This window comes from Kitasatospora sp. NPDC059648, assembly GCF_042734825.1.
Lineage (GTDB): Bacteria > Actinomycetota > Actinomycetes > Streptomycetales > Streptomycetaceae > Kitasatospora.
Window position 1 is genome coordinate 1 of sequence record NZ_JBHWDU010000029.1, and the last position, 54,545, is coordinate 54,545.

Consider the following 54,545-nt stretch of genomic DNA (forward strand, 5'->3'; position numbering starts at 1 on the left):
CGATCCCTGTCCTGACCTGCCCCTCCAGCCTAAGAGGCCCGCGCCACGCCGCGGGGCCGGGGGGGGGGCGCGGCGCAGCACGGGCCCGGGGGGGGGCGGCCCCCGGGGCCCGGGCGCGCCCGCCCCCCCCCCGCCAGTCCTCCAGGCGGCGGATCCTGGTGTGGGTGTCCGGGTGGGTGGAGAGCAGGCGCTGGCCCAGGCCCGGGCGGACGGCCCGGCCGCCGTTCTCCCGCGCGGCGATCGCCAGAGCCTGCTCCTCGTCCCGGAGGAAGCCGTGGAAGACCTCGATCATGGCGTCGGCGAACCCGAGCTCGGCGGCCTGGACGTCCGCCCGCAGCTCCGAACGGCGGCCGACCGCGGCGAGCAGGTACGGCGTGACCAGGACCAGCAGCAGCGGCGGGAAGGAGAGGGCCACGGCCGCCACCACGGCGAGCGAGACCAGCCCGACCACGAGGGCGCCGAGCAGCGAGAACACCGAGGCGATCCGGAAGGCGATCACCGCCGCGATCCGGAAGGCCGCCCAGGCGATCCGGGCCGGCATCGAGTACCAGTAACCGAGCAGGGTCGCCCAGGCGTGACCGCCGCGGTGGTGGCCGAGCTCGTGGGCGAGTACGGCGGCCAGCTGGGCGTCCGGGAGGGTCTCCAGCGCGTAGCGGGTGACGCCGACGATGTGGCCGGCGGCCGCGGTGGCGTTGACGGCCTTGTGGTCCTCGATCCACAGGTCGTAGGTGTCCGGGCTCACTCCAGCCTTGGCGGTCACCTGGTGCCAGATCGGCCCCAGCCTGGTCAGCTCGGAGTGCAGGGCCGGACGCATCCGGAACAGGTAGCGGGCGAGGACCTTCTCGGTCGGGCGATGGAAGACCAGCGCGCCGGAGGCGATCCAGGCGCCGATCAGCAGCAGGTTGAACGGCTCGGCCAGGAAGAGCGAGACGATCCCGATCACCAGCAGGCTGCACAGGAAGTGCGGGAGCTGGAACACCAGTTGGCCGATCGCGGTGGCATCGGCGCCGCGCTGGCGGGCGGCCAGGTGGATCCGGCCGGTGTGCGGGTCGATGTCGACGGTGGGGTCGAGGACCGGCGGCTGCGGCGGGGCGGGCGGCGGGGCGAAGCCCTGGGCGGGGATGCGGGGCGGTTGCTGCGGGGGCGGGGTGGGGGTGGGGTACTGCGGGGTGGGGTACTGCGGGGTGGCGGTCGGGTACTGCGGCGGGGCCGAGGCCGGGTACTGGGGCGGTACGGCCGCGCCCGGGTACGGCGGCGGGGTGGCGGTCGGGTACTGCGGCGGGGCCGAGGCCGGGTACTGGGGCGGTACGGCCGCGCCCGGGTACGGCGGCGGGGTCGCGCCGGGGGACGGCGGCGGGGCCGAGGCCGGGTACTGGGGAGCGGCCTGCGGGTGCTGCGGCGGCACGGTCGGGTACTGGGGCGGGGTTCCGGGGTGCTGCGGCGGCGGGGCGTCCGGGTAGGTCGGATCGGTCATGGTGAGGTCCTCGGGAACGGGACGCGCGCGGGGCGGCGTCCGTACGGTGCTGGGCTGTGCAGGACGGTGCGGGCGGTGCTGGACGGGGCGTGCGGCGCCGGTTCAGCCCAGGAACAGGGCGGTGACCAGCGGGAACAGGCCGGCGCCGAAGGCGAGGACGCCGACCCGGACCCAGGAGTGCTTCCGCGAGACGATCAGGCTGTTCTCCGCGAGCGCGGCGTGGACGGCCTCGGCGGCCAGGCGCTCGGTGTCGGCCAGGGCGTCGGCGAGCAGTCCCTGCTCGGCGGCCAGCCGGATGTCCCCGAAGTAGCCGAGCGGGCGGCCGGGCCGCCAGCTGCTGCGGCGGAAGCGGGGCAGCACCGCGAACAGCAGCGCGACCAGGGAGACGGTGAGGCCGAGCCCGCCGAGGGCGAGCAGCACCTTGGCGGCGCCGGAGAGCTGCTGCGGTGCCCAGCCGGTGCTGGTGAGCAGGCCGCCGAGCACCCCGACGATCACGCCGAGGGCGGCGACCAGGACGGCGGCCTTGCTGTCCGCGCGGGCGATCTCGGTGCGCAGTTCGGCGAGCAGGGCGGCGCCGGGCGGCGGTGCCGGCAGAGTGCTGGTGGGCGCGGGGGTGGTGGGTGAGGCGGACACGGTGGGCTCCTCGGGTTCACTGCGCGAGCGGAGGGTTCGGGCCCTTGTCGAGCCGGGGCCCGCCCGGGCCGGGCGAGGCCGGGCCGGCGGGCCGCTGCCGCAGGAGGGCTTCGAGCGCGGCCCTGGCGTCCTGGCGGGGGCCCTCCAGCTCGAACTCCTCCAGGGCTTTCTGGTCGAGCAGACGCTCGATCACGTGGAGCTGGCCCTGGACCAGTTCCCGCTGCTCGTCCTTCAGGTACTTGAGGGCCTCCCTCAGGTCCTCGGGGTGGGCGGCGACCTGGAGGGCCCAGGCGGTGACCCCGCCCTGCTCCAGGTGGTACTGGTAGAACTTCGCCTTCGCGGCGAGGATCTCGTGGGACTCCTCGACCTGCCGGAGGGCGTGCGGGTGCGCCTGGGTGTCGAAGTGGTAGCCGCGCAGCCGCTCCTTCTGTTCGCGGGCGGCCTGGTCGATGTCCAGCTGGACGGAGCAGCGCACCCGCAGGCCCTCGGCCTCGGCGACGGGGTACTCGTCCAGCGCCCGCTGGACGGCGGTCTCCGCCTCGCCGCTCTGGTCGGTGGTGAGGTTGCGGGTGACCGCCCGCATCCGCTGCCGGATCCGGGGGACGAGCAGCGCCGGGACGTCCCGGATCCGGCTGGCCACGACCAGCTCCGCCGCCGCCACCTGCCAGTCGATCTCCACCACGGCCTCGAAGGCGCCGACGTCGTCCCGGCCGGGCAGCCGCTCCTCGGCCCGCAGGTGGTGCAGGCCGAGGTCGACCTCGAAGGCGGCCTGGTAGCCGCGGCCGACCAGGTCGCTGAAGCCCGGGCGGTGCGGCGGCAGGTAGACCTGGTGGTCACCGGACGGCGTGGTCAGGACCAGGGCGGAGTCCGCCCGGGCGTTCGGCCGCTTGGGCAGGCCGAGCGCCCGGCCGAGCGGGTGGACCGTCAGGACCGGGTCGACGAGGTCGCCGGCGGGGAAGTCAGGGCTGTGTCGTGCCGACATGCGCGGGTGCTCCAGGATCGGGACGGGTTCGGGTGGTGCGGCTTCAGCCGCCGGGCGGGACCGGGACTGGGGCCGCCGGGCTGCCGGAGTGGACGGTGTGGACGAGGTGGTCGAGCCGTCGGCGGTCGCGCTCGGTGACGGCCAGGTCGTCGAAGAGCTCGGTGAGCCGGGCGGTGGTCTCCGGCTGGTCAGCGGCGCCGACCAGCCAGCCGCGCAGCACGCCCAGCGCCGCGTCGCGGTAGCGGCGGTCCTCCAGCGCCGTGCGCCACAGGGCGGCCAGCAGCGAGCGGACGGGCACGGGATCCTCGGGGGCGGCCAGCACCGTGACGCTGACCACGCTCCCCGGCTCGGGGCGCGGGCTGCGGGCGTACCAGTCGAGCAGCAGCGGCCGGCCGACGGCGGTGTCCTCGGTGCGCCGGGCGGCGGTCAGGAAGACGGCCAGGGCCAGCTGCCGCAGGGCGGCCGGGCCGGAGAGCCAGCGGACCAGGGCGCGCAGCACCTGCTCGGCCTCGGCGGAGAGCAGCAGCAGCTCGGCCGCTTCGAGCAGGCCGAGCACCTGGAAGCGGTCGGCCCGGTCGGGCGCCGGGGGCTGCGCGCCGGGCTGGACCTTGGCGGCTAGCTGGTCGAGCTCCTCGTCGCTCAGCCGTTCGGCGGCCAGCACGAAGGCCTCCAGGGCCTGGGCGGGCAGGAGCGGGCCGAGCAGGGCGTAGCAGCGGATGGCGGTCCAGCGGCGGCGGGCGTTGTCGTCGCCCGCCCAGCTGGACAGGATCCGCGGGACGGCGGCGGTGCCCGCGTGGTAGGCGAGGGCGAGGCTGTTGGCGGCCTGGAGGCAGAGCCGGAAGTCCTTGGCGCCGGACCAGGGGCCGAGCAGTCCGCTCATGGTGGCGGAGAGGTCGACGGAGGCCAGCAGGGCGGTGGTGGAGGCGACCCGGGCCCGTACCAGGGCGCGGGAGTCGGTGGCCAGCGCGTTGAGCCAGCCGGTGATCGCGGGGCGGGCGGAGGGGTGGCCCGTCCAGACCTCGCGCAGCAGCGTGGGTGAGGTGCGGGGGTCCAGGAACGAGGCCATCCGCTGCGGGACCGGGCCCCACGGGGTCTGTTCGATCTCCTCGGTGAGTTCGGCGCGGGCGAGGGCCATGCGCTCCTCGACCGAGCTGCCGAAGGGCGGGATGCCGTCCGGTTCCCCGGCGGTGCGGATGGTCTCCAGGCGGCGGAACAGCTTGTCGGCGCACTCGGCGGCGAGGGTGTAGGGGGCGTGGTCGAAGACGGCCAGGGAGATCAGGAACGCCTTCTCCTGGAGCGGGAGCTTGTCGTCCCCGAACCAGCGGCCGACCTTCTCCTGGACGATGCCGTGACCGAAGTCGGCGAGGTCGGAGGGGCGGTCGGTCTCGGGGGAGTAGCGGGCCAACTCGACGGCGAACTCGGCCACTTCGCGGATCGGCGGGTACTTGGCCAGGAACTCCTCGACGGGTTCCAGGGTGAGCAGGTGCCGGCCGGAGGGCAGGCCGTCCCGCAGGGCGTCCAGGTGGGCGCCGAGGACGAGCACGGGGTCGGGAGGCTGCCAGTCGACGGTGGGGAGTTCGCGGATCGCGGCGGAGCGGGTGGTGGTGACGACCAGGTAGCCGTCCTGCTTGGCGAGGGTCTCGCGCAGCCGGTCGAGGTCGGACCGGAGCAGCGGGCGGGTGCGGGGGGTGGTGTAGTCGGCGAGCAGGTAGCCCGGGGCCGGTTCGGCGCCGGTGAGCAGCGCGGTGGGGGAGACACCGGGGTCGAGGTTGCGGATCCGGCGGATGCCGAGCGTGTGCAGCAGCATCAGCGCGGCGGAGCGCCGCCCGGTGTCGGCCCGTCCGGTGAGGATCAGGACGCGCTGCTCGCGCAGCTGCTGGAGGGCCTGCTGGAAGGCCGGTCCGGGCCGGAAGACCGTGGTGAGGGCGGTGAGCTCCGCGGCGGGGACCTCGCCGGAGGCGTGCGGTGGGGCGCCGAAGGCGGAGCCGAACTGGTAGACGGTGGTCTTCGGGCCGGTGACGACGTCGCCGTGGACCTGACCGCCGGAGACGGTGTGCCGGTCGCCGCCGATCAGGTCGCCGCCGAAGTCGGGACTGCCGCCGGCGAAGAGGTAGTTGCGGCCGGCGAACCCGTCCGGGACGTGCTCCAGCAGTTCCTGGACGGCCTCCAGGGCGTTCTGCGGCTCCTCGGGCGGGGCCTCCTGGAGCTCGTCGGGGTCGAGCGGCTGGGCGGCGGCGTCCGGTTCGGCGGTGGCGGTCATCGCTCACCGCCCACCGTGTTGCCGGTGTTGACGTCGCCGTGGACCTCGCCGCCGGAGACGATGTGCTGGTCGCCGCCGATCAGGGCGCCGCCGAAGGTCGGGGTCCCGCCGAGGAACTGGAAGGTGGCGGGGGTGCGGCTCTCGGCCGGGGGCGGCGCGGGGGCGGCGGCCGGGACGGGGCTCGGGGCCTCGGCCGGCGCGGGCGCGGGTTCGCCGTGCAGCCAGGCCGTGAAGTCGCCCTCCTTGCCCTGGACGGTGACCCGGTGGAACGCCTCCGGCAGCAGTCCGCCGTGACCGTGCCGGACGATGCCCTGGTAGAGCGCGTCGGAGACGCCGAGCACGCAGGGGCCGTCCCGGTGTCGCAGCGCCTCGCGCAGGGCGGTGGAGTCCAGCAGCCGGAACGCCTGGTTGAGGTCCCAGCCGACGGCGCCGCCGAGTGCCCCGCCGAGTTCCTGGACGGCGACCTCGCCGGAGGCGAGCACGATCCGCAGCCGTACCCGGGCGCCGGCGGCCGCGAGGCGGTTGTTGGCGTGCAGCAGAGTGGGGGTCTCGTTGATCAGCGCGTGCAGCAGCCGGGGCTTGGGGACGGTGGGGCTGATCAGGGCCATCACGGAGTCGCCGCGGTCCTCCAGGCGCTGTTCGGCGGGTTCGACACCGGCGCTGCGCAGCGTCTCGTGCAGGACGGAGTAGAGCATCCGGCGCATGAACGCCTGCTCGACGTCGTCCCGCCTGCCGAACTGCTCGATGTCCAGCAGCAGGATGGTGTGGTTCACCGGGTCGGTCATGGTCGCCTCTCGGTTCGTCGTCGGGCCTCAGCCTGCCCGTTGGGGGCGTGTCGGTGTGAGCGCCGATGTGGCACTCGTTCTGTGACGGTGTGCACAGAACCTCCGTGCGGATCAGCGGACTTGACCGGGCCTCCGGAGCAGTTCGGGGCGCGCGATGACCAGTGAGCGGCGGCTGGTGACGACGATGCCGCGGTCCCGCAGGGACTTGAGCAGCCGGGCGACGGCCTCCCGGGAGGCGCCGACCGAGCCGGCCAGTTCCTGCTGACTGAGCGGGACGGACACGACGATGCCCTCGGCGGTGCGGCGGCCGTGGGTACGGGCGAGTTCCAGCAGCAGGTCGGCGAGGCGTTCGCTGACGGTGAGCGAGGCGAACTTCAGCCGGTGGTGGTCGGCGGCCCGCAGCCGGTCGGTGGAGAGCGCCAGCAGTTGCATCGAGGCCGCGGGGGTGCGCTGGAGGTAGGCGGTGAAGGCGGTCCGGTCGACGGCGCTGGCCTCGACCCGTTCCAGCGCGGTGACGGTGGCCGCCCGGGGCCTGCCGCTGAGCGCGGCGGACTCGCCGACGATGTCGCCGGGGCCGCGCAGGGCGAGCAGCGCCTCGTACCCGTTCTCGGCGGCGGCGGTCACCTTGAGCCAGCCGCGCAGGACGAGCAGCACGTGGTCGGAGGGTTCGCCCTCGCGCAGTGCGGTGGTGCGCGCGGGGTAGTCGAGCCGGCGGCCGAGGGCGAGCAGCGCGGTGCGGTCGGCGTGGTCGAGCCGGGCCAGGAAGGGCACCCGGTCGTCGAGGCCGTGACCGGTCGCGGGACCTGGTCCGCCGGGCGGCGTGTTGGCCATGCCTGATCAGCCCTCGCTGGGTTCGCCGTGGCGCGGTCGGGCTCGGGAGCGGTGGCGCGCGGGCCAACAAGTTACTAGCGAAGCGGCCGCTGCGCCGGTGAATCCGCGAATTCCCCCCGACCTTCCTCCCCCTCGCGGGGGAGGGGCGGGAACCGCTCCGGCGGGGGAGGTGGAGCGGCGGGCGGCCGAGGGAGGCTTCTGGCGTCGGGACGACGGGGCTTGCGGAAGGGGCCGGACATGAAGCGGGTACTGGGCGCGGTGGCGATCACGGCGGCGGTGGTGCTGGGGATGCAGGGGTGCCTGCCGTTCTGGGAGTCGGACGAGCACAGGACGGTCAGCTACGGAGTGACCGATCCGGTCAAGGAACTGGTGGTCGAGGGGGAGGACGGCGGGGTGGTGGTGACCGGCACCGGCGACGCGGTGCAGGTGGTCGAGCGGCAGACCTACCGGGGGGAGGCGCCGAAGACCTCCCACGAGGTGAAGGACGGCGTGCTGCGCCTGGCGTACTCCTGCTCCTCCTGCGGGGTCGGGTACGAGGTGCGGGTGCCGGCCGGTACCAAGGTGCGGATCAAGGAGGAGAACGGCGGGGTTCGGCTGGTCGGGCTGTCCGCCGAGGTGGAGGCCTCGGTGGAGAACGGCGGGGTCGAGGCGACGGGGCTGACCTCCCCGACCGCACACCTGAGCGCGACCAACGGCGGGGTGCACGCGGACTTCGCGGCGGCGCCGACGACCCTGGACGCCGAGGTGGGCAACGGCGGGGTGTGGCTGAGGGTCCCGTCCGCGGAGGCTTACACAGTGACCGCGCGGGCCCAGGACGGCGGCACGGACGTGGGCATCCCCTCCCACCCGGGTGCGGCGCACAGCATCACCGCGCGGGCGGAGACCGGTGGTGTGACGGTCAGCGGTGTCTGACCGGGCGGTGCCGGAGGTTCTGCCGGTAGGGCATGATCTTCTCCGCGGGGGCGGCTTCCCCGGGTACGGGGGAGGTGCGACGGTGGAGCGCGCGGCGCGTTGGCGGAGCCGCACGGCCGGGCTGAGCCCGTACGTGCTGGACACCTTCCTGACGGTCTGCTCGGTGGCGGTGTCGGTGTGGTCGGTCTACAACGACGACACGGACTGGCCCTGGTGGGTGTACCTGCTGGCGGTGTCCACCTCGGTGTTCCTGCCCTGGCGGCGACGCGCCTCGCTGCCCCTCCTGCTCGTCGGCAGCCTGCCCTCGCTGGTGCTGTCGGTGGTGGCGCACTCGGCGAACCCGCAGGTGCCGCTCTACGTGGTGATCGGGATGTACACGGTGGCGGAGCGCTTCCCGGACCGGCAGCGCTGGACGGTGCTGGCGGTGGTGGTGGTCGCCAACGTGATCGGCACCCACTCGCCGAACGGCGCGCTGTTCAGCGTGCTCACCTCGGTCGGCTCGTTCGTCTTCGGCGCCCTGGTGCGCACCCAGCGGCAGTTGGTCCGGGTGGAGGCGGAGCGGGCGCGGGAGGCCGGGGTGCGGGCGGCCAGCGAGGCGGCCCAGGCGGTCGCCGAGGAGCGGGCCCGGATCGCCCGGGAGATGCACGACATCCTGGCGCACGCCGTCTCCTTGATGGTCATCCAGGCCGAGGCCGGGCCGCTGGTGGTGCGCGACAACCCGGAGCGGGCGATCCGCGCCTTCGACACCATCGCCGACTCCGGCCGGGACGCGATGGTCCAACTGCGCCGGGTGCTGGGGGTTTTGAAGGACGCGGAGGCGGCCCGCGAGCTGGCGCCGCAGCCCCGGCTGGCCGAACTCGCCGACGTGGCCGAGCGGGTGCGCCGGTCCGGCCTGGGGGTCGAGCTCGAACTCGCCGACGGACTGGGCTCCCTGCCCGCCGACGTGGAGGCGGCCGCGTTCCGGATCGTGCAGGAGGCGCTGACCAACACCGTCAAGCACTCCGGGGCCGACCGGGCCGCGATCCGGGTGCGGCGCGCCGGGGAGGTGCTGGAGGTGGTGGTCTCCGACAACGGCCGAGGCGTGCCGCTGACCGCCGACCGTACGGTGGCCGGCTGGTCCGGCGGCCGCGGGCTGGTCGGCATCCGCGAGCGGGCGGCGGCCTGCGGCGGCCGGGCCGAGGCCGGACCGGGGCCGGACGGCAGGGGTTTCCTGGTGAGTGCCCGGCTGCCGCTGGGGCCGGCGGGCGTGGTGGAGAGGGTGGGCGGTTGACTTCCTCCCCCGGCCGTAGCCGGGGGATTCCCCTCAGCCTCGCGGCTGAGCCGCTGCGCGTTGGCGCTGCGGTGGGACGACTTCCTGCTTCATCGACGACTGCCCGCCCGGAGTGATCCGTTGAGGTCTTACACCGTCTCCACAGGCTGCAACTGCCAGTCCGGCGGCCAGGAGGTTGGGTGCCGCGTTCACGTCCCGGTCGTGGACCGCTCCGCAGCGGCACGTCCATTCACGGACGTTCAGGGGAATGTCGTCGCGGATGGTTCCGCAGGCCGAGCACAGCTTGGAGCTGGGGAACCACCGGTCGGCGGTGATCAGCTCGCGGCCGTACCAATCACATTTGTATTCCAGCAGGTCCGCAGCTGTCTTCTGGTGCCGCAGCGCCTGCTGCAGCGGAACGCAGGACACCTCGCAGAGGAACGCCAGCTCCTCGCTCTCCTTCCACGCCGTCAGTATCGCCGACGTGGCGTTGTAGGTCACCCGCTCCCGGCCCATCGGCCACGCGTCCGACCGGGCGGCCAGCGCCTTGTTGCAGACGAGCCGCACGCGGCCGAACGTGCGCGACAGCTCGGCCGCCTGCGCATCGGTCGGGTAGAAGCGGAACTTGGACGCCCGCTTCATGTGAGTGGCCGTCACGACACGCACGGTAACACTCGTCCGGGCGGCCACCTACTGGTGATCACCTCGCGGGACGCCACACCGCCTTGGCGGCGGTCTGGCTTTCTCTGCCCCGCTAGGCGGGAGCTTCGTTTCTCCCCCGCACGCGGGAGGTACCCCCACCCCCGGCTGAAGCCGGGGGTATCCACGAAGGAGATCTGATGACGTCAATTCGGGTGGTGGTCGCGGACGACCAGGAGCTGGTGCGGGCCGGGTTCGGGATGATCCTGGACGCCCAGCCGGACATCGAGGTGGTGGCCGAGGCCTGTGACGGCGCCGAGGCGGTCGAGGCGGTGCGCACGCACAACCCGGACGTGCTGCTGCTGGACGTCCGGATGCCGGTGATGGACGGTCTGGAGGCGGCCCGTCGGGTGTGCGGGGAGTTCCCGGCCACCAAGGTCATCATGCTGACCACCTTCGACATCGACGACTACGTCTTCGACGCGCTGTACGCGGGCGCCAGCGGCTTCCTGCTGAAGGACGTCCGGCGGGACGACCTGGCGCACGGGGTGCGGATGGTCGCCTCGGGGGAGGCGCTGCTCGCGCCCTCGGTGACCAAGCGGCTGATCGGTGAGTTCGCCGCCCGCCGGCCGGGCAGCCGGGAACGGGCGGTGCGGCCGCCGTCCAAGCTGCTGGAGCAGCTGACCCTGCGCGAGCAGGAGACGCTGCGGCTGATCGCCCGCGGGCTGTCCAACGCGGAGATCGCGGCCGAACTGGTGGTCAGCGAGCACACCGTGAAGACCCACGTCAGCAACGTGCTGAGCAAGCTCGGGCTGCGCGACCGGGTGCACGCGGTGGTGTTCGCGTACGAGGCCGGGGCGGTGGTGGCGGGGGAGTCCTGAGGAACTCCCCCGCGCGGGGGAGGTGGGGAGTTCGCCGGTGCGGGCGATCCGTGACGAGCGGTCCGGCGGACAGGCTCTGTGGTGTCGGAGCACGTCCACCGTTGGAGATCGTCAGATGAACGCCACTCGCACCGCCCGCCTCGCCAGCTACGCCGCCGTCGGCGCCCCCGCGCTGATGGCCCTCTACGGCGGGATCCGCCTGGTGCCCGGCTCGCGTCAGCCGGGCCTCGGCTGGACCGCGGGGCACACCGCGATGTTCGCCGGCCTGCTGCTGTTCGTCCCGGTGCTGCTCGCCCTGCGCGCCCTGCTCGCCCCGCGCGGCACCACGGCCGGGAGGCTGGCCGCGAACGCCGCGCTGGGGACGGCGTTCGCGGGTCTGCTGGCCTCGCTGGTCCAGATCGGGATCGACCTGTGCGTCGGTGTGCTCTCGGCGACCAAGGACGAGCAGTCACGGCTGTTCGGGCGGATCCAGGACGTCCCCGGGGTGCTCCCGGCCGTGTACCAGGTCGGCCCGCTGCTGTTCTACGTCGGCCTGCTGGCCCTGCTGGTCGCCGCCTCGGTGGGGGCCGGCCGGACGCTGCGCTGGTGGAGCCCGGTGCTGATGCTGGTCGGCACGGTCGCCACGGCGGCCGACCTGGCCTTCATCCCGCTCGCGGCCGTCTGCTACCTCGGCGCCCTCGCCCCGCTGACCCGGCCGGCCGCCGCCCTGCGCCCGGCGCTGGCCTGACTGTCGGCGGCCCGGCCGGCGGCGGGCCGTCAGCTCATCCGGAACACCGGCCCGCGCGGGGTGAACGGCAGCCCGGCGCCGCGCGGGACGAGGAAGGCGTGCTCGCGGCGCACCCGCAGCACGTCGCACTCGCCGTCGGTGATCACCAGGACGGGCGCGCCGGGCGGGAAGTCCTCGGCCCGCTCCAGCAGGTCGATGCCCGGCTGGAGGACGGTGCCGCCCCGCCCGTGCACCCGGAGCCGCCCGGCGATCTCCTCGACCGGGAGGTACCCGGCGTCGTGCGGGGCGGCGTCGCAGTGCACCACCCGGGCGGCCGGGACGTCCCTGGCGGCGGCGTACGAGGCGATCGCGCCGAGCGCCTTGCCGAGCAGCGTCCGGTCCATCGAGCCCGAGGTGTCCAGGACGACCCCGAAGGTGCAGCGCGGGACCTCCTCCTCGGGGCGGTAGCGGCCGGCCCGGGGGATGTCCGGGGTGGCGGACTGCCGGCGGGCCGGGCGGAAGTAGCTGCGCACCGGCTCCGGGCTCGGCACGAACTCGTCGAACCAGCGCGCCAACCGGGCGTCCCAGGACAGCGGTGGGTGGGCGAGCGCGCGGATCTCCTCGACCAGCCCGGCCGGGAGCAGGCCGCGTGCGCGCCGGTGCAGCTCGAACCCCTGCTGCAGCCCGCGCCGGTAGAAGTCGTCGAGGTCCACGTAGGGGCGCCGCTCGCGGGCCGGCGGTTCGCCGAGGACGTCCGGGCGGTTCTTCCCGGCCAGGGTGGCGAGGCGGCGGATCCGGCGCTGGTCGTGGGCGATCCGGTCGTACACCTCCTCGGCCGACAGGCCCTCCAACCGGGGGTCGTGCAGCAGCCCTTCGGGCATCTCGCCGACGCCCATCTCCAGCAGCCAGCCGTTGATGACGTAGTCGGCGGCCACGTTGAACAGGAACGGGTCCCGCCCGCCGCGGCGCTCGCCGTGCCGCAGGGCGGCGTGCAGGATCTCGTGCCCGAGGATGAACCGCCACTCCTCGTCGGAGTGGTGGCGCAGCGGGTTGACGTAGATCTCGCCGACCTCGGCGTTGACCGCCGCGACGGCGATGTCGTGCGCCCGGGCGAGTTCGGCGTCGGCCACGACGGTGAGACCGGCCGCGATGCCGCCGAGCAGCGGGTACGAGGAGACGAACCAGCCGAGCGCCCTGGTCCAGGGCCGCTCGGGCAGGCGCTCGCCGGTCTCGGCGTCGATCCGCCCGCCGGCCCGGTCCATCGCGGCCGACATGGTGCGGGTGAGGGCCGCCGCGAAGGACGCCTGCCAGTCCTCGGGGACCTGGCCGTGGCCGCGCCACTCGACCAGCAGCTGGTCGCAAGCGCCGGCGCCGGCGGTGCCGGCCGTCCCGGCGGCCCCGGCCGGAGGCAGGCCGTCGCGGCGCCAGAGGGCGGCCAGCTCCTCCTCGTCGCCGCCCGGGTACGCCTGGGGGAGCGCGACCGGGGCGCGGCCGACCGGAAAGGTGGCGAGGAAGCGGTTGACCACCGCGCAGCGGGCGGCCGCCGTGTGCGGGTCGGGCTGGACCCGGGTGCCGCGGGCGGCCGGGAGGTGGCCGAAGCCGAGGTGCAGCAGGCAGTGGGCCACCACCCAGGCCCACTCCTCGGGTTCGGCCCGGCGGCGCGGGTCGACGTGCACGGTGCCGTCGGAGTCGACCACCGCCCAGCCGTCCGGCGGGGCGGTGGCGCAGTCCTGGGTGCGGCAGAGGTCGGCGCGCAGGGCGGCGAACGCCGGGTTGCCGCGCAGCAGGCGGACGCCCTCGGTGAAGGCCTCGGCGCCCGGGTCCGGCTTCTTCGAGGCGGAGGGCTTCACCGGCTTCACCGGCGGGCCTCGACCAGCCGGGGCATGTCCCGGGCGGCCTCGACCAGGAACCAGGAGGGCAGCACCGGGTTGCCGTCCGCGCCGTCGGCGATCACCGTCTGGGCGACCTCCACCGAGATCTCGGCCAGTTGCACCAGCAGCGACTTGGCCCGGAAGGCGGTCTGCCGCTGCGCCCCGGAGGCGTGCTCCTTGCGGGCGGGCAGCTCCTTGACCAGGCGGCCGCGGAAGGCGTCGGCCAGGTAGTAGAGTAGGTCGCGGTCCTCCAGCCGGTGCGGCCAGCGGGCGTCGCCCTTGATGATCGCCTCCAGGCCGTAGGAGTTGCGGACGATCTTCGCGTAGCCGCAGAAGGCGACCGCGTGCTGCGCGCTGAGCAGTCCGTGCGCGACGACCTTGAGGGTCTCCCCGTCCAGGGGCGGGCCGAAGGAGTGCAGCGCGTCGGAGAGCATGTGCCAGGCGCGCGGGGTGGAGAACGGCTCCTCGGTCTTGGGCGGGGCGGACCACAGGTGGTCGGGCCGGTCGGTGAGGTGGTCGACGATCCAGGGGTGGATGCCGGCGTCGGCCGCCCAGCGCAGCCAGTCCCCGGCGCTGGCCCGCAGATGGACGTGGACCATGCGGTTGACCAGCGCGGACGCCATCGGGCGGGCGAGCGCGCCGTCGGTGGCGCGGTTCCCGGCGCCGATGACCACGGAGCCGGGCGGCAGTTCGTACGAGCCGATCCGGCGGTCCAGGATCAGCGAGTAGAAGGCCTTCTGGACGTCGGGCGAGGCCGCGTTGAGCTCGTCCAGGAACAGGCAGTACGGCTCGTCGCGGGCGATCTGCTCGGGCGGACAGAACCGGGAGCGGCCCTCCGGGGTGAGCTGCGGGACACCGATCAGGTCCTCCGGGGCGAGCTGGGTGCCGACCAGGCTCACGCACTCCAGCCCCAGCGACTCGGCGAACGCCCTGACCAGGGAGGACTTTCCGATCCCGGGTGCGCCCCAGAGGAACACGGGGCGGACGGTGGCCAGGCCGAGCAACAGCTCGGGGACCTGGGCGGGCGAGACGCTGACTGCTCCCTGCACGGGGCTCCTTCACGGCAGCGGTGGGTGACCGGCCCAGTGTGCGGCGGGAGTTGACCGGGCGCACCGGATTTTCGGTGGCCGCGGGCGGGGCGGCGGCCGTACCGTCCCGCATATGAACGCGAAGCGCCCCCTGATCGCCGTGCTCACCGGTGCGGGCATCTCGACCGACTCCGGCATCCCCGACTACCGCGGCCCGCAGGGCCTGTGGCAGAAGGACCCGTCGGCGCAGAAGCTCGTGACGATCGGCCCGTACCTGGCCGACCCCCAGGTGCGCGAGCGGGCCTGGCTCTTGCGTCGCGACGCCGGGGCGCTGGCCGCCGAGCCGAACGCCGGGCACCGCGCGCTGGTCGACCTGGAGCGCTCCGGGCTGCCGGTGCGGGTGCTCACCCAGAACGTGGACGGGCTGCACCAGCGGGCCGGCCTGCCCGCCCGCAAGGTGCTCGAACTGCACGGCACCGCGCGGGAGGTGCAGTGCGTGAGCTGCCGGGTGATCGGGTCGATGGAGGAGGCGCTGGCGCGGGTCGAGGCGGGGGAGCCCGATCCGGCGTGCCGCGAGTGCGGGGGGATCCTCAAGCCGCGGACGGTGATGTTCGGGGAGAACCTGGACCCGGTGGTGCTCCAGCAGGCGGACGCGATCGCCAAGGCCTGCGACATCTTCGTCGCGGTGGGCACCAGCCTCCAGGTCTACCCGGTGGCTGCGCTGCCGCAGATCGCGGTGGAGGGCGGTGCCCGGCTGATCGTCATGAACGGCGAGCCGACCCCCTTCGACGAGGCCGCGACCGAAGTGATCCGGGAGCCGATCTCCACCGCGCTGCCCGAGCTGGTGCGGCGGCTGGTCATGGAACGGGCGTGAGGACCCTTTACGGACGTACCGCGTGCATACGATGATCTTCCTGGCTTCCCCTCACGGCCTGGAGTTCGACCGATGACGACGACGGCGAAGTTCGACCCCTGGTCGGCGGCGTTCGTGGCCCACCCGTACGACGCGTACGCCGAACTGCGCGAGCACGCGCCGGTGGTGTACCACGAGCCGACGAACCAGTGGCTCGTCTCGCGCCACGAGGACGTCAGCGCGCTGCTGCGCGACCGGCGGCTCGGCCGCACGTACACGCACCGGTTCAGCCACCAGGAGTTCGGCCGCCCCGAACCCGACCCGGCGCACGAGCCCTTCCACACCCTCAACGACCACGGGCTGCTCGACCTGGAGGCGCCCGACCACACCCGGATCCGCCGCCTGGTCTCCAAGGCCTTCACCCCGCGCATGGTCGAGGGGCTGCGGCCGACCGTCCGGCGCCTGGCCGGGGAGCTGGTCGACGGGCTGCTTGCGGCCGGCGGCGGGGACCTGATCGCCGCCGTCGCCGAGCCGCTGCCGGTCGCCGTGATCGCCGAGATGCTCGGCGTGCCGGAGGGGGACCGGCACCTGCTGCGCCCCTGGTCGGCCGACATCACCGGGATGTTCGAGCTCAACCCGAGCGAGGAGGTCGCCCGCCGGGCCGTCACCGCGAGCACCGAGTTCTCCGACTACCTGCGTGCCCTGATCCGCGAACGCCGGGCGAACCCGGGTGAGGACCTGATCAGCGCGCTGATCCAGGCCCAGGAGGGCTCCGACGCGCTCAGCGAGCAGGAGATGGTCTCCACCTGCGTGCTGCTGCTCAACGCCGGCCACGAGGCGACCGTCAACACCACCGGCAACGGCTGGTGGGCGCTGTTCCGCAACCCCGGCGAACTCGCCCGGCTGCGCGGTGACGTGGACGGGCTGCTGCCCACCGCCGTCGAGGAACTGATGCGCTGGGACACCCCGCTGCAGATGTTCGAGCGCTGGGTGCTGGAGGACATCGAGGTCCGCGGCGTCACCGTCCCGCGCGGCGCGGAGATCGCCCTGCTCTTCGGCTCCGCCAACCGCGACCCGCAGCGCTTCGCCGACCCCGACCGGCTCGACCTCGGCCGCACCGACAACCCGCACATCACCTTCGGCGCCGGAATCCACTTCTGCCTGGGCGCGCCGCTCGCCAGACTGGAGCTCACCGAGTCCTTCGGCACGCTGCTGCGCCGGGCCCCGGGCCTGCGGCTGGTCCGCGAGCCCGAGTGGAACCCGGGCTACGTGATCCGAGGGCTCAAGGAACTGCTGGTCGAGGTCTGAGGACCGAGGGGGGAGAAGGCCGTGGGCAAGGCGACAGGGGCGCTGCTGGGGCTGGCGATCGGCGATGCGATCGGCCGGGTGACCGAGTTCAAGAGCGTCGAGGAGATCGCCGCCGTCGAGCCCGACTGGCGGCGGCTCCCGCTGCCGGAGAAGGCGTTGGTCACCGACGACACCCAGATGACGCTCGCCCTCGCCCGTGGCTTGCGCACCGCCCTCTCGCGCGGGCCGCTGACGCCGCTGCGCCTGGAGCGGCCGGTCCGCGAGGAGTTCGTCGACTGGTGGCGCTCCCCGCAGAACAACCGCGCCCCCGGCATGACCTGCCTGCGCGCCTGCGAGCGGCTCAGCCACGACGAGTACCGCTGGCAGCAGGCCAGCGACGTCGGCTCCAAGGGCTGCGGCGCCAACATGCGGGTCGCCCCGATCGGGCTGATCCGCGAGCTGGACGCCCGGCAGCTCTCCGGCGCGGCACAGCTGCAGTCCGCGCTCACCCACGGCCACCCGACCGCCCTCGCCGCCGGCGACCTCACCGCGTACGCCGTGCGCAAGCTCGCCGAGGGCGTCCCGCCCGCCGGACTGCCCGCGGTGCTGCGGGCGTACGCGCTGGCGAGCCGCGAGCGCTACGACGAGTTCTGGCTCGGCGACCTCGCCGCGCGCTGGTACGGCTCCTCCCCGCAGGCCGTGCTCGCCCGCGGCTGGGACGACTGCCTCAAGGTCCTCGACCAGCTGCAGGCCGCGCTCGCCGCCCCGGACCCGGAAACCGACCCCTGCCTGGCCACCGGCGAGGGCTGGGTCGCCGAGGAGGCCTTCGGCACCGGCCTGCTCTGCTTCCTGCTGCTGCCCGACGACCCGGTGGCCGCCGTCCGCCGGGCCGCCTACTCCAGCGGCGACTCCGACTCCCTTGCCTGCCTGGCCGGCGCCTTCGCCGGCGCGTACCACGGCGAGGCGGTCTGGCCCGGGGAGTGGGTCGAGCGGATCGAGCACCGGGACGAGCTGCTGGAGTTCGGCGCCCTCTGGGACTGAGGGATCAGGGTTGGGGCGCTCCGGGGTCGGCCGGGTACAGCTTGACCAGGTGGGGCGTCAGGCCGAGGAACGCCAGCGACCGCACCTCGCCGTACGTCGCGAGCCGGTGGCCGATGCGGTGCACGGAGTCCGGACCGAACAGTTCGTCGAAGTAATCCAGTTGCTCGATGCTGGGCGGCAGTGAACGCAGCGAGGCGAGCAGCGCCGACAGCGCGTCCGGCAGCTTGGAGAACTGCGCGGGCTCCGTGACCCCCTTGACCTCCACCACCACGGGGAACGGGTACGGCGCGGCCTCCCCGCACGCACTCACGAGCCTCATCACGCACCGCCTTCCGGGCCCACCAGAGCCCAAATGATCTTTCCAATGCCTTCCGGCCGAGGCGCGCAGCCCTACTCCACGGACAGGGCCTCCACCAGCCACAACCCATTGCCCCGAGAGGTCGTCCGGGCTGGCCGCACGCCGGATCACCGGCTTCTCGCTGCTCGCGTCGTGCACTTCGATCCGAAGGTGGCCGCAGACCAGCTCGAAGCGCACGGCGATCTCGCACCCGGGCGAAACCCGTGCGTGCCTTACCGAGGTGAACTGGAGGAGGCTGTTTCCGTCGCCGGGCCAGCCTTCGAGGCCGAGCGGATGTCGCTGCCGTCGCTGCTCATGATCGCTGGAGAACTGGACCAGGAACTCCGGACGAACTACCCGCAGGAGGTCCTGACCAGGCAGTTCCGTGAGCAGTTGGTCACCATCGGGGCGGAGAGCAAACCCGCCCTCCCGTTCTAGGCGTCCTCAGAAGTGCGAAGCATTGAGCAGCCCGGGAGGCGACCGAGCATGGCCAGGCGTGACTACGAAGACGATCCGAACGCCCCCGAGCCCAACAGCCTGGTTCCGGCTGCTTCTGTGGTCGTGATGGACGAGACCGGCCGAGTCCTGCTGCAGCGGCGCACCGACAACGGCATGTGGGCACTGCCCGGCGGAAAGATGGAGCTGGGCGAATCCCTCGCGGGATGCGGGATCCGGGAGACCCGCGAGGAGACCGGTATCGAGATCGAGATCACCGGGATCGTCGGCACCTATACGAACCCGGGCCATGTCTTCGCGTACGACGACGGAGAGGTCCGCCGGGAGTTCTCCATCTGCCTACTCGGACGGGCCGTCGGTGGCACCCTCCGCACCTCGGACGAGTCCTTCGAGGTCGCCTGGTTCCACCCGGACGAGGTGGGCGCGCTACCCATGGTCACCAGCATCCGTAAGCGGCTCGATGACTGGCGAAGCGGTCAGATTCCTGTGGTTCGGTAGCCGAGGCGGAACCCGATCGCGGGGCGGCGCGTCGAAGGGCCATGACGAACAGCCGCACCGGAAACCGTCGTCGCGCCGCCGTGCTCCTCGCCGCCGTGCTCGCCGCGCCGCTGCTCAGCGGCTGCGGCAGCACCGGGGCCGCCACCGGCACCGAGCTGAAGGCCTCCGCGCCGGCCGGCCGGCCCGCCGTGGACCCGGCCCAGATGGCCGCCACCGCGCAGGCCACCGACGCCTTCGGGCTGGACCTCCTGCACGCTCTCACCGCGAAGCCGGACGGTGCCGGGCGCAACACGGTGGTCTCGCCCGTCGGGCTGGCCACCGTGCTCGGGATGCTGATGCCCGGGGCGCGCGGCGAGACCGCCGACGAACTCGCCAAGGCCCTGCACACCGGACTCGACCCGAAGCAGTACGCGCTCGCCGTCGGTGCGCTCGACCAGCGGACGAAGAACGGGGACCAGCTCACCCTGCGCCAGGCCGACGAGGTCTGGACGCAGCAGGGCTTCCCGGTCGAGCCCGACTACCTGGCCGCGCTCGCGGCCGCCTTCGACGCTGGGGTGCACACCACCGACTTCAAGAATGATCCCGAAGGCAGCCGCAAGGCGGTCAACGCGGTCGTGGAGAAGGCCACCGAGGGACGGATCAAGGACCTCTTCGCCCCGAAGACGATCAACCCGGACACCCGGCTGGTCCTCACCGACGCGCTCTACCTCAAGGCCAAGTGGGCCTCCGAGTTCAAGCCCTCGAACACCGAAGACCGCCCGTTCCACAAGCTCGACGGCACCGTGCCGAACGTCTCGACGATGAGCCAGACCGGCGGGTTCAAGTACGCCGACGGCTCCGGCGGGATCGTCGGAGAGCCCTGGCAGGCCGTCGAACTCCCTTACGCGGACGGCAACCTGGCGATGGACCTGATCGTCCCCGCGCAGGGCGGCTTCGCGGCCTTCACCAAGGGACTGGACCAGCCCCAGCTCGACCGGATCCTCGGCGCGCTCGCCGAGCGGCCCGTCGACCTGCAGCTGCCGCGCTTCCACTTCGACACGTCCAACGAGCTCACCCCCGCGCTGCGCTCGCTCGGCGTCCACTCGGTCTTCGACGACGCGGACCTCAGCGGCATCGCCAAGGAGCCGCCGCTCGCCGTCAGCACGGTCGTCCAGAAGGCCACCGTGCAGGTCGACGAGGAGGGGACGGTCGCGGCGGCCGGCAGCGGCGTAGGGCTCGTCGCCGGGGCGGCGCCCGCTCCGCGCGACCCCGCCCAGCTGCACATCGACCGGCCGTTCCTGTTCCTGGTCCGGGACACCTCCACCGGCCGGCCGCTGTTCCTCGGCCAAGTCACCGACCCGCAGGCGAAGTAGGGCCGCTCACCAGGCTGTTCACCAGGCCGGATAGCGCCCGCCGAGCGCCGGGTGGGCCGGGTCGCGGCTGCCGAACAGCACCAGCAGGTCGTCCGCGACCGTCAGCAGCTCGGCCCGCCCCTCGATCGCCCGCACCCACTCGCCGGGCAGCGCCGAGGCGCCGTACGCGGCCCCGACCAGGTTGCCGCAGACCGCGCCGGCGGAGTCGCTGTCCCCGGAGTGGTTCACCGACAGCAGCAGCGCGGTGCGCACCGGGTCGGGGTCGAGGGTGGCGGCCAGCAGCGAGTACACCGCGATGGCCAGGCACTCCTCGGCGATCCAGCCGAGCCCGACCCGCTCCACCGTCTCGGCCGAGGGCTCGGCCTCCTGGGCCAGCCGCACCGCCCGGGCCAGCGCCTGGACGGTCTCCTTGGAGCTCGGCAGCTCGCGGATCTGCTCCACCGTCTCGCCGACCGCCGCCCACGGTTCCGTCCCGGTCGCCAGCCGCTCGACCAGCGCCGCGAAGGCGCCCGCCGCGAGGTAGCCGGTCGGGTGCCCGTGGGTGAGTTGGGCGCACTGCACGGCCAGCCCGAAGGACTGCTCCACGCCGAGCCGGGCCAGCCCGAACGGCGCCGAGCGCATCACCGTGCCGCAGCCCTTGGAGCCCGGGTTGACCGGCCCCGGCCGCCCGATCGCGGACGGCGCCTCGAAGTCCGGGTGCTCGGAGACCCCGCTCAGGCACGCGTTGCCCGGCGCCCGCCGCGCGTACAGGAACGGCCGGCCCAACAGCCAGCCGTCGTACGGGCGGGGCTGGGGTTCGGTGTCCGGCGCGCTCTGGTACTGGGTCCGCAACCAGCGCCGGTAGGCGCCGTGCACGGCCTCCGGCACCGAGCCGCCGCCGCCCGTCCAGCCGCGGACGAAGCCGCGGATCAGGCCCTCGGCGGTGAACAGCGTCATCTGGGTGTCGTCGGTGACCTCGACCGGGCCGCTCCCGGCCGGCAGCGAGGCCACGCCCTGCGACCCGAACCTGTCCTGGATCTGGTGCAGTTGCTGGAACTCCACCGGCCAGCCCAGCGCGTCACCGATCGCGCCGCCGAGCAGCGCACCGCGCACCCGGTCCCGGTAGCCCGACTCCGCCGCCGACTCCGTCACGTCGGATCCCCCTTCGTTCGTGGCGGGTCGTTTCTATCAGGCGGGGCGCCGGTCGTGGATCTCGCCCCGGCCGTGCAGCGCGGCCCGGTCGGCCGCGGCCCGGCCGGCGGCCCAGCCCTCGCCGTCGCTGACCCGCACCCGCTGCGAGACCAGCTTCGGGAACAGCCGGCCGACCTCCTCGTCCACCGCCGCCGAGCGGGCGGCCAGCGCGGGCAGCAGCCGGGCGTCCGGCAGCAGCTGTTCCTCGGTGCCGTCCTCGCGCAGGTGGCGGCCGGCCGCGGCGGCGCTGGTGGTCCGCTCGGTGGCGGCGGTCAGCCGTTCGCGGATCCGCGCCGCGTACGCGACCAGGAAGGACTGCCGGAACGCCTTGCTGCGCGAGTCCTTGCCGGAGCCGGCCTTGTTGAGTGCGTGGGTGGCCTGCACCAGCAGCGAGGTGTAGAGCAGCTCGACGCCGTCCAGGTCGCCGTCGAAGCCGATCACGGTGCAGAAGCCGAACTCCTTCGCCCACACCACCCGGCACCGGTTCGCGGCCGCGACCGCGTCCAGCAGCATCGTCTTGGGGCCCTCGTACGGGTTGTCCACGCCGATCCGCAGCGCCGCCGGGGTGTCCCGGTCGGCCGCGGCGGCGGCCACCAGCGCCTCGTCGATGCTGTGCTGGGCCATCAGCTGCTGGGCCTTGGCGGTCAGCGCCTCGGCCTCCTCCGGGTACTCGGTGGACTCGGCCTTGGCCAGCAGCGCCCGGATCCGGGCGAGCATCCGCGGTTCGCCGGTCACCGGACCGGCGGGGCGCGGGGCCGTCGTGGACGCGCCGGGGGCGGGGCCGACCGGCGCGATCGGAGGCAGCCGCCCCCAGCTGCGCAGCAGCTCCAGGAAGGCGGTGGCGAGCGCGAAGCGGTCCAGCCGGTGCCGGTGGGCGAAGGCCCCGAGGTACTGCTCGTCGGCCGGCCACCAGACCTCGGTCTCCAGCTCGCGCAGCTGCTCCTGCCAGCGCCGGTCCAGGCCCGCGGCGGGGTGGCGGCGGCCCTCGGCGGCGATCAGGTCCACCGCGAGCGCCAGGTGGACGGGCTTCAGCTCGCGCCGTACCACCCGCACCAGATCGGCGGGGCGCCACCCGGCCGACCAGCAGCGGCCCACCGCGGTGTCCGCGTACCCCAGCAGCGCACGGCTGACCGCGGGCCACTGCCCGACCGAGGCGGCCAGCAGCGAGGCCCCGGTGTCCAGCGCGAGGTCCAGCCCCTCCTCGGGGGCGGTGAGCACCGACCGCACCGCCTGCTCCAGCAGCGGCCCGGCGTTCCCGTCGCCCTGCTGCGCGCGCTTGCCCACGGTGTGTCCCTGCTCTCCTCGACGGTTCGGCCCCTCCGGCCCATGATGCCGGAGGGGCCGGACGGACGGGCCGGGGAGCCGGGACCTACCGCTCGACGGCCTTGGCCATGATCTCCGGGATCCGGTCCAGCAGCCGGGAGGCCGCCAGCCGGATGCCCAGGCCGGCGACCAGGCCGCCGTACAGCGGGCCGAGCAGCAGCAGGGGCCAGGTCGGCCCGTCCGATCCGAGCGCCCAGAACAGGTAGCCGCCGACCGGCAGGGCGAGCACCGCGACACCGATCATCGAGCCGAACTGGTTCAACAGGATCAGCCCGCCCTGCCCCGGGGCGGCGTTGCGCATCGGGTTGCTGTCGGCCGGCATGGTGTACGGCGCCAGCACGCTGAACACCGAGCCGAGCGCGATGCCGCAGCCGAGCACCGCCACCGCCAGGCCGACCGCGGCCGGCAGCCCGGCCCAGTCCCCGGTGACGGCGGCCAGCACCAGCCCGAGCACCACCGCGACCGGGACGGCGTACGACAGCACCGCGTACGCCCGGCCGCGGAGCTCGTCCCGGGCGTCGGCCGGGGTGCGCAGGGTGGCGGCGACCATCCAGAACGCCGAGCCGTCCATGCCGAACAGGTTGAGCATCTGCAGCCCGAGGAAGGTCCCGGTCATCGCCAGCAGGTAGACGCTCGACCAGCCCTGGACCACCGACAGCACACAGACCACCAGGGTCATCCCGATGCTGGTGAACAGGGCCGCCTTGGCCCGCGGCTCGCGCCAGGCGTACCGCAGGTGGCGCTGCATCACCGCGCCGGTGCGGCCCTCCGGCAGGAAGCGCCAGCCACCCGAGTTCTGCACCCCGCGCGCCACCTCCACGGTGGAGGCATCGGCGGTGACCATCAGCTCCTGCAGGCTGGCGCGCCACCAGCGCAGCAGCAGGACGAGCAGCGCGCCGGCCGCGGCCAGCTGGAGCACCCCGAGCGCGTAGTGGCCCTCGCCGACGGTGCGCGGGGCGTCCGCCGCGCTGACCGGCGGGACCCAGCGCAGCACCGCGGCTATCGGCTTCAGCGGGCTGAGGTCGATGTCCTTGCCGTGCTGGCGGCCGAAGATGCTCTGCGAGCCGACGTTGGCGGTCTGGACGAGCAGGGCGAAGGCCAGCCCGCCGAAGATCGCGAAGTCCTTGCCGCGCCGACTGGAGAGCATCCGGGCGTTCCCGGCCGCGACCGCCCGGGAGAGCGTGACCAGGCAGAGCAGCGCGAGCGGCACCCCGACCACCGCGGTCGCCGCCGAGGCGCCGCCCACCGCGCCGGACAGCACCGCACCGGTCACCAGCACCAGGCTGATCAGCGGGCCGGGCCCGATCAGCGAGGCCAGCAGCGAGCCGCGCAGCAGCGGGCCGGGCCGCAACGGCAGCACGGTGAGCCTGGTCGGGTCGGCGCTCTCGTCGCTGGAGAACAGGAACAGCGGTAGCGCCGCCCAGCCCAGGGTCAGCACGCCGAGCAGCATCACCCCGGTGTCCCCGGACCCGGCGTAGCGCCCGTTCAGCACCGACATGCCGAGGGCCACGCCGCCGGCGAGGAGCAGGCCGAGGACGCCGCCGACGACGTACACGGCGGTCCGGCCGGGGCTGCGGCGCAGCCCGTTGCGCAGCAGCCGCAGCTTGAGCGCGACCAGGCCGCGCACCACCGTCCGCCCGTCGGGCACCGTCGCCCCGGTCACCGGGCGCTCCCGGAGTGCCCGCCGCCGAGCCAGTCGAGCGCCCGGCCGTCGTCCTCCCGGACGCCGATCAGCTCCAGGAAGGCCTCGTGCAGGCTGCGCGCGCCGCGGACGGTGTCCAGCGGCCCCTGGGCGATCACCCGGCCCGCGTTGACCACGGCGACCCAGTCGCAGAGCTGCTCGACCAGTTCCATCACGTGGCTGGAGAAGACGACCGTGGAGCCGGCCGCCGCGTACCGCTTGAGCACGCCGCGGATGGTCTGGGCGGAGACCGGGTCGACGCCCTCGAAGGGCTCGTCCAGGAACAGCACGTCGGGGTTGTGCAGCAGCGCGGCGGCCAGGCCGATCTTCTTGCGCATGCCGGTGGAGTAGTCGGCGACCAGCTTGTCGGCGTCCCGGGCGAGGTCCAGGACGGCCAGCAGCTCCTCGGTGCGGCGGTCCACCTCGGCGGCGGGCAGGCCGCGCAGGCGGCCGGTGTACTGGAGTAGCTCGCGCCCGCTGAGCCGCTCGAACATCCGCAGCCCCTCGGGGAGGATGCCGATCCGGGCCTTCACCGTGACCGGGTCGGCCCACACGTCGGTGCCGTGCACCAGCACGGTGCCCTGGTCGGGCCGGAGCAGGCCGGTGACCATGGAGAGCGTGGTGGTCTTGCCCGCGCCGTTCGGCCCGACCAGGCCGATGAACGCCCCGGCGGGCAGTTCCAGGCTGAGCCCGGCCACGGCGGCCTGGCTGCCGAAGTGCTTCCACAGTCCCCGGATGCTGACGGCCGAGGGGGCGGGTTCGGAGGGCGACGGTGCTGACGCCTGCATGGCGGCCTTCTGTCTGTGGTCGTGGGTGGACGAACGGATGATCGAACGGATGCTCCGGGCCCAGCCTGGCACTGCCCGAACGGGCTGTCGCCCGCTTTGAGCATCCCCTGAGCGTGCCCGCCGGTCCGATCCCGCAACTACTCAGTTCCCTTGTTCGTCCTGCACTATGAGGAGCAGTGAGCGCGCGGGGTGCCGCGCTGCCGGGGAGGTGGCGGATGTCCGTTCAACCGTGGGGGGAGCCCGGTCCTGCCCATCGGCAGGCCGCCGGCTGGCAGTCCGGTCCGCCACCGCAGGCGGCGATGCGGGCGAGCCACGCGGACCGGGACCGGACGGTGGACGTGCTGAAGGCCGGGTTCGCCGAGGGGCGGCTGTCCGCCCAGGAGTACGAGCAGCGCCACGAGGCCGCGGCCCGGGCGGTGACCTACGGCGAACTGGCCGCGCTGGTGGCGGACCTCCCGACCGGGCCGATGGCGGCGCCGCTGCAGTCCGTGCAGCCCGTCCCGGCGACCTTCCTGGTGCCGCCGCCGGTGCCGCAGGCCCGACCCACCAGCGTGCTGGCGGTGGTCTCCCTGGTGTGCGGCCTCACCGGTGTCCTGGTGCTGCCGGTGGTGCCCGCGCTGATCACCGGCCACATCGCCCGGTCCCAGATCCGCGAGCGCAACATGGACGGCGACTGGGCGGCCGTCCTCGGCCTGGTGCTCGGCTACCTGGGCGCCGCCTTCTGGTCCCTGGTGTTCTTGCTGGCCGTCGCGTAGCGCCCCCGCCGCCCTGCAGCCGCCCCGTCGGCGCTCCGCTGGCGGGCGCCCCCCGACTGTGGTAGAGCGGGTGAAGGGCGGCCCGACACCGGCCGGTCGCGTACGGGACACCGGGGCGACACCCGGCCGAAGGCCGCGACCTGCGGCGTTGCATTTGTTTTGACCGCGCCCCATGCGCTAGGTACGCTCTGACCTTGTGCCTGGGGTGTCCCCGGGTCCTTGTGCGTGCATGCACACCGGTCGCCGCGCCGAGCCGGAGCGCCCTCCAGCGCACCGCGCGTAGAGCGCCGTCGCTGTACATCAGCTCATGGGATTCCGTGTCGGAATAGCCCAACACACCCGACCGCGTGGGTCGACCACGGGGTCGTGTGCGAGGGAGACACCGCAGGTTAGTTCCACCAAGCCTTGGCACACAGAAAACGGAGAAACGGTGCCTACGATCCAGCAGCTGGTCCGAAAGGGCCGGCAGGACAAGGTCGAGAAGAACAAGACTCCCGCGCTGAAGGGCTCCCCGCAGCGCCGTGGGGTCTGCACGCGTGTGTACACGACCACCCCGAAGAAGCCGAACTCGGCTCTCCGCAAGGTCGCCCGTGTGCGCCTCACCAGCGGGATCGAGGTCACCGCTTACATCCCGGGCGAGGGCCACAACCTGCAGGAGCACTCCATCGTGCTGGTGCGCGGTGGTCGTGTGAAGGACCTTCCTGGTGTCCGCTACAAGATCATCCGCGGTTCGCTCGACACCCAGGGTGTCAAGAACCGCAAGCAGGCCCGCAGCCGCTACGGCGCCAAGAAGGAGAAGTAAGAATGCCTCGTAAGGGCCCCGCCCCGAAGCGCCCGGTCATCATCGACCCGGTCTACGGCTCCCCGGTCGTCACCCAGCTGGTCAACAAGATCCTGCTGCACGGCAAGCGCTCCACCGCCGAGCGGATCGTGTACGGCGCCCTTGAGGGCGTTCGCGAGAAGACCGGCTCGGACCCGGTCGTCACGCTGAAGCGCGCGCTGGAGAACGTCAAGCCGGCCCTTGAGGTCAAGTCCCGCCGTGTCGGTGGCGCGACCTACCAGGTTCCGGTCGAGGTCCGTCCGGGCCGCGCCAGCACCCTGGCGCTGCGCTGGATGGTCGGTTACTCCCGCGCCCGTCGCGAGAAGACCATGACCGAGCGCCTGATGAACGAGATCCTCGACGCCAGCAACGGCCTGGGCGCTTCCGTGAAGCGTCGCGAGGACACCCACAAGATGGCCGAGTCCAACAAGGCCTTCGCGCACTACCGCTGGTAGTCCGTACCCCGTCACTAGACAGAGAGAGAACGAGCCACCATGGCTGCAACCTCCCTTGACCTCGCCAGGGTCCGCAACATCGGGATCATGGCGCACATCGACGCGGGCAAGACCACCACCACCGAGCGGATCCTGTTCTACACCGGTGTCTCGTACAAGATCGGTGAGGTCCACGATGGCGCTGCCACCATGGACTGGATGGAGCAGGAGCAGGAGCGCGGCATCACGATCACGTCGGCCGCGACGACCTGCCACTGGACGGTCGACGGCGTCGACAACACCATCAACATCATCGACACCCCGGGTCACGTCGACTTCACCGTCGAGGTGGAGCGCTCGCTGCGCGTCCTCGACGGTGCCGTCACGGTGTTCGACGGTGTCGCCGGTGTCGAGCCCCAGTCCGAGACCGTGTGGCGGCAGGCTGACCGCTACGGCGTCCCGCGCATCTGCTTCATCAACAAGCTGGACCGCACGGGCGCGAACTTCTTCTTCTGCGTCGACACCATCGTGGAGCGCCTCGGCGCCACCCCGCTGGTGATGCAGCTGCCGATCGGTGCCGAGGCGGACTTCCAGGGCGTCGTCGACCTGGTCCGCATGAAGGCTCTGGTCTGGTCCGCCGAGGCCGCCAAGGGCGAGATGTACGACGTCGTCGACATCCCGGCCGAGCTGCAGGAGCAGGCCGCCGAGTACCGCACCCAGCTGATCGACACCGTGTCGAACGTCAGCGACGAGATCATGGAGCTCGCCCTCGAAGAGGCCGAGATCCCGGTCGAGCTGCTGCAGGACGCGATCCGCAAGGGCACCCTGAACTCGGACTTCACCCCGATCTTCTGCGGCACCGCCTTCAAGAACAAGGGCGTTCAGCCCCTGCTCGACGCGGTCGTCAAGTACCTGCCGTCGCCGCTGGACATCGAGTCCATCGAGGGCACCAAGCCGAACGACCCGGAGACCACGATCTCCCGTAAGGCTTCGGACGACGAGCCGCTGGCCGCGCTGGCGTTCAAGATCATGTCCGACCCGCACCTGGGCAAGCTCACCTTCGTCCGGATCTACTCCGGCCGCCTGGAGTCCGGCACCTCGGTGCTGAACGCCGTCAAGGGCAAGAAGGAGCGCATCGGCAAGATCTACCGCATGCACGCGAACAAGCGTGAGGAGATCGAGTCGGTGGGCGCCGGCGACATCGTCGCCGTCATGGGCCTGAAGCAGACCACCACCGGTGAGACGCTGGCCGACGAGAAGAACCCGGTCATCCTGGAGTCCATGGACTTCCCGGCCCCGGTCATCCGCGTCGCCATCGAGCCCAAGTCCAAGGGTGACCAGGAGAAGCTGGGTGTCGCCATCCAGCGTCTCGCCGAGGAGGACCCGTCCTTCCAGGTCAACACGGACGAGGAGACCGGCCAGACCATCATCGCGGGTATGGGCGAGCTGCACCTTGAGGTGCTCGTCGACCGTATGCGCCGTGAGTTCAAGGTCGAGGCCAACGTCGGCAAGCCGCAGGTCGCGTACCGCGAGACGATCCGTCAGGCCGTCGAGCGCATCGACTACACCCACAAGAAGCAGACCGGTGGTTCCGGTCAGTTCGCCAAGGTGCAGATCGCGATCGAGCCGCTTGAGCAGGCCGAGGGCTACGAGTTCGTCAACCTGGTCACCGGTGGCCGCGTCCCGCGCGAGTACATCCCGTCGGTCGACGCCGGTTGCCAGGAGGCCATGGAGTTCGGTGTCCTCGCCGGCTACCCGCTCCAGGGCGTCCGCGTGAAGCTGCTCGACGGCCAGTCGCACGACGTCGACTCCTCCGAGCTCGCGTTCAAGATCGCCGGTTCGATGGCCTTCAAGGAAGGCGCCAGGAAGGCCAAGCCGGTCCTTCTTGAGCCGATGATGGCCGTCGAGGTCACCACGCCCGAGGACTACATGGGCGATGTGATCGGTGACATCAACTCTCGCCGTGGCCAGATCCGGTCCATGGACGAGCGTCACGGTGCCCGCGTCGTCACGGCGCTGGTGCCCCTCTCCGAGATGTTCGGCTACGTCGGTGACCTGCGCAGCAAGACCTCTGGTCGCGCGAGCTACTCGATGCAGTTCGACTCGTACGCCGAGGTCCCCAAGGCCGTGGCTGAGGAGATCATCGCCAAGTCGAAGGGCGAGTGAGTCCGGCTCTGCCGGCACGGGAATCAGTCCGACATTCGGGATGATTCACACCCCTTAGGCTATTAGGAGGCGACCCGGGAGGATCCGTCCGGATCCTCCCGGGGCCTCCGGCCCCCACCCGCGGGACGGTGCGAGGTGCTTCCGGCACCCGGGCCGGTCCCGATCAAAGACCAACTGACGTCAGCACGGCGTACAGGAACTGTCCTCAGGAGGACTCAGTGGCCAAGGCGAAGTTCGAGCGGACGAAGCCCCACGTCAACATCGGCACCATCGGTCACATCGACCACGGCAAGACCACGCTGACCGCGGCCATCACCAAGGTGCTGCACGACGCGTACCCGGAGATCAACCCCTTCACGCCGTTCGACCAGATCGACAAGGCCCCGGAGGAGCGTCAGCGCGGTATCACCATCTCGATCGCGCACGTCGAGTACCAGACCGAGGCGCGTCACTACGCCCACGTCGACTGCCCGGGGCACGCTGACTACATCAAGAACATGATCACCGGTGCCGCCCAGATGGACGGCGCCATCCTGGTGGTCGCCGCCACCGACGGCCCGATGCCGCAGACCAAGGAGCACGTCCTCCTGGCCCGCCAGGTCGGTGTTCCGTACATCGTCGTCGCCCTGAACAAGGCCGACATGGTGGACGACGAGGAGATCCTGGAGCTCGTCGAGCTCGAGGTCCGTGAGCTCCTCTCCGAGTACGAGTTCCCGGGCGACGACCTGCCGGTCGTCCGCGTCTCCGCCCTGAAGGCCCTTGAGGGCGACAAGGAGTGGGGCGAGAAGCTCCTCGGCCTCATGCACGCGGTCGACGAGAACATCCCCACCCCGGCCCGCGCCGTGGACCAGCCGTTCCTGATGCCGATCGAGGACGTCTTCACGATCACCGGTCGTGGCACCGTCGTCACCGGTCGTATCGAGCGCGGCATCCTCAAGGTCAACGAGACCGTCGACATCATCGGCATCAAGACCGAGAAGACCACCACCACGGTCACCGGCATCGAGATGTTCCGCAAGCTGCTCGACGAGGGCCAGGCCGGTGAGAACGTCGGTCTGCTCCTCCGTGGCATCAAGCGCGAGGACGTCGAGCGCGGCCAGGTCATCATCAAGCCGGGTTCGGTTACCCCGCACACCGACTTCGAGGCCCAGGCCTACATCCTGTCGAAGGACGAGGGTGGCCGCCACACCCCGTTCTTCAACAACTACCGCCCGCAGTTCTACTTCCGTACCACGGACGTGACCGGCGTCGTGACCCTCCCCGAGGGCACCGAGATGGTCATGCCGGGCGACAACACCGCCATGACCGTCGCGCTGATCCAGCCCGTCGCCATGGAGGAGGGCCTGAAGTTCGCCATCCGTGAGGGTGGCCGCACCGTCGGCGCCGGCCAGGTCACCAAGATCGTCAAGTAATCTGACGCTCTGACCTGCCTGCCTCGTCAGGCTCGTCCGAAGGGCCCCACGCACCGCGAGGTGCGTGGGGCCCTTCGGCGTCCAACCCGGCGCTCACCTGGGCGCCCTCGCTCTCACGGACAGCTCATGGCCGACTGTTATGGTCGGCTCACCATCCAGCCCCCGCCGTCGCGGAAAGTGGGACCCAACGCATGTCTACCGCACCGCTGTTGTCGGTCGTGATGCCGATCTACAACGAGCAGGAGGCACTCCCGCTGACCGTCGAGAGGCTGCGTCCGATCCTGGACGGGCTGGGCGTCGACTACGAGGTCGTCGGGGTGGACGACGGCAGCCGGGACGCCACACCCGTGCTGATGCAGAAGATCCGGCAGGACTGGCCGGAGTTCCGCATCGTCCGCTTCGCCCGCAACTCCGGCCACCAGGCCGCGCTCACCGCGGGCATCCACCGCGCGCTCGGCGACTACGTGGTCAGCATCGACGCCGATCTGCAGGACCCGCCGGAGAAGATCCCCGAGATGCTCTCCCTGGCCCGCGAGCAGAGCCTCGACGTGGTCTACGGCGTGCGCGGGGACCGCGGCACCGACACCGCCTTCAAGCGCCGGACGGCCGGCGCCTACTACTGGCTGATGCGCAAGCTGGTCGGCAAGCGGATGCCCAACCAGGCCGGCGACTTCCGGCTGCTCAGCCGCAACGCCGTGGACGCCCTCAAGCAGCTGCCCGAGCACCAGCCGGTCTACCGGCTGCTGGTGCCGTGGCTCGGCTTCCCCAGCGGCGAGGTGGTCTACGTCCGCGAGGAGCGGGTGGCCGGCGGCACCCACTACCCGCTGTCCAAGATGGTGCGGCTCGCGCTGGACAGCATCACCAACTTCTCCGCCGCCCCGCTGCGGCTGGCCACCTACCTCGGCCTGGTGAGCTTCGTGGTCTGCATCGCGCTCGGGATCCACGCCACCGTCTCCTACGTGCTCGGGTCGACCGTGCCCGGCTGGTCCTCGCTGTTCATCGGGATGCTGTTCCTCGGCGGCGTGCAGCTGATCTGCGTCGGGCTGCTGGGGGAGTACGTCGGCCGGATCTACTCCGCGGTGCAGGCCCGCCCGACCTACTTCGTCGGCTACGACTCGGCCGAGGACGACGAGCGGGGCCGGGGCCGGTGACCCTGACCGGCGAACCCGCCACCCCCACCCCGGGGCCGCGCCGCCAGCTGCCGTCCTTCCTGGTGATCGGCGTCCTGAGCACCGTCTTCTACCTGGGCCTGTTCGTCGTCGCCCGGTGGTTCACCGACCCGCAGGTCGCGAACCTGATCGCCCTGGCCGTCAGCGCGGTCGCCAACACCGCGGCCAACCGCCGGTTCACCTTCGGGGTGGTCGGCTCGCAGGGCATGGTGCGCCACCAGCTGCAGGGCGCGGTGGCCTTCCTGATCGGCCTCGGCCTCAGCTCCGGGGTGCTCGCCCTGCTGGACCGGGTGGCGCCGCACGCCTCCCGGCCGGTGGAGGTCGGCGGGCTGATCGTCGCCAACGGGCTGGCCACGGTGGCGCGGTTCGTGCTGTTGAAGGTCTGGGTCTTCCGCGGCGGGGAGTCGGGACGGTCCGGAGCCTGACCAGCGGATCCGCTCCACCGCTGCCCGTACGGCGCCGCCCGGCGGGCGGGACCGGTGTCGGCGCGCGATGGTTCGCAGGCGGCCCACGGGCCCCTGAGTGGTCTGTACCAATGGCACCCTCGGTATGCTGACCGCTTGCAGCCTGCCCGCAGACGGTGGCGGAAGTCCGGACCCGGTAGGGGGGAGACGGGCGGCAGGGACTTGACCGGAGGGGCACGGCACCGTGTCGATCATGCACAGTTCACCCGACAGCGAGACCCGGCGCAGCACCGCGCCACCGGGACCCCTGCCCCCGCCCGCCGGCGGTAGACGGCGGCGCAACCCGCTCGTCCTGGCAGGCGGGCTCGCCCTGTCGTGGCTGGTGCCGGCCGGCCTGGTCGCGCTGCACCTGGGCGTCGTGCTGCTGCCGCTGCTGCTGCTCGCGGTCGCCGCCGTGATCAGGGTCGGCGGTGTGCTGCTCGACCGGCTCTTCGTCGCCGGACTGATCCTGGCCGGCTCGGTGCTGACCTTCGGCCTGGTCTTCTCGCTCTGGCCCTGGGGCCTGTCGCCGACGGCCACCACCGGTGTGATGGCCAGCGTGCTGACCACGGCCGCATGGGCCGCCGGGCGCGCCCCCCGGCTGCCGCTGCGCTTCCGCTGGTCCGACCTGCTGGTGCTGGTCACCTTCGCCGGGATGTGGCACTACCTGTTCCACCCCGTCGACGGCGCGTCGGCGGCCGAGCGCATCGCCTACTTCGCCACGGCGGAGGACCGGCTCTCGCACTTCTCCTTCTTCTCCGGCATCCAGGGTGTCGGAGGCTACGACTTCCTCCACCAGGACGCCGCCAGGTCCTACCTGATACCGCCGTCCGAGGTGACCTACCCGCAGGGCTCGCACTTCCTGCTGGCCTGGACCGACGGGCTGGTCCACTCCGCCGCCGACCCCGGCGACATGATCCACACCATGAACCGGTACTTCCTGTACCTGCTGGTGGCGTACGCGCTGTTCTGCACCGCGCTGGTGTGGGCGGCTCGGTGGATCGGCGGACCGCGGCTGCGCGGCTGGCGGGCGGCGGCGGTCTGCGCGACCGTCGGCTCGATCATGTTCGCCAGCAACTACCTGGACCTGCTGGCCCACGGCTTCGACTCGACCTTCATCGGCCTGCTGCTGATCGCGCTCGCGCTGGCGGTGCTGATCCGGCCGGCGATGGGCCTCACCGAGTTCCTGCTGGCCGCCTCGGCCGGGCTGATCACCGTGACCTACACGTACAACATCTACGGCGCGTTCGTCGGCGTGGCCCTGCTGGGCGCCCTGGTGGTGCACCGGCGCAGGTTCGCCGGGCGGTGGTGGTGGACCCTCGGCGCGCTGGCGTGCGCGCTGGGCGTGGCCGCGCTGCCGAGCGTCCTCTCGGTGCTGGGCGACCTGGACGTGGCCAGCGCCTCGAACATGAGCGGCCCGAGCGTCAGCGCGGACCGCTCGATCCTCATCGGCGGCGGGCTGCTCGGACTGCTGGCGGCGGCCATGCCGCGCAACCGCCGCACCGCCACCGGTCAGCAGCACCTGGTGGTGCTGCTCGGCACGGGCGCCCTGCTCAGCGCCTTCGCGGTCTACCAGCTGAACACCATCGGCAAGTACTCGTACTACTTCCACAAGATGACGGCCGTGGGCGTCGTGGTCGCCCTGATATCGGTCGGGGCGGTCGGGGTGATGCTGCAGACGCCCCACCGGGGCACCGGCAACGTGCTGTCCCGGCGCCTGGGCGAGCTGGTGCTCTCCGGGCTGACCGTCGCCGCCGCGCTGAGCCTCTTCGCCAACGTGCAGTGGGGCTTCCTGGCCACCAAGGACGCCCCGTCCGCGTGGTCCAGCAACCCGCTGGTGGCCTGGGGCCGCGGCGGGTTCGAGACCGACATGGGCCCCGAGGGCATGGACGCGCTGAAGGTCCTGCGCGGCGACGGACCGGTGATCGCGCTGGTCTCCAACGACTCCGTCAAGAACCTCAAGGCCACCTGGCTCGCCTCGCTGATGAACCGGCGCGGCGGCGACATGAAGGCGCTGTACGACATCCACTGGGTGGACATCGGCGGTCCGCAGGCGAAGGAGGAGGACTACCAGCGCTCCTTCGGAAGGCTGAAGGGCGCCATCGAGAAGCTCCCCGCGCCGCACCCGGCGCCGACCATCCTGACCGCCGACCGTTCCGTGGGTGAGCGGATCAAGCGGGACCTCGCCAAGAACGGCCTGACGGTCAACGTGCTGAGCGATCAGGGGCTCCTCTGGACCCAGCCGTGGGGCCGTACCTTCCCCGGGACCGTCTGAGATGACGTCCGGGGGGATGCCCGTGGGCACTGAGCATTCACGGCCACCCGCTACTATTCACAGCAATCGCACGGCTTGGCCGGCCTCGTGCGGAGGCGTGTGGCACGGCCGGCCGGTGAATTCGGTGGTCATGTGATGAAGAACCCGATCGCCAAGCTGCTTGGGGTGCTTCCCCCGGGGGCGCGGCTCGTGGTCGGTGGCACGGTCGTGCTCGGAGCCTCGGCATACGTCTACATGGCGCTCGTGGGCTACAGCCTGAGCACCGTCGGCGCGGCCAGGGTGACGATGCTCTGGACCATCGTGATGTCCGTGGGCTGGGGACTCTTCCAGCCGGTCGAGCTGGAGCTCACCCGCCTGGTGGCCGCCCGCAAGGTCGCCGGGCACGGCGCGCTGCCCGCGGTACGGCGGATGCTGCTGCTCGCCGTGGCGATCCTGGTCGCGGTCTGCGCGGTGCTGGCGGTCGCCGCCCGCCCGATCGCCGACCAGCTGTTCAGCGGTGACCGCGGCCTGGTGGTCGCGCTGGCCGGCGGCCTGGCGGGCCTCGCGGTGAGCTCGGTCGCCCGCGGCGCGCTGGCGGGCCTGGGGCTGTTCGGCCCGTACGGCACCCAGCTGGCGGTCGACGGCGGCCTGCGCATCGGGCTGGCCGGTGCGGCGGCGGCGGTCGGCCTGCACTCGGCGATGGTCTTCGGCCTGATCCTGTTCGTCTCCCCGCTGCTGGCCTCGCTGATCGGCCTGCGCGACACCCTGGCCGACCGCACCCCCGGCCCGGAGGTCTCCTGGAAGCAGCTGACCAGCGGCCTCGGTCTGCTGATCGCCTCGGTGATGCTCAGCCAGCTGGTGGTCAACGCGACCGTGGTCTGCGTGCGCCTGCTCTCGCCGAAGCACTCCGAGGCCTCCGACGCGCTGGTGTTCGCGATCGGCCAGGCCGTGGTGATGGCCCGGGCGCCGCTGTTCGCCTACAGCGCCCTGCAGGCCTCCATGGTCTCCGCGCTCTCCGGTGCCGCCGCGGCCGGAAACCACGCCGAGTTCCGCAAGGTGCTGACCCGCACCACCGCGATCGTCGCCGCGATGTGCATCGGCGGCGGCCTGCCGGTGATCGTGCTCGGCTCCAAGCTCAACCCGCTGCTGTTCAACGCGAAGGACGTGCTCGGACCGCTGGACTTCATCTGGCTGGTGTTCGGAACGCTCTGCTACGTCCTGGCGACGGTCTTCGGCCAGGCGCTGATGTCGAGCGCCCAGCACCGCCGTCAGCTGGTGGGCTGGACCGCGGGTTCCGTAGCATTGGTGGCTGTCGCGCTCGCACCGGGCAACGTGGGTCTCCGGGCGGAGCTCGCGTACCTGGCGGGCTCGTTGGTCAGTGCCGTCCTGATGTTGTGGTCGCTGTACCGTGCCTTCCCCTCCCGCCCCGCCGCCGTGTCGGCAGACCGGTCCGCAGCACAGCCGCTGCGGACCTCCTGAGGGTGGCCCCCGACGCCATGACCATCACCGATAGACCGACCCGAGGCACGGGCCGCCGTGCCGTTCGCCAAGCATGGAGCACCTGTGTCCGAGTATGACAACGTCTGGCTGGTGATCCCGGCCTACAACGAAGGCCAGGTGATCGCCGACGTCGTGGAGGGGGCACGCAAGACCTTCCCCAACATCGTGGTGATCGACGACGGCTGCACCGACGACACGGCCGAGCACGTCATGACGACCGGCGCCCACCTGGTGCGGCACCCGGTCAACCTGGGGCAGGGTGCCGCGCTCCAGACCGGTCTCAAGTACGCGCTCGCCCAGGAGGGCGCCGAGTACTTCGCCACCTTCGACGCGGACGGCCAGCACCAGACCGCCGACGTCGAGAAGATGGTCGCGCTGCTGCGCGAGGGCGAGGCCGACATCGTCCTCGGCTCCCGGTTCATCGAGCAGACCGGCCAGGTGCCGTGGATCAAGCGCGTGGTGCTCCGCACCGCAGCCGCGGTCAGCCCGACCGCCCGCAAGCTCAAGCTCACGGATGCGCACAACGGTCTGCGGGTGATGAACCGCGAGGCCGCCAGCCGGATCAAGATCACCATGAACGGCATGGCGCACGCTTCGGAGATCGTCTCCTTCCTCGCCGGCTCGGACCTGCGGGTCGCCGAAGTTCCGGTGGACATCCTGTACACCGACTACTCGCGCGCCAAGGGCCAGTCCCTGATCAACGGCGTGAACATCCTCTTTGACATCTCGCTGCGGGAGCGTAACGGCCGATGAACCACCTCTGGATCCAGCTCATCCTGGTCGTGGCCGCGGTGGCCATGGCGCTCGTCTTCGTCTGGCGCTGGGACAAGGCGAACACCCGGGCGTGGAAGCGCATCGCCTTCACGCTCTTCGTGATCGTCAACGTGGTCGCGATCCTGTGGCCGAGCGGCGTGACCAAGCTGGCCACCGCGCTGGGCGTCGGCCGCGGCACCGACCTGGTGCTCTACCTGATGGTCATCGCCATGGGCTTCCTGACCCTCAACACCTACCTGCGCTTCCGCTCGCTGGAGAAGAAGATCACCGACCTGGCCCGCACCGTGGCCATCACCGAGGGCGTGCGCCACAACAACGACCGGCTCAACGCGCCGGTCGGCACGGAGCACTGATCCCGGGCGGTCACGACGGCGCAGTACCAGTGACTGAGGGCCGGCCCCGTCCAGGGGCCGGCCCTCAGCCACTAGCGGCGGGCCCGCCCCCGACCCCGGTCGACGCACCGGAACCGCGGAACTGTTTGACTTGGCTCGCCCGGCGGCCGCGGCCGGGCGGCACCGAAGCATGATCCAGACCAGGAGGTGCGGCGCCGCCATGAGCGTCGATTTCGTCATCCCGTACTACGGCGACCCGGAGTACCTGTTCGCCACCATCGACAGCATCCGGGCCCAGCACCAGCAGGACTGGCGGCTGACCGTGGTGGACGACCAGTACCCGGGCAACCGGGCGCTGGAGTACATCGAGGGCCTGGACGACGAGCGGATCCGCTACGTCCGCAACGAGGAGCGGCTCGGCCCCAACGGCAACACCTACAAGGCGTCCACCCTGGCCGAGCGCGAGTTCGTCTCGATGATGGGTGCCGACGACCTGCTGGAGCCGAACTACCTGGACGTCGTCCTGGAGCGGATGAAGGCCGACCCGAACGCGATCGCGGTCCAGCCGGGCGTGAAGGTGATGGACAGCGACGGGGTCCTGGTGCCGTCGCTCGGCATCGGCGACAAGGTCAAGCGCCGGATCGCCGCCCCGGCCCGCAAGGCCGGCCTGATCAGCGGCGAGGACGCGGTGAAGAGCCTGCTGTCCGGTAACTGGCTGTACACCCCGTCGCTGCTCTACCGGCAGTCCGCGCTGTCGAAGATCCCGTACCGCCCGGACATCGACGCCGTCCACGACCTGGCCTTCATGGTCGACATGCTGATGGAGGGCGGCAACCTGCTGGTCGACGAGCGCGAGGTGTTCCGCTACCGCCGCCACCAGGCCAGCGACTCCTCGACCCGGGTGAAGGACGGCAAGCGCTTCGACGAGGAGCTGCGCTACTACGGCCTGATCGCCAAGGAGCTGCGAGCCAAGGGCTGGAACGCGGCGGCCCGCTCGGCCGACCTGCACCTCTCCTCCCGGCTGCACGCCCTGATGGTGGCCGCCGGGCGCCTCGGCGCGGGGGACTTCGCCCACGCCGGCGCCATGGTCGGCCGCGCCGTCCGCAGCAGCTGACCGGGCCGCACCGGGGCCGAGGCCGGGCTTCGTGCGCCGAACGATCACCTGGCTCCACATCAGGCCGCGTGACAGACTTCGCGAGCGATCCAAGGAGTGGGGGTGCGGGTGACGCGCGGCGCACCCGCAGGTAGGACATGACAAGTGCTGGTTCCAACAACGAGGGAAGTGCCCCGGTGCAGCCGTTGATCGATTCCGCCCACGAGCCCGACGGGCGGGCATGGGGAGAGGGCGGTGACGGGAACGCGACCGGAGCCGCCGAGGAGGCGACGCCTTCGGCCCTCGTGGTCCGACTGGGCGCGCTGGCCGCCCACCGCTGGTTCTGGCCGGTCGCCCTGCTGCTCGGCTACCTCGGGCAGGCGGCGTTCCGGCTGGCGCTGTCGATCCACAACTACTACCCCTCGGTGCACGCGGACGAGGACGGCTACCTCGCGATCGCGCGGGTGCTGGCCGGCCGGCCGACCACCGAGATGCCCACCGGCGTGATCATCCCCGGCGGCTACTCGCTGCTGATCTCGCCGGCGCTGCGGATCGCGGACAACCCGAACACCGCCTACCACCTGATCATGGGCATCAACGCGGTGCTCAACGCGCTGGTCTTCCCGCTGGCCTTCGTGGCGGCGCGCCGCCTGGGCCTGTCCCGGCCGCAGGCGTACCTGGCGGGGACAGCCGTCGCACTGGTGCCGCCGGTGATCTTCTACTCCCAGTTCGTCATGACGGACACCGTCCTCCCGGTGCTCCTGCTGTTCTGGCTGATCGGGATGCACGGCTGGCTCTCGCCCGGGTCGGCGCGCCGCCGCTCGCTCCATGCGGTGGCGATGAGCCTGGCCGCCGGCTACTCGATGGCCACCCACGACCGCGGCGGCGTGGTCGTGGCGCTGACGGCGCTGGTCCTGGTCGTGGTGCTGGCCCTCGGCTGGGCGCCGCGGCTCACCTCGCTGGCCGGGATCGGCGCGCTCGGCGTGGCCGTCCTGGGCGCCAAGCTGCTGGACCGCTTCGTCACGAGCCAGTTCAAGGACGTGCCGGGGGCAGGCGTCGGCAACAAGGTCTTCGAGAACCTTGAGGACCGCAAGTACCTCGGCACGATCGTCGTCCGCACCCTCGGCGAGCTCTGGTACTTCTTCACGTCGTCCTACGGCCTCGGGGCGATCGCCTTCGTGCTGTGCGTGGTGGCCGTGTTCCGCCGCCGGTTCTCGGTGGCCGAACGGGTGGTGGCCTTCTGCATGGTGGCCATGCTGTGCGGCACCGCGCTGGCCTCCGCCGCGGGCCTGGCGGACAACGAGCGCATCGACAACTGGGTGTACGCCCGGTACTGCGCCGTGCTGGTGCCGGTGTTCCTGGTGGTCGGCCTGGCGCCGCTGTTCCGGGCCGGAACGCGCTCGCTGCTGCGGCTGGCCCTGGCCGGTGTGGTGGTCATCGGAATCACCGGGCTGTCGGTCACCGAGTACGCGGGCTCCAAGCTCAACGCCTGGATCATCCCGTGGACCGTGCCGGACGCGCAGTTCCTCTCCTCGACCTACGACGGCCTGCACATCGGCCGTACGACCTTCGGTGCGCTCGCCGTGCTCGCCGCCTGCCTGCTGCTGCGGGTGGCCGGCGGTCGCCGGGTCGTCACGGCCGTGGTGGCGTGCCTGGCGGTCTTCGCCGCCTACGCGACGTTCACCGTCACCAACAACATCGCCGAGTCGCACTCCAAGTTCCGCAAGTACGAGGCCGTCGGCGTGGCCAAGGAGGCAGGCCTGGCCAAGGGCGACAACGTGATCCTGGACTGGGACCTCGAATGGGGCACCCGGATGTCGCTGGCCTTCGAGGTCTACTGGGGCCGGGTCTGGACCAGCAACGTGAAGTACGGCAACACCCCGCCGGAGAAGGCCAACGCGATGCTGCTGACCGTCTCCAAGGACAAGGGCGCCACGCCGGAGTCCAGCTGGCCGAAGCCGCTGCCGGGCTGGCACGTCGCGAAGTACAACATGGACCGCGGCTGGGTGCTCTGGCGCAAGGGCTGAGCCGCGGGACCACCCCATCGGGGCCGGTGAGGTACGCCTCACCGGCCCCGATTGGCATCCCGGCTGCTCCATGTGGCAGTATGTCCAAGTTGCTCGGTTGAGTGCCGATGCTGCGCGCCTCCCGCCGGGAGGACTGGAAGCGAGTCCCATGTACTCGTCGTTCCCGTGATGGCCGTCAAGCGTGAGTTCTACGCCACGGCAGCTGCGGGGCGAAAGTACGGGAATCTTCCGGGAAGCGTGAGCGGGGCCTCGACCCGGCCGCCCCTCACCCCGAAAGTTCGAAACCGACGAAGTACTTCGCCGGTTTTTTGCAAGCGCAAGAGCGACACGCCCGAGCGCGGGGGCCGGAGGGGAGTCGTGAAGTGACTAAGGACAAAGGACTACTGAGTAGCCATGGCGGGACAGAAGATCCGCATCCGGCTCAAGGCCTACGACCACGAGGTCATCGACTCCTCGGCGAAGAAGATCGTCGAGACGGTGATCCGTACTGGTGCGCAGGTCGCGGGCCCGGTGCCGCTGCCCACTGAGAAGAACGTGTACTGCGTCATCCGCTCGCCGCACAAGTACAAGGACTCGCGCGAGCACTTCGAGATGCGTACTCACAAGCGTCTGATCGACATCCTCGACCCCACGCCGAAGACGGTTGACTCGCTCATGCGTCTCGACCTGCCGGCTGGCGTCGACATCGAGATCAAGCTCTGAGAGGCGCACCGAAGATGGCTAAGCAGATTAAGGGCATCCTGGGCGAGAAGCTCGGCATGACCCAGGTCTGGGACGAGAACAACCGGGTCGTGCCGGTGACCGTCGTCAAGGCCGGGCCGAATGTCGTGACCCAGGTCCACACCGCCGACAGCCCGGCCGGCTACAGCGCCGTCCAGCTCGGCTTCGGCGAGATCGACCCCCGCAAGGTGAACAAGCCCCTCGCGGGCCACTTCGCCAAGGCCGGTGTCACCCCGCGCCGCCACCTGGTCGAGATCCGTACCTCGGACGCGTCCGAGTACACCCTGGGCCAGGAGATCACCGCCGAGCTGTTCGAGGCGGGTGTCAAGGTCGACGTGACCGGCACCTCCAAGGGCAAGGGCTTCGCCGGTGTCATGAAGCGCCACAACTTCCGTGGTCTCGGCGCCGGTCACGGCACCCAGCGCAAGCACCGCTCGCCCGGTTCCATCGGTGGCTGCGCCACCCCGGGCCGTGTGTTCAAGGGCCTGCGCATGGCTGGTCGGATGGGCCACGAGCGTGTGACCACCCAGAACCTGACCGTGCACGCGGTCGACGCGGAGAAGGGTCTGCTGCTCATCAAGGGCGCCGTCCCGGGCCCGAACGGCGGCCTCGTCCTCGTCCGCACCGCGGCGAAGGGGCTGTGAGGAAATGAGCACCATTGACATCCTGTCGCCGGCTGGCGACAAGACCGGCAGCATCGAGCTGCCGGCCGAGATCTTCGACGCGAAGGTCAGCGTTCCGCTGATGCACCAGGTCGTCGTGGCGCAGCTCGCTGCGGCCCGTCAGGGCACCCACAAGACCAAGACTCGCGGCGAGGTCCGCGGTGGCGGCAAGAAGCCGTACCGCCAGAAGGGCACCGGCCGCGCCCGTCAGGGCTCGACCCGTGCGCCGCAGTTCGCCGGCGGTGGCGTCGTGCACGGTCCCGTGCCGCGCGACTACTCGCAGCGGACCCCGAAGAAGATGATCGCCGCCGCCCTGCGCGGTGCGCTCACCGACCGGGCCCGCCACAACCGCATTCACGTCGTCACCGGCGTGACCGCGACCGAGGCGCCGTCGACCAAGGCCGCCAAGGGCCTGTTCGGCAAGATCACCGACCGCAAGAACGTCCTCCTGGTCGTCGAGCGCTCGGACGAGCTGGGCCTGAAGTCCGCTCGCAACCTGCCGAACGTGCACATCCTGGACGCCGGTCAGCTGAACACCTACGACGTGCTCGTCTCCGACGATGTGGTCTTCACCCAGGCCGCCTTCGAGCGTTTCGTGGCCGGTCCGGCCGCGTCCGCCAAGGCCGTTGCCGCTGAGGGCGAGCTCGAAGGGAGCGCCGCCTGATGAGCGACGTTACGAGCAAGACGTTCACGGACCCCCGTGACGTCCTGGTGAAGCCGGTCATCTCGGAGAAGAGCTACTCGCTCCTCGACGAGAACAAGTACACGTTCATCGTGTCGCCGGGCGCCAACAAGACCCAGATCAAGCAGGCCGTCGAGGCGGTCTTCTCGGTCAAGGTCGAGGCTGTCAACACGATCAACCGTCAGGGCAAGCGCAAGCGCTCCAAGACGGGCTTTGGCAAGCGCAAGGACACCAAGCGCGCCATCGTGACGCTGGCCGAGGGCAACCGCATCGACATCTTCGGTGGTCCGGTCTCCTGAACCAGGAGATCGTGATCGTCGATTAGGACGAGGACGAGAGAGCCAAATGGGCATCCGCAAGTACAAGCCGACTACGCCGGGCCGTCGCGGCTCCAGCGTGGCCGACTTCGTAGAAATCACGCGGTCCACCCCGGAGAAGTCGCTGGTTCGCCCGCTGCACAGCAAGGGCGGCCGCAACAACGCCGGTCGTGTCACCGCTCGCCACCAGGGTGGCGGTCACAAGCGCGCCTACCGCGTGATCGACTTCCGTCGTCACGACAAGGACGGCGTGCCGGCCAAGGTCGCGCACATCGAGTACGACCCGAACCGCACCGCGCGCATCGCGCTCCTGCACTACGCGGACGGCGAGAAGCGCTACATCATCGCGCCGCGCGGCATCGCGCAGGGTGACCGGATCGAGAACGGCGCTGGCGCCGACATCAAGCCGGGCAACAACCTGCCGCTGCGCAACATCCCGGTCGGTACCACCATCCACGCGGTGGAGCTGCGTCCCGGTGGCGGTGCCAAGCTGGCCCGCTCCGCCGGTTCCGGCATCCAGCTGCTCGCCCGTGAGGGTCGCATGGCGCACCTGCGCATGCCCTCCGGTGAGATCCGCCTGGTCGACGCGCGCTGCCGCGCCACCGTCGGCGAGGTCGGCAACGCCGAGCAGTCGAACATCAACTGGGGCAAGGCCGGCCGCATGCGCTGGAAGGGCGTCCGCCCGACCGTGCGTGGTGTCGCCATGAACCCGATCGACCACCCGCACGGTGGTGGTGAGGGTAAGACCTCCGGTGGTCGCCACCCGGTCTCGCCGTGGGGTAAGCCCGAGGGCCGTACCCGTCGCCCGAACAAGGCGTCGGACAAGCTCATCGTGCGCCGCCGCAAGACCAACAAGAAGCGCTAGGAGCAGGTCAGATGCCGCGCAGTCTCAAGAAGGGCCCCTTCATCGACGGCCACCTCATCAAGAAGGTGGACGCTCAGAACGAGGCGGGTACCCAGAACGTCATCAAGACCTGGTCCCGTCGTTCCGTGATCTCCCCGAGCATGCTCGGTCACACGATCGCGGTCCACGATGGCCGCAAGCACGTCCCGGTGTTCGTCACCGAGTCGATGGTCGGCCACAAGCTCGGCGAGTTCGCTCCGACCCGCACCTTCCGTGGACACGTGAAGGAAGACCGGAAGTCGAAGCGTCGCTAAGCGCCTGAGCTTAAGCGCCAGAACGACTCAATGACTTACTCCATTAAGGGGACAACCATGGAAGCCAGGGCTCAGGCGCGGTACATCCGCGTGACGCCCATGAAGGCCCGCCGCGTGGTGGACCTCATCCGTGGCATGAATGCCACGGAGGCCCAGGCCGTCCTGCGTTTCGCTCCGCAGGCCGCCACCGTGCCGGTCGGCAAGGTGCTCGACAGCGCCATTGCCAACGCCGCGCACAACTACAACCACTCCAACGTGGACGACCTCTACATCTCCGAGGCGTACGTTGACGAGGGTCCGACCCTGAAGCGGTTCCGTCCGCGTGCCCAGGGCCGTGCCTACCGGATCCGCAAGCGGACCAGCCACATCACCGTGGTCGTCAGCAGCAAGGAAGGGACCCGGTAATGGGCCAGAAGGTTAACCCGCACGGGTTCCGTCTCGGCATCAGCACGGACTTCAAGTCCCGCTGGTACGCCGACAAGCTGTACAAGGACTACGTCAAGGAAGACGTCGCCATTCGTCGCATGATGACGAAGGGCATGGAGCGCGCCGGCATCTCCAAGGTCGAGATCGAGCGCACCCGCGACCGCGTCCGCGTCGACATCCACACCGCTCGCCCGGGCATCGTCATCGGTCGCCGCGGCACCGAGGCCGACCGCATCCGCGGCGACCTGGAGAAGCTGACCGGCAAGCAGGTCCAGCTGAACATCCTTGAGGTCAAGAACCCCGAGCTGGACGCCCAGCTCGTGGCTCAGGGCGTCGCGGAGCAGCTGTCCTCCCGCGTCTCCTTCCGTCGTGCCATGCGCAAGTCGATGCAGGGCACCATGAAGTCCGGCGCCAAGGGCATCAAGGTCCAGTGCTCCGGTCGTCTCGGCGGCGCCGAGATGAGCCGTTCGGAGTTCTACCGCGAGGGCCGTGTGCCGCTGCACACCCTGCGCGCGAACGTCGACTACGGCTTCTTCGAGGCCAAGACCACCTTCGGCCGCATCGGCGTGAAGGTCTGGATCTACAAGGGCGACGTCAAGAACATCGCCGAGGTCCGCGCTGAGAACGCCGCTGCCCGCTCGGGCAACCGCCCGGCCCGTCCCGAGGGTGGTCGTCCCGCCCGCGGTGGCGAGCGCCGTGGTGGCGAGCGCGGTGGCCGTGGCCGTCGTCCCGCCGCTGCCGAGGCCCCCGCGGCCGCGGCCGCCGAGGCTCCGGCTGCTGAGAACACCGGAACGGAGGCCTGACCCCAATGCTGATCCCCCGTCGGGTCAAGCACCGCAAGCAGCACCACCCGAAGCGCCGTGGCGCTTCCAAGGGTGGCACCGAGCTGGCGTTCGGCCAGTTCGGCATCCAGGCCGTGACCCCGGCCTACGTGACGAACCGTCAGATCGAGTCCGCTCGTATCGCGATCACCCGTCACATCCGTCGTGGCGGCAAGGTCTGGATCAACATCTACCCGGACCGCCCGCTCACCAAGAAGCCGGCCGAGACCCGCATGGGTTCCGGTAAGGGTTCGCCGGAGTGGTGGATCGCGAACGTGCACCCGGGTCGGGTCATGTTCGAGCTGTCGTACCCGAACGAGAAGGTTGCTCGCGAGGCGCTCACCCGCGCCGCGCACAAGCTGCCGATGAAGTGCCGGATCGTCCGGCGCGAGGACGGTGAGAGCTGATGTCGGCCGCTACCAAGGCTGCTGAGCTTCGCTCGCTGGACAACGAGGGTCTCGTTGCCAAGCTGCGCGAGGCCAAGGAGGAGCTGTTCAACCTCCGCTTCCAGGCGGCGACCGGGCAGCTCGACAACCACGGACGGCTCAAGCTCGTCCGCAAGGACATCGCGCGGATCTACACCCTGATGCGCGAGCGCGAGCTGGGCATCGAGACGGTGGAGAACGCCTGATGACTGAGAACACCAACGAGACGCGCGGTTTCCGCAAGACCCGTGAGGGTCTCGTCGTCAGCGACAAGATGGACAAGACCGTCGTCGTCGCCGTCGAGGACCGCGTCAAGCACGCTCTGTACGGCAAGGTCATCCGCCGTACGAACAAGCTGAAGGCGCACGACGAGCAGAACGCGTGCGGCGTGGGCGACCGGGTCCTCCTCGCGGAGACCCGCCCGCTGTCCGCGACGAAGCGCTGGCGCGTCGTCGAGATCCTCGAGAAGGCCAAGTAACGAAGCCGATGAGGTACGGCCGTATGTGCACCGGGTCCCTGGACGCCGGTGTGAGCAGCGGCCGGCCCGTCGACTCTCGTTGACGATCAGGAGAAAGCTGTGATCCAGCAGGAGTCGCGACTGCGTGTTGCCGACAACACTGGTGCCAAGGAGATCCTTTGCATCCGTGTTCTCGGTGGCTCCGGTCGCCGCTACGCCGGAATCGGGGACGTCATCGTCGCGACCGTCAAGGACGCGATCCCCGGTGGTTCGGTGAAGAAGGGTGACGTCGTCAAGTGCGTCGTCGTCCGCACCGTCAAGGAGCGCCGCCGTCCGGATGGCTCGTACATCCGCTTCGACGAGAACGCCGCTGTCGTGCTGAAGAACACCGAGGGTGACCCCCGTGGCACCCGCATCTTCGGCCCGGTCGGCCGCGAGCTGCGCGACAAGAAGTTCATGAAGATCATCTCGCTGGCGCCGGAGGTGCTCTAACCCATGGCGAACAGCATGAAGATCAAGAAGGGTGACCTGGTCCAGGTCATCACCGGCAAGGACAAGGGCAAGCAGGGCAAGGTCATCCAGGCCCTGCCGGCCGAGAACAAGGTCCTGGTCGAGGGTGTCAACCGGGTCAAGAAGCACACCAAGCCGGGTCCGGGTACCCAGGGTGGCATCGTGACCGTCGAGGCCCCGGTGCACGTCTCCAACGTCCAGCTGGTCGTGGAGAAGGACGGCAAGAAGGTCGTCACCCGCGTCGGTTACCGCTTCGACGACCAGGGCAACAAGATCCGCGTTGCCAAGCGGACCGGTGAGGACATCTGATGTCTGAGACGACTGTTGAGAAGGTGGCCCCCCGCCTCAAGGAGCGTTACAACTCCGAGATCAAGGGCCAGCTGCAGGAGCAGTTCTCGTACGAGAACGTCATGCTGATCCCCGGCCTGGTCAAGGTCGTGGTCAACATGGGTGTCGGCGAGGCCGCCCGTGACAGCAAGCTGATCGAGGGCGCGATCCGCGACCTGACCGCGATCACCGGTCAGAAGCCGGCCGTGACCAAGGCTCGCAAGTCCATCGCGCAGTTCAAGCTGCGCGAGGGCCAGCCGATCGGCACCCACGTCACCCTCCGCGGTGACCGTATGTGGGAGTTCCTGGACCGTCTGGTTTCGCTGGCCCTGCCGCGAATCCGTGACTTCCGTGGCCTCTCCCCGAAGCAGTTCGACGGCCGTGGCAACTACACGTTCGGTCTGACCGAGCAGGTTATGTTCCACGAGATCGACCAGGACAAGGTCGACCGTCAGCGCGGTATGGACATCACCGTCGTGACCACCGCTCAGACCGACGACGAGGGCCGGGCGCTCCTGCGCGCTCTGGGCTTCCCGTTCAAGGAGGCGTGAGCCAATGGCGAAGAAGTCCCTCATCGCGAAGTCCGAGCGCAAGCCGAAGTTCGGCGTCCGGGCCTACACCCGGTGCCAGCGCTGCGGCCGTCCGCACTCGGTGTACCGCAAGTTCGGCCTCTGCCGTGTCTGCCTCCGTGAGATGGCGCACCGCGGCGAGCTGCCGGGCGTGACCAAGAGCTCCTGGTAATCCAGCGCTCTAGGCACAGCTAGCGACGCAGAGGTGCCCGACCCCACACCGCCCGCCCGTCTCACATCGCTGAGGTTTGGGCTGCCGTACGGATTCCCGTAAGGTGGTGGGGTCGGGCCCCCTGCCACGGCTTCCCCATGGATGCCCGTGGCCCTTCCACGGAAGGGCTCGCACCCAGTCTTACTACGTCGCAGGTCCCCTGCGCTTGTGCCCCTGACGAACTCGGAAGAGTGCGGCAGGGGGACCTGGCGCGGAGAAACCACGGCGAGAGAGGCCTGAGGCCATCATGACCATGACCGACCCCATCGCAGACATGCTCACGCGTCTGCGTAACGCGAACTCGGCGTACCACGACTCTGTCGCGATGCCGTCGAGCAAGATCAAGGCGCACGTCGCCGAGATCCTGCAGCAGGAGGGTTACATCTCCTCCTACAAGGTTGAGGAGCCCGCCGAGGGCGAGGTCGGCAAGAAGCTGACCATCGAGCTCAAGTTCGGCCCCAACCGTGAGCGCTCCATCGCCGGCATCAAGCGCATCAGCAAGCCGGGTCTGCGTGTTTACGCAAAGTCCACCAACCTGCCGAAGGTGCTCGGCGGCCTGGGCGTGGCGATCATCTCCACGTCGTCCGGCCTCCTGACCGACAAGCAGGCCGCCAAGAAGGGCGTAGGCGGAGAAGTTCTCGCCTACGTCTGGTAATTCGGGAAACGGAGGTACAGCAATGTCGCGTATTGGACGGCTGCCCATCCAGGTCCCCGCTGGCGTGGACGTCACCATCGATGGCCAGACGGTCTCGGTGAAGGGCCCCAAGGGTTCCCTCACCCACGTCGTCGCTGAGCCGATCGAGATCGGCAAGGGCGAGGACGGCACCGTGCTCGTCACCCGCCCGAACGACGAGCGTCGCTCGAAGGCCCTGCACGGCCTGACCCGCACGCTGGTGGCGAACATGATCACCGGTGTGACCGCGGGCTACCGCAAGTCGCTGGAGATCAGCGGTGTCGGCTACCGCGTGAACGCGAAGGGCTCCGACATGGAGTTCTCGCTCGGTTACAGCCACCCGATCCTGGTCACCGCGCCGGAGGGCATCTCCTTCGTCGTCGAGTCGCCCACCAAGTTCCACGTGGACGGCATCGACAAGCAGAAGGTCGGCGAGATCGCCGCGAACATCCGCAAGCTGCGCAAGCCCGACCCGTACAAGGCCAAGGGCGTCAAGTACGCGGGCGAGGTCATCCGCCGCAAGGTCGGAAAGAGTGGTAAGTAAGCGATGAGCGTCTCTGTCAAGATCGGCAAGGGCAACGCCTACAAGAGCGCCGCTCGCAAGCGCCGCGCGATCCGCGTTCGCAAGCGCGTCGTCGGCACCGAGGTGCGTCCGCGTCTCGTCGTGACGCGCTCGAACCGTCACATGGTCGCCCAGGTCATCGACGACGCCAAGGGTCACACCCTGGCGTCGGCGTCCACCCTCGACGTGTCCATCAAGGGCGCCGAGGGCGACAAGACCGAGCTGGCCAAGAAGGTCGGGAGCCTGGTCGCCGAGCGCGCCAAGGCCGCCGGCATCGAGTCGGTCGTCTTCGACCGCGCGGGCAACCGGTACGCCGGCCGCATCGCCGCCCTGGCGGACGCGGCCCGTGAGGCCGGGCTCGACTTCTAAGCCGCTCGTCGACTCTGTCGACGGACGTAAACGAGAGAGGTAATTCCAATGGCTGGACCCCAGCGCCGCGAAGGCGGCGCCGGTCGCGGCACGGGTGGCGAGCGGCGCGACCGTAAGCGTGACGGTCAGGGCAACGCCCAGGCTGTCGAGAAGACCGCTTACGTGGAGCGCGTCGTCGCGATCAACCGTGTCGCCAAGGTTGTCAAGGGTGGCCGTCGCTTCAGCTTCACCGCGCTCGTCGTGGTGGGCGATGGCGAGGGCACCGTGGGTGTCGGTTACGGCAAGGCGAAGGAGGTTCCGGCCGCCATCGCCAAGGGCGTTGAGGAGGCCAAGAAGAACTTCTTCCGCGTCCCCCGTATCCAGGGCACCATCCCGCACCCGGTTCAGGGTGAGAAGGCCGCCGGCGTCGTGCTGCTGAAGCCCGCCGCCCCCGGTACCGGTGTTATCGCCGGTGGTCCGGTGCGTGCCGTCCTGGAGTGCGCCGGCATCCACGACATCCTGTCGAAGTCGCTCGGCTCGGACAACGCGATCAACATCGTGCACGCCACCGTGGCTGCTCTGAAGGGCCTCGTGCGCCCCGAGGAGATCGCCGCCCGTCGTGGCCTGCCGCTGGAGGACGTGGCCCCCGCCGCTCTGCTGCGGGCGCGTGCTGCTGGGGTGAGCGCCTGATGGCTCGCCTGAAGATCACGCAGACCAAGTCGTACATCGGCAGCAAGCAGAACCACCGTGACACCCTGCGTTCGCTCGGCCTGAAGCGCATGCACGACGTCGTGGTGAAGGAGGACCGTCCCGAGATCCGCGGGATGGCCCACACGGTCCGTCACCTGGTGACGGTTGAGGAGGTGGACTGATCATGGGCGACAACCCGATCAAGATCCACAACCTGCGTCCCGCCCCGGGTGCCAAGACCGACAAGATCCGCGTGGGTCGTGGTGAGGGCTCCAAGGGTAAGACCGCCGGTCGTGGTACCAAGGGCACCAAGGCCCGCTACCAGGTTCCGCAGCGCTTCGAGGGTGGCCAGATGCCGCTCCACATGCGTCTGCCGAAGCTGAAGGGCTTCAAGAACCCGTTCAAGATCACGTTCCAGGTCGTCAACCTCGACAAGCTGGCCGAGCTCTACCCGCAGGGTGGCGAGGTCACGGTCGAGGACCTGGTCGCCAAGGGCGCGGTTCGCAAGAACTCCCTCGTCAAGGTGCTCGGCACCGGCGAGGTCTCGGTTGCGCTGCAGGTGACGGTCGACGCCGTCTCCGGCTCGGCCGCCGAGAAGATCAAGGCCGCCGGCGGTACGGTCACCGAGCTCGTCTGAGCCCGCTGAACCCGCCGGCAACCGGCTTCGAGCCCCGCACCTCCTCCGGGAGGTGCGGGGCTCGTGCTTTTACCGGCCCTTTCACTCCGGGGCCGAAATCGGGTGGCACCGCCCCTCGTTCTTTTGTGTGGCAAAACCGGGCATCCCGTACCCCCATGAGTGGGGGAGGGGCCGTACGCGCTTCTTTCGAGTGGCCGCGCACTGTTAGAGTCCGTGGAGTTCCCTTGTAGGCTGCGCGTAGGCTCGCCTGTGCCGTCTGTACGGGAGCCCGAACCGCAAACTCCCCATTCCAGGACCGACCCTCCCGCCGACGACGCGCGGGAGGCGCAGGAGGCACCGTGCTCAGTGCGTTCGCGCGGGCGTTCCAGACGCCCGACCTGCGCAAGAAGCTGCTGTTCACGCTGGGCATCATGGTGCTGTTCCGGCTGGGCTCGCACATTCCGATCCCGGGCGTGAGCTTCACGGCCGTGAACGAGTGCGTGAAGGAGACCAAGAACAACGGCCTCTTCGGGCTCGTCAACCTGTTCAGCGGTGGCGCGCTCCTCCAGCTGACGATCTTCGCCCTCGGCATCATGCCGTACATCACGGCGAGCATCATCCTCCAGCTCCTCACCGTCGTGATCCCGCGACTGGAGGCGCTGAAGAAGGAGGGCCAGGCCGGTACGGCGAAGATCACCCAGTACACCCGCTACCTGACCATCGCGCTCGCCGTGCTCCAGGGCACCGGCATCGTGGCGACGGCCTCCAGCGGTGCGCTGTTCTCGGGCTGCCCGCTGGCCAACCAGATCGTGCCGGACACCTCGGTGTTCCGGATCGCCGTCATGGTGATCACGATGACGGCCGGCACCACGGTCATCATGTGGCTGGGCGAGCTGATCACCGACCGCGGCATCGGCAACGGCATGTCGCTGCTGATCTTCACCTCGATCGCCGCGCAGTTCCCGTCCTCGATGTGGGCCATCAAGCAGTCCGGCACCATCGGCGGCGGCTGGGTCGAGTTCCTGTCCGTGGTCGCGGTCGGCGTCATCGTCGTGATGTTGGTCATCTTCGTCGAGCAGGCCCAGCGCCGGATCCCGGTCCAGTACGCGAAGCGGATGATCGGCCGCCGGGCGTTCGGCGGCACCTCGACCTACATCCCGCTCAAGGTGAACCAGGCCGGTGTCATCCCGGTCATCTTCGCCTCGTCGCTGCTGTACATCCCCGCCCTGGTGGTCCAGCTGACCAACAGCCAGGCCGGCTGGGCGGTGTGGATCAAGCAGAACTTCGTCAAGGGTGACCACCCGATCTACATGGCGACGTACTTCCTGCTGATCGTCTTCTTCGCCTTCTTCTACGTCGCCATCTCCTTCAACCCCGAAGAAGTTGCCGACAATATGAAGAAGTATGGTGGCTTCATCCCGGGTATCCGGGCCGGCCGGCCGACGGCCGAGTACCTGAACTACGTGCTGACCCGAATCACGTGGCCGGGTTCGCTCTACCTGGGCCTGATCGCGTTGATCCCGATGATCGCCCTGGTCGCCTTCGGACAGCAGACCAACTTCCCGTTCGGCGGCACCAGCGTGCTCATCGTCGTCGGCGTCGGACTCGAAACTGTGAAGCAGATCGAGAGCCAGCTCCAGCAGCGCAATTACGAAGGGTTCCTCCGCTGATGCGTATCGTCCTCGTTGGTCCTCCCGGGGCCGGGAAGGGTACTCAGGCGCACCTGCTCGCCAAGACCCTGTCCATCCCCCACATCTCCACCGGAGACCTGTTCCGCGCCAACATCGGCCAGGGCACCCCGCTGGGGCTTGAGGCCAAGAGCTACATGGACGCGGGTCGCCTGGTGCCGGATGAGGTCACCATCGGGATGGCCAAGGACCGAATGCTCCAGGCCGACGCCGCCAACGGCTTCCTGCTCGACGGCTTCCCCCGCAACCTGGGCCAGGCCAAGGCGCTCGACGAGTTCCTCGCCGAGCAGGGCATCGAGCTGGACGGCGTGCTGGACCTGGAGGTCCCCGAGGACGAGGTCGTCCGCCGGATCGCCGGCCGCCGCCTGTGCCGCAACGACGGGGGCCACGTCTTCCACGTGGACTACAACCCGCCGAAGGTCGAGGGCGTCTGCGACGAGTGCGGCGGCGAGCTGTACCAGCGCTCGGACGACACCGAGGAGAAGGTGCGGACCCGCCTGGAGGTCTACCACACGGAGACCGAGCCGATCATCGACTACTACGTCCAGCAGGGCCTGGTGGCGACCATCCCGGCCCTCGGCAAGGTGGACGAGGTCACCCAGCGTGCGATCGAGGCGCTGAAGCAGAACGGCTGAGGTTCCTCAGCGAGGTACGACGTACGGCCGGGTCGCCCGTGGAGCGGGCGGCCCGGCCGTTTCGGCGTCGTACGGTGGTAGGCAGTGGCAATCCGGACTTGGAAGGCGTGACCCTGATGGTGGAGATCAAGACCCCCGAGCAGATCGCGAAGATGCGAGCGGCCGGGCTGGTCGTCGCCGAGGCGCTGAAGGCCTGCCGCGCGGCGGTCGCTCCCGGGGTGACCACCCAGGAGCTCAACGACATCGCCGACAAGGTGATCACCGACCACGGCGCCACCTCGAACTTCCGCGCCCACCACGGCGGCCTGTGGTTCCCCGGGGTGATCTGCGCCTCGGTGAACAACGAGGTCGTGCACGGCATCCCCGGTGACCGGGTGCTCCAGGAGGGCGACCTCATCTCGATCGACTGCGGCGCGATCCTGGACGGCTGGCACGGCGACTCGGCGATCACCGTGGCGGTCGGCGAGGTCCGCCCGGAGGTCGAGATGCTGAGCCGGGTGACCGAGGGCTCGATGTGGGCCGGCATCGCCCAGATGAAGAAGAGCAACCGCCTGGTGGACGTCTCCAAGGCGATCGAGGGCTACATCCGCCGCCAGCCGCTGCCGCCCAAGGGCAAGTGGGGCATCACCGAGGGCTACGGCGGCCACGGCATCGGCACCGCGATGCACATGGAGCCGCACGTGCTGAACTACGTCGAGCGCGGCCGCGGCAAGGGCCCGAAGCTCGTCCCCGGCACCGTGCTGGCGATCGAGCCGATGGTCTCGCTGGGCACCCCGCACACCACCGTGCTGGACGACGACTGGACGGTCGTCACCAACGACGGCACCTGGGCCTCGCACTGGGAGCACTCGGTGGCCGTCACCGAGCAGGGCCCGCTGGTGCTGACCGCCTTCGACGGCGGCAAGGCCGAACTCGCCAAGCTGGGCATCACCGCAGCTCCGGACCCGCTGGCCTAGTCGCCGCGGCGGTGAACCGCCGTCCCTGACGAGGGGTCAGAGCCCTGGAGGTTTGGACCTCCAGGGCTTTTGTCCTATTTTTATCGGCTGGCAGGGCAGTCCACGGCTTACGAGCGAGCAGGAGAGAGCAACGTGCTCAAGGGATTCCGCGACTTCATGATGCGCGGCAACGTCGTCGACATGGCCGTCGGTGTGGTCATCGGCGCCGCGTTCACCGCGGTGGTGTCCGGCTTCGTGTCCGCCTTCCTCACCCCGCTGCTCGGCGTGGTGATCGGCGCGGCCGGCGACTTCAGCTCCTACAAGGCGACGATCGCCCACGTCACCTTCCCGTACGGCCAGTTCCTGAACGTGCTGATCGCGTTCTTCATGACCGCCGCGGTGCTCTACTTCTGCGTCGTGCTGCCCGTCACCAAGGCCACCGCGCGCTACCTGCCGAAGAAGCCGAAGGCCGCGAAGCGCCCCTGCCCCGAGTGCCTGACCGAGATCCCCGAGGCCGCCCGCCGCTGCTCGGCCTGCACCGCCCACGTCGAGCCGCTGACCGTCTCCACCGGGGCCTGAGCATCCGGGTGTGACACCGGACTCCTTCGGGGACCCCCGTTTTGGTCAGTGGCGCGCGCTGGCGTAGGATGGACCGTCGGCTCACTCGTAGCGTGCTTCAGCACGCCCTCTTCCCCTCGGGGGTGGGGTGAACCCAGGTTCGCACGAGCGTTCCGCATACGGTAGCCGGTCCCGGAAGGTGGATCTCGCAGTTCATGGCTAAGAAGCAAGGCGCCATTGAGATCGAGGGCACCGTGATCGAGTCTCTTCCGAACGCGATGTTCAAGGTCGAGCTGCAGAACGGTCACAAGGTCCTCGCGCACATCAGTGGCAAGATGC

General features: G+C 70.8%; 63 protein-coding genes (1 of these 63 running past the window's edge). 49 read left to right on the forward strand and 14 right to left on the reverse strand.

The window, feature by feature from the left end:
* From ACFV1W_RS18935 to ACFV1W_RS18960, 6 genes are all read right to left on the reverse strand, one after another.
* A partial coding sequence (locus tag ACFV1W_RS18935; protein ID WP_380417951.1) for a M48 family metalloprotease occupies positions 1-1,474 on the reverse strand: 1,474 nt, incomplete at its 3' end.
* Between the two features lie 102 nt (positions 1,475-1,576).
* Positions 1,577-2,107 carry a Pycsar system effector family protein gene (locus ACFV1W_RS18940; RefSeq protein ID WP_380417953.1) on the reverse strand — a complete coding sequence of 177 codons (531 nt, stop codon included), beginning with the start codon at positions 2,105-2,107 and terminating at the stop codon, positions 1,577-1,579.
* Positions 2,108-2,123: 16 nt separating this feature from the next.
* Complete coding sequence (locus ACFV1W_RS18945) at positions 2,124-3,089, reverse strand: hypothetical protein (protein WP_380417955.1); 966 nt, start codon at positions 3,087-3,089, stop codon at positions 2,124-2,126.
* Positions 3,090-3,132: 43 nt separating this feature from the next.
* Positions 3,133-5,349, reverse strand: a complete 2,217-nt coding sequence (locus tag ACFV1W_RS18950) for a hypothetical protein (RefSeq protein ID WP_380417957.1) — start codon at positions 5,347-5,349, stop codon at positions 3,133-3,135.
* The gene (locus ACFV1W_RS18955) at positions 5,346-6,134 is read right to left on the reverse strand and encodes a hypothetical protein (protein WP_380417959.1); all 789 of its coding nucleotides are present in this window, start codon (positions 6,132-6,134) and stop codon (positions 5,346-5,348) included. The genes ACFV1W_RS18950 and ACFV1W_RS18955 overlap by 4 nt, the downstream gene beginning before the upstream one ends.
* A 111-nt stretch (positions 6,135-6,245) precedes the next feature.
* Positions 6,246-6,965, reverse strand: a complete 720-nt coding sequence (locus ACFV1W_RS18960) for a Crp/Fnr family transcriptional regulator (protein ID WP_380417961.1) — start codon at positions 6,963-6,965, stop codon at positions 6,246-6,248.
* Positions 6,966-7,202: 237 nt separating this feature from the next.
* Between ACFV1W_RS18960 and ACFV1W_RS18965 the strand changes: the two genes are divergently transcribed.
* Both ACFV1W_RS18965 and ACFV1W_RS18970 read left to right on the forward strand, forming a co-directional pair.
* Positions 7,203-7,877: a hypothetical protein gene (locus tag ACFV1W_RS18965; protein WP_380417963.1), complete on the forward strand. Its 675-nt coding sequence runs from the start codon at positions 7,203-7,205 to the stop codon at positions 7,875-7,877.
* Between the two features lie 82 nt (positions 7,878-7,959).
* Complete coding sequence (locus tag ACFV1W_RS18970; RefSeq protein WP_380417965.1) at positions 7,960-9,147, forward strand: sensor histidine kinase; 1,188 nt, start codon at positions 7,960-7,962, stop codon at positions 9,145-9,147.
* Between the two features lie 33 nt (positions 9,148-9,180).
* Here ACFV1W_RS18970 and ACFV1W_RS18975 read toward each other — a convergent pair whose 3' ends face one another.
* Entirely contained in the window at positions 9,181-9,768 is a 588-nt protein-coding gene (locus tag ACFV1W_RS18975) for a zinc ribbon domain-containing protein (protein WP_380418057.1), read from the reverse strand.
* 197 nt (positions 9,769-9,965) lie between these two features.
* Between ACFV1W_RS18975 and ACFV1W_RS18980 the strand changes: the two genes are divergently transcribed.
* Both ACFV1W_RS18980 and ACFV1W_RS18985 read left to right on the forward strand, forming a co-directional pair.
* On the forward strand, positions 9,966-10,646 hold the full coding sequence (locus ACFV1W_RS18980) for a response regulator (protein ID WP_380417967.1): 681 nt from the start codon (positions 9,966-9,968) through the stop codon (positions 10,644-10,646).
* 115 nt (positions 10,647-10,761) lie between these two features.
* The gene (locus ACFV1W_RS18985) at positions 10,762-11,373 is read left to right on the forward strand and encodes a hypothetical protein (RefSeq protein WP_380417969.1); all 612 of its coding nucleotides are present in this window, start codon (positions 10,762-10,764) and stop codon (positions 11,371-11,373) included.
* Positions 11,374-11,402: 29 nt separating this feature from the next.
* Here the strand turns inward: ACFV1W_RS18985 and ACFV1W_RS18990 are convergent, their stop codons facing one another.
* Both ACFV1W_RS18990 and ACFV1W_RS18995 read right to left on the reverse strand, forming a co-directional pair.
* The gene (locus ACFV1W_RS18990; RefSeq protein WP_380417971.1) at positions 11,403-13,202 is read right to left on the reverse strand and encodes a hypothetical protein; all 1,800 of its coding nucleotides are present in this window, start codon (positions 13,200-13,202) and stop codon (positions 11,403-11,405) included.
* A gap of 5 nt (positions 13,203-13,207) precedes the next feature.
* Entirely contained in the window at positions 13,208-14,272 is a 1,065-nt protein-coding gene (locus tag ACFV1W_RS18995; protein ID WP_380417973.1) for an ATP-binding protein, read from the reverse strand.
* Positions 14,273-14,384: 112 nt separating this feature from the next.
* On the opposite strand from ACFV1W_RS18995, the gene ACFV1W_RS19000 reads away from it, so the two are divergent.
* The 3 genes from ACFV1W_RS19000 (at position 14,385) to ACFV1W_RS19010 (ending at position 17,432) form a co-directional block, all read left to right on the forward strand.
* On the forward strand, positions 14,385-15,125 hold the full coding sequence (locus tag ACFV1W_RS19000; protein ID WP_380417975.1) for an NAD-dependent deacetylase: 741 nt from the start codon (positions 14,385-14,387) through the stop codon (positions 15,123-15,125).
* 72 nt (positions 15,126-15,197) lie between these two features.
* Positions 15,198-16,412 carry a cytochrome P450 gene (locus ACFV1W_RS19005; protein ID WP_380417977.1) on the forward strand — a complete coding sequence of 405 codons (1,215 nt, stop codon included), beginning with the start codon at positions 15,198-15,200 and terminating at the stop codon, positions 16,410-16,412.
* 21 nt (positions 16,413-16,433) lie between these two features.
* A complete protein-coding gene (locus ACFV1W_RS19010) occupies positions 16,434-17,432 on the forward strand; it encodes an ADP-ribosylglycohydrolase family protein (RefSeq protein WP_380417979.1) in 999 nt (332 codons plus the stop codon).
* Positions 17,433-17,436: 4 nt separating this feature from the next.
* Here the strand turns inward: ACFV1W_RS19010 and ACFV1W_RS19015 are convergent, their stop codons facing one another.
* The gene (locus ACFV1W_RS19015) at positions 17,437-17,751 is read right to left on the reverse strand and encodes a hypothetical protein (protein WP_380417981.1); all 315 of its coding nucleotides are present in this window, start codon (positions 17,749-17,751) and stop codon (positions 17,437-17,439) included.
* A 189-nt stretch (positions 17,752-17,940) separates the two neighbouring features.
* Here ACFV1W_RS19015 and ACFV1W_RS19020 point away from each other — a divergent pair, with 189 nt between their 5' ends.
* Genes ACFV1W_RS19020 through ACFV1W_RS19030 form a run of 3 tightly spaced genes read left to right on the forward strand, consistent with a single transcriptional unit; the run spans position 17,941 to position 20,075 of the window.
* Positions 17,941-18,207 (forward strand): hypothetical protein, encoded by a 267-nt coding sequence (locus ACFV1W_RS19020; RefSeq protein WP_380417983.1) that lies wholly within the window; start codon positions 17,941-17,943, stop codon positions 18,205-18,207.
* A 48-nt stretch (positions 18,208-18,255) separates the two neighbouring features.
* The gene (locus ACFV1W_RS19025) at positions 18,256-18,723 is read left to right on the forward strand and encodes an NUDIX hydrolase (RefSeq protein ID WP_380417985.1); all 468 of its coding nucleotides are present in this window, start codon (positions 18,256-18,258) and stop codon (positions 18,721-18,723) included.
* A gap of 41 nt (positions 18,724-18,764) precedes the next feature.
* Complete coding sequence (locus ACFV1W_RS19030; protein WP_380417987.1) at positions 18,765-20,075, forward strand: serpin family protein; 1,311 nt, start codon at positions 18,765-18,767, stop codon at positions 20,073-20,075.
* A gap of 18 nt (positions 20,076-20,093) precedes the next feature.
* On the opposite strand, the gene ACFV1W_RS19035 is transcribed toward ACFV1W_RS19030, so the two are convergent.
* The 4 genes from ACFV1W_RS19035 to ACFV1W_RS19050 all read right to left on the reverse strand — a co-directional run bounded on the left by ACFV1W_RS19035 (position 20,094) and on the right by ACFV1W_RS19050 (position 25,037).
* Positions 20,094-21,206, reverse strand: coding sequence for an ADP-ribosylglycohydrolase family protein (locus tag ACFV1W_RS19035; RefSeq protein WP_380417989.1), 1,113 nt, complete (start codon positions 21,204-21,206; stop codon positions 20,094-20,096).
* A 36-nt stretch (positions 21,207-21,242) separates the two neighbouring features.
* Positions 21,243-22,529 carry a DUF2786 domain-containing protein gene (locus ACFV1W_RS19040; RefSeq protein WP_380417991.1) on the reverse strand — a complete coding sequence of 429 codons (1,287 nt, stop codon included), beginning with the start codon at positions 22,527-22,529 and terminating at the stop codon, positions 21,243-21,245.
* 85 nt (positions 22,530-22,614) lie between these two features.
* Complete coding sequence (locus tag ACFV1W_RS19045; RefSeq protein WP_380417992.1) at positions 22,615-24,231, reverse strand: transporter; 1,617 nt, start codon at positions 24,229-24,231, stop codon at positions 22,615-22,617.
* Positions 24,228-25,037, reverse strand: coding sequence for an ABC transporter ATP-binding protein (locus tag ACFV1W_RS19050; protein WP_380417994.1), 810 nt, complete (start codon positions 25,035-25,037; stop codon positions 24,228-24,230). The genes ACFV1W_RS19045 and ACFV1W_RS19050 overlap by 4 nt, the downstream gene beginning before the upstream one ends.
* A gap of 215 nt (positions 25,038-25,252) precedes the next feature.
* Here ACFV1W_RS19050 and ACFV1W_RS19055 point away from each other — a divergent pair, with 215 nt between their 5' ends.
* From ACFV1W_RS19055 to infA, 39 genes are all read left to right on the forward strand, one after another.
* Positions 25,253-25,792 carry a DUF1707 and DUF4190 domain-containing protein gene (locus ACFV1W_RS19055; RefSeq protein ID WP_380417996.1) on the forward strand — a complete coding sequence of 180 codons (540 nt, stop codon included), beginning with the start codon at positions 25,253-25,255 and terminating at the stop codon, positions 25,790-25,792.
* Between the two features lie 430 nt (positions 25,793-26,222).
* The gene (gene rpsL / locus ACFV1W_RS19060) at positions 26,223-26,594 is read left to right on the forward strand and encodes a 30S ribosomal protein S12 (protein WP_014144289.1); all 372 of its coding nucleotides are present in this window, start codon (positions 26,223-26,225) and stop codon (positions 26,592-26,594) included.
* A gap of 2 nt (positions 26,595-26,596) precedes the next feature.
* Complete coding sequence (gene rpsG / locus ACFV1W_RS19065; RefSeq protein WP_030055803.1) at positions 26,597-27,067, forward strand: 30S ribosomal protein S7; 471 nt, start codon at positions 26,597-26,599, stop codon at positions 27,065-27,067.
* Positions 27,068-27,106: 39 nt separating this feature from the next.
* Positions 27,107-29,212 carry an elongation factor G gene (fusA, locus tag ACFV1W_RS19070; RefSeq protein ID WP_380417997.1) on the forward strand — a complete coding sequence of 702 codons (2,106 nt, stop codon included), beginning with the start codon at positions 27,107-27,109 and terminating at the stop codon, positions 29,210-29,212.
* A 218-nt stretch (positions 29,213-29,430) separates the two neighbouring features.
* Positions 29,431-30,624, forward strand: coding sequence for an elongation factor Tu (tuf, locus tag ACFV1W_RS19075; RefSeq protein ID WP_030280743.1), 1,194 nt, complete (start codon positions 29,431-29,433; stop codon positions 30,622-30,624).
* 191 nt (positions 30,625-30,815) lie between these two features.
* Positions 30,816-31,775: a glycosyltransferase family 2 protein gene (locus ACFV1W_RS19080; RefSeq protein ID WP_380417999.1), complete on the forward strand. Its 960-nt coding sequence runs from the start codon at positions 30,816-30,818 to the stop codon at positions 31,773-31,775.
* A complete protein-coding gene (locus ACFV1W_RS19085; RefSeq protein WP_380418001.1) occupies positions 31,772-32,218 on the forward strand; it encodes a GtrA family protein in 447 nt (148 codons plus the stop codon). The genes ACFV1W_RS19080 and ACFV1W_RS19085 overlap by 4 nt, the downstream gene beginning before the upstream one ends.
* 232 nt (positions 32,219-32,450) lie before the next feature.
* Positions 32,451-34,511, forward strand: coding sequence for a hypothetical protein (locus ACFV1W_RS19090; protein WP_380418002.1), 2,061 nt, complete (start codon positions 32,451-32,453; stop codon positions 34,509-34,511).
* Positions 34,512-34,646: 135 nt separating this feature from the next.
* Positions 34,647-35,969, forward strand: a complete 1,323-nt coding sequence (locus ACFV1W_RS19095; protein ID WP_380418004.1) for a hypothetical protein — start codon at positions 34,647-34,649, stop codon at positions 35,967-35,969.
* Between the two features lie 84 nt (positions 35,970-36,053).
* Entirely contained in the window at positions 36,054-36,743 is a 690-nt protein-coding gene (locus ACFV1W_RS19100) for a glycosyltransferase family 2 protein (protein WP_380418005.1), read from the forward strand.
* On the forward strand, positions 36,740-37,117 hold the full coding sequence (locus tag ACFV1W_RS19105; RefSeq protein ID WP_380418007.1) for a DUF2304 domain-containing protein: 378 nt from the start codon (positions 36,740-36,742) through the stop codon (positions 37,115-37,117). The genes ACFV1W_RS19100 and ACFV1W_RS19105 overlap by 4 nt, the downstream gene beginning before the upstream one ends.
* Before the next feature lie 199 nt (positions 37,118-37,316).
* Complete coding sequence (locus ACFV1W_RS19110) at positions 37,317-38,210, forward strand: glycosyltransferase family 2 protein (RefSeq protein ID WP_380418008.1); 894 nt, start codon at positions 37,317-37,319, stop codon at positions 38,208-38,210.
* Positions 38,211-38,386: 176 nt separating this feature from the next.
* A complete protein-coding gene (locus tag ACFV1W_RS19115) occupies positions 38,387-40,216 on the forward strand; it encodes a phospholipid carrier-dependent glycosyltransferase (protein ID WP_380418010.1) in 1,830 nt (609 codons plus the stop codon).
* Positions 40,217-40,609: 393 nt separating this feature from the next.
* The gene (rpsJ, locus tag ACFV1W_RS19120) at positions 40,610-40,918 is read left to right on the forward strand and encodes a 30S ribosomal protein S10 (protein WP_012785157.1); all 309 of its coding nucleotides are present in this window, start codon (positions 40,610-40,612) and stop codon (positions 40,916-40,918) included.
* Between the two features lie 14 nt (positions 40,919-40,932).
* Positions 40,933-41,580 carry a 50S ribosomal protein L3 gene (gene rplC / locus ACFV1W_RS19125; RefSeq protein ID WP_270146473.1) on the forward strand — a complete coding sequence of 216 codons (648 nt, stop codon included), beginning with the start codon at positions 40,933-40,935 and terminating at the stop codon, positions 41,578-41,580.
* A 4-nt stretch (positions 41,581-41,584) separates the two neighbouring features.
* Positions 41,585-42,262, forward strand: coding sequence for a 50S ribosomal protein L4 (rplD, locus tag ACFV1W_RS19130; RefSeq protein ID WP_270146474.1), 678 nt, complete (start codon positions 41,585-41,587; stop codon positions 42,260-42,262).
* Positions 42,262-42,579 carry a 50S ribosomal protein L23 gene (gene rplW / locus ACFV1W_RS19135; protein WP_030280768.1) on the forward strand — a complete coding sequence of 106 codons (318 nt, stop codon included), beginning with the start codon at positions 42,262-42,264 and terminating at the stop codon, positions 42,577-42,579. The genes rplD and rplW overlap by 1 nt, the downstream gene beginning before the upstream one ends.
* Positions 42,580-42,625: 46 nt before the next feature.
* Positions 42,626-43,462, forward strand: a complete 837-nt coding sequence (gene rplB, locus ACFV1W_RS19140; protein ID WP_030280770.1) for a 50S ribosomal protein L2 — start codon at positions 42,626-42,628, stop codon at positions 43,460-43,462.
* An 11-nt stretch (positions 43,463-43,473) separates the two neighbouring features.
* A complete protein-coding gene (gene rpsS / locus ACFV1W_RS19145; protein WP_030280772.1) occupies positions 43,474-43,755 on the forward strand; it encodes a 30S ribosomal protein S19 in 282 nt (93 codons plus the stop codon).
* 57 nt (positions 43,756-43,812) lie between these two features.
* Complete coding sequence (rplV, locus tag ACFV1W_RS19150) at positions 43,813-44,160, forward strand: 50S ribosomal protein L22 (protein ID WP_030280773.1); 348 nt, start codon at positions 43,813-43,815, stop codon at positions 44,158-44,160.
* The gene (rpsC, locus tag ACFV1W_RS19155; RefSeq protein ID WP_188301636.1) at positions 44,160-44,984 is read left to right on the forward strand and encodes a 30S ribosomal protein S3; all 825 of its coding nucleotides are present in this window, start codon (positions 44,160-44,162) and stop codon (positions 44,982-44,984) included. Before rplV ends, rpsC begins: the two co-directional genes overlap by 1 nt.
* Before the next feature lie 5 nt (positions 44,985-44,989).
* Positions 44,990-45,409: a 50S ribosomal protein L16 gene (gene rplP, locus ACFV1W_RS19160; RefSeq protein ID WP_030300385.1), complete on the forward strand. Its 420-nt coding sequence runs from the start codon at positions 44,990-44,992 to the stop codon at positions 45,407-45,409.
* Positions 45,409-45,633 carry a 50S ribosomal protein L29 gene (gene rpmC / locus ACFV1W_RS19165; protein ID WP_030232478.1) on the forward strand — a complete coding sequence of 75 codons (225 nt, stop codon included), beginning with the start codon at positions 45,409-45,411 and terminating at the stop codon, positions 45,631-45,633. Before rplP ends, rpmC begins: the two co-directional genes overlap by 1 nt.
* On the forward strand, positions 45,633-45,905 hold the full coding sequence (rpsQ, locus tag ACFV1W_RS19170; protein ID WP_030280777.1) for a 30S ribosomal protein S17: 273 nt from the start codon (positions 45,633-45,635) through the stop codon (positions 45,903-45,905). The genes rpmC and rpsQ overlap by 1 nt, the downstream gene beginning before the upstream one ends.
* 99 nt (positions 45,906-46,004) lie before the next feature.
* Positions 46,005-46,376: a 50S ribosomal protein L14 gene (gene rplN, locus ACFV1W_RS19175; RefSeq protein WP_030232481.1), complete on the forward strand. Its 372-nt coding sequence runs from the start codon at positions 46,005-46,007 to the stop codon at positions 46,374-46,376.
* 15 nt (positions 46,377-46,391) lie between these two features.
* Entirely contained in the window at positions 46,392-46,703 is a 312-nt protein-coding gene (gene rplX, locus ACFV1W_RS19180) for a 50S ribosomal protein L24 (RefSeq protein WP_270151185.1), read from the forward strand.
* Positions 46,703-47,272 (forward strand): 50S ribosomal protein L5, encoded by a 570-nt coding sequence (rplE, locus tag ACFV1W_RS19185; protein WP_030280779.1) that lies wholly within the window; start codon positions 46,703-46,705, stop codon positions 47,270-47,272. Before rplX ends, rplE begins: the two co-directional genes overlap by 1 nt.
* Positions 47,273-47,276: 4 nt before the next feature.
* Positions 47,277-47,462 (forward strand): type Z 30S ribosomal protein S14, encoded by a 186-nt coding sequence (locus tag ACFV1W_RS19190; RefSeq protein WP_030055830.1) that lies wholly within the window; start codon positions 47,277-47,279, stop codon positions 47,460-47,462.
* Positions 47,463-47,748: 286 nt separating this feature from the next.
* Positions 47,749-48,156, forward strand: a complete 408-nt coding sequence (gene rpsH / locus ACFV1W_RS19195) for a 30S ribosomal protein S8 (RefSeq protein WP_207810340.1) — start codon at positions 47,749-47,751, stop codon at positions 48,154-48,156.
* 22 nt (positions 48,157-48,178) lie between these two features.
* Positions 48,179-48,718: a 50S ribosomal protein L6 gene (rplF, locus tag ACFV1W_RS19200; protein WP_380418013.1), complete on the forward strand. Its 540-nt coding sequence runs from the start codon at positions 48,179-48,181 to the stop codon at positions 48,716-48,718.
* Between the two features lie 3 nt (positions 48,719-48,721).
* Complete coding sequence (gene rplR, locus ACFV1W_RS19205; RefSeq protein WP_030280785.1) at positions 48,722-49,105, forward strand: 50S ribosomal protein L18; 384 nt, start codon at positions 48,722-48,724, stop codon at positions 49,103-49,105.
* A 48-nt stretch (positions 49,106-49,153) separates the two neighbouring features.
* Complete coding sequence (rpsE, locus tag ACFV1W_RS19210; RefSeq protein WP_207810342.1) at positions 49,154-49,774, forward strand: 30S ribosomal protein S5; 621 nt, start codon at positions 49,154-49,156, stop codon at positions 49,772-49,774.
* Complete coding sequence (gene rpmD / locus ACFV1W_RS19215) at positions 49,774-49,956, forward strand: 50S ribosomal protein L30 (protein ID WP_030055835.1); 183 nt, start codon at positions 49,774-49,776, stop codon at positions 49,954-49,956. The genes rpsE and rpmD overlap by 1 nt, the downstream gene beginning before the upstream one ends.
* A 2-nt stretch (positions 49,957-49,958) precedes the next feature.
* Positions 49,959-50,411, forward strand: a complete 453-nt coding sequence (rplO, locus tag ACFV1W_RS19220; RefSeq protein WP_030280790.1) for a 50S ribosomal protein L15 — start codon at positions 49,959-49,961, stop codon at positions 50,409-50,411.
* A 338-nt stretch (positions 50,412-50,749) separates the two neighbouring features.
* Complete coding sequence (secY, locus tag ACFV1W_RS19225; RefSeq protein ID WP_380418015.1) at positions 50,750-52,060, forward strand: preprotein translocase subunit SecY; 1,311 nt, start codon at positions 50,750-50,752, stop codon at positions 52,058-52,060.
* Entirely contained in the window at positions 52,060-52,713 is a 654-nt protein-coding gene (locus tag ACFV1W_RS19230; RefSeq protein WP_380418016.1) for an adenylate kinase, read from the forward strand. The genes secY and ACFV1W_RS19230 overlap by 1 nt, the downstream gene beginning before the upstream one ends.
* A gap of 116 nt (positions 52,714-52,829) precedes the next feature.
* Complete coding sequence (gene map, locus ACFV1W_RS19235) at positions 52,830-53,669, forward strand: type I methionyl aminopeptidase (protein WP_380418018.1); 840 nt, start codon at positions 52,830-52,832, stop codon at positions 53,667-53,669.
* A 132-nt stretch (positions 53,670-53,801) separates the two neighbouring features.
* Entirely contained in the window at positions 53,802-54,227 is a 426-nt protein-coding gene (mscL, locus tag ACFV1W_RS19240; RefSeq protein ID WP_380418019.1) for a large conductance mechanosensitive channel protein MscL, read from the forward strand.
* A gap of 194 nt (positions 54,228-54,421) precedes the next feature.
* Positions 54,422-54,545, forward strand: partial view of a translation initiation factor IF-1 gene (gene infA, locus ACFV1W_RS19245; RefSeq protein WP_003956442.1) — the 5' portion only. It continues 98 nt past the right edge of the window; the window shows 124 of its 222 coding nt (coding positions 1-124); it begins with the start codon at positions 54,422-54,424; the stop codon falls past the right edge of the window.

Excerpts from the sequence above, each read along its gene's own strand:
- ACFV1W_RS18945 (WP_380417955.1), bottom strand. The coding sequence starts at position 3,089 with ATGTCGGCACGACACAGCCCTGACTTCCCCGCCGGCGACCTCGTCGAC.
- ACFV1W_RS18950 (WP_380417957.1), bottom strand. The coding sequence starts at position 5,349 with ATGACCGCCACCGCCGAACCGGACGCCGCCGCCCAGCCGCTCGACCCC.
- ACFV1W_RS18955 (WP_380417959.1), bottom strand. The coding sequence starts at position 6,134 with ATGACCGACCCGGTGAACCACACCATCCTGCTGCTGGACATCGAGCAG.
- ACFV1W_RS18960 (WP_380417961.1), bottom strand. The coding sequence starts at position 6,965 with ATGGCCAACACGCCGCCCGGCGGACCAGGTCCCGCGACCGGTCACGGC.
- ACFV1W_RS18965 (WP_380417963.1), top strand. The coding sequence starts at position 7,203 with ATGAAGCGGGTACTGGGCGCGGTGGCGATCACGGCGGCGGTGGTGCTG.
- ACFV1W_RS18975 (WP_380418057.1), bottom strand. The coding sequence starts at position 9,768 with ATGAAGCGGGCGTCCAAGTTCCGCTTCTACCCGACCGATGCGCAGGCG.
- ACFV1W_RS18980 (WP_380417967.1), top strand. The coding sequence starts at position 9,966 with ATGACGTCAATTCGGGTGGTGGTCGCGGACGACCAGGAGCTGGTGCGG.
- ACFV1W_RS18985 (WP_380417969.1), top strand. The coding sequence starts at position 10,762 with ATGAACGCCACTCGCACCGCCCGCCTCGCCAGCTACGCCGCCGTCGGC.
- ACFV1W_RS19000 (WP_380417975.1), top strand. The coding sequence starts at position 14,385 with ATGAACGCGAAGCGCCCCCTGATCGCCGTGCTCACCGGTGCGGGCATC.
- ACFV1W_RS19005 (WP_380417977.1), top strand. The coding sequence starts at position 15,198 with ATGACGACGACGGCGAAGTTCGACCCCTGGTCGGCGGCGTTCGTGGCC.
- ACFV1W_RS19015 (WP_380417981.1), bottom strand. The coding sequence starts at position 17,751 with ATGAGGCTCGTGAGTGCGTGCGGGGAGGCCGCGCCGTACCCGTTCCCC.
- ACFV1W_RS19025 (WP_380417985.1), top strand. The coding sequence starts at position 18,256 with ATGGCCAGGCGTGACTACGAAGACGATCCGAACGCCCCCGAGCCCAAC.
- ACFV1W_RS19030 (WP_380417987.1), top strand. The coding sequence starts at position 18,765 with ATGACGAACAGCCGCACCGGAAACCGTCGTCGCGCCGCCGTGCTCCTC.
- ACFV1W_RS19050 (WP_380417994.1), bottom strand. The coding sequence starts at position 25,037 with ATGCAGGCGTCAGCACCGTCGCCCTCCGAACCCGCCCCCTCGGCCGTC.
- ACFV1W_RS19055 (WP_380417996.1), top strand. The coding sequence starts at position 25,253 with ATGTCCGTTCAACCGTGGGGGGAGCCCGGTCCTGCCCATCGGCAGGCC.
- rpsG (WP_030055803.1), top strand. The coding sequence starts at position 26,597 with ATGCCTCGTAAGGGCCCCGCCCCGAAGCGCCCGGTCATCATCGACCCG.
- fusA (WP_380417997.1), top strand. The coding sequence starts at position 27,107 with ATGGCTGCAACCTCCCTTGACCTCGCCAGGGTCCGCAACATCGGGATC.
- ACFV1W_RS19080 (WP_380417999.1), top strand. The coding sequence starts at position 30,816 with ATGTCTACCGCACCGCTGTTGTCGGTCGTGATGCCGATCTACAACGAG.
- ACFV1W_RS19090 (WP_380418002.1), top strand. The coding sequence starts at position 32,451 with ATGCACAGTTCACCCGACAGCGAGACCCGGCGCAGCACCGCGCCACCG.
- ACFV1W_RS19095 (WP_380418004.1), top strand. The coding sequence starts at position 34,647 with ATGAAGAACCCGATCGCCAAGCTGCTTGGGGTGCTTCCCCCGGGGGCG.
- ACFV1W_RS19105 (WP_380418007.1), top strand. The coding sequence starts at position 36,740 with ATGAACCACCTCTGGATCCAGCTCATCCTGGTCGTGGCCGCGGTGGCC.
- ACFV1W_RS19110 (WP_380418008.1), top strand. The coding sequence starts at position 37,317 with ATGAGCGTCGATTTCGTCATCCCGTACTACGGCGACCCGGAGTACCTG.
- rpsJ (WP_012785157.1), top strand. The coding sequence starts at position 40,610 with ATGGCGGGACAGAAGATCCGCATCCGGCTCAAGGCCTACGACCACGAG.
- rplC (WP_270146473.1), top strand. The coding sequence starts at position 40,933 with ATGGCTAAGCAGATTAAGGGCATCCTGGGCGAGAAGCTCGGCATGACC.
- rplD (WP_270146474.1), top strand. The coding sequence starts at position 41,585 with ATGAGCACCATTGACATCCTGTCGCCGGCTGGCGACAAGACCGGCAGC.
- rplW (WP_030280768.1), top strand. The coding sequence starts at position 42,262 with ATGAGCGACGTTACGAGCAAGACGTTCACGGACCCCCGTGACGTCCTG.
- rplB (WP_030280770.1), top strand. The coding sequence starts at position 42,626 with ATGGGCATCCGCAAGTACAAGCCGACTACGCCGGGCCGTCGCGGCTCC.
- rpsS (WP_030280772.1), top strand. The coding sequence starts at position 43,474 with ATGCCGCGCAGTCTCAAGAAGGGCCCCTTCATCGACGGCCACCTCATC.
- rplV (WP_030280773.1), top strand. The coding sequence starts at position 43,813 with ATGGAAGCCAGGGCTCAGGCGCGGTACATCCGCGTGACGCCCATGAAG.
- rpsC (WP_188301636.1), top strand. The coding sequence starts at position 44,160 with ATGGGCCAGAAGGTTAACCCGCACGGGTTCCGTCTCGGCATCAGCACG.
- rplP (WP_030300385.1), top strand. The coding sequence starts at position 44,990 with ATGCTGATCCCCCGTCGGGTCAAGCACCGCAAGCAGCACCACCCGAAG.
- rpmC (WP_030232478.1), top strand. The coding sequence starts at position 45,409 with ATGTCGGCCGCTACCAAGGCTGCTGAGCTTCGCTCGCTGGACAACGAG.
- rpsQ (WP_030280777.1), top strand. The coding sequence starts at position 45,633 with ATGACTGAGAACACCAACGAGACGCGCGGTTTCCGCAAGACCCGTGAG.
- rplX (WP_270151185.1), top strand. The coding sequence starts at position 46,392 with ATGAAGATCAAGAAGGGTGACCTGGTCCAGGTCATCACCGGCAAGGAC.
- rplE (WP_030280779.1), top strand. The coding sequence starts at position 46,703 with ATGTCTGAGACGACTGTTGAGAAGGTGGCCCCCCGCCTCAAGGAGCGT.
- ACFV1W_RS19190 (WP_030055830.1), top strand. The coding sequence starts at position 47,277 with ATGGCGAAGAAGTCCCTCATCGCGAAGTCCGAGCGCAAGCCGAAGTTC.
- rpsH (WP_207810340.1), top strand. The coding sequence starts at position 47,749 with ATGACCATGACCGACCCCATCGCAGACATGCTCACGCGTCTGCGTAAC.
- rplF (WP_380418013.1), top strand. The coding sequence starts at position 48,179 with ATGTCGCGTATTGGACGGCTGCCCATCCAGGTCCCCGCTGGCGTGGAC.
- rplR (WP_030280785.1), top strand. The coding sequence starts at position 48,722 with ATGAGCGTCTCTGTCAAGATCGGCAAGGGCAACGCCTACAAGAGCGCC.
- rpsE (WP_207810342.1), top strand. The coding sequence starts at position 49,154 with ATGGCTGGACCCCAGCGCCGCGAAGGCGGCGCCGGTCGCGGCACGGGT.
- rpmD (WP_030055835.1), top strand. The coding sequence starts at position 49,774 with ATGGCTCGCCTGAAGATCACGCAGACCAAGTCGTACATCGGCAGCAAG.
- rplO (WP_030280790.1), top strand. The coding sequence starts at position 49,959 with ATGGGCGACAACCCGATCAAGATCCACAACCTGCGTCCCGCCCCGGGT.
- ACFV1W_RS19230 (WP_380418016.1), top strand. The coding sequence starts at position 52,060 with ATGCGTATCGTCCTCGTTGGTCCTCCCGGGGCCGGGAAGGGTACTCAG.
- map (WP_380418018.1), top strand. The coding sequence starts at position 52,830 with ATGGTGGAGATCAAGACCCCCGAGCAGATCGCGAAGATGCGAGCGGCC.